Annotated in this window: 41 protein-coding genes and 8 pseudogenes (1 of these 49 only partly in view); 18 read left to right on the plus strand and 31 right to left on the minus strand. The window is 57.7% G+C overall.

Going from position 1 to position 57,671, the window contains the following annotated elements; all coding sequences use genetic code 11:
- From rdfA to xacF (HYG81_RS41650), 3 genes are all read right to left on the minus strand, one after another.
- Positions 1-187 carry the 5' end (the start) of a rod-determining factor RdfA gene (gene rdfA / locus HYG81_RS41640; RefSeq protein ID WP_226778039.1) on the minus strand. 461 nt of this gene lie to the left of the window's left edge, so the window shows 187 of its 648 coding nt (coding positions 1-187); it begins with the start codon at positions 185-187; its stop codon lies beyond the left edge, outside the window.
- A 956-nt stretch (positions 188-1,143) separates the two neighbouring features.
- On the minus strand, positions 1,144-2,082 hold the full coding sequence (locus HYG81_RS41645; protein ID WP_226778041.1) for a dihydrodipicolinate synthase family protein: 939 nt from the start codon (positions 2,080-2,082) through the stop codon (positions 1,144-1,146).
- Between the two features lie 173 nt (positions 2,083-2,255).
- Positions 2,256-3,707 carry a 2,5-dioxovalerate dehydrogenase gene (gene xacF / locus HYG81_RS41650; protein WP_226778042.1) on the minus strand — a complete coding sequence of 484 codons (1,452 nt, stop codon included), beginning with the start codon at positions 3,705-3,707 and terminating at the stop codon, positions 2,256-2,258.
- 1,061 nt (positions 3,708-4,768) lie between these two features.
- Here xacF (HYG81_RS41650) and HYG81_RS41655 point away from each other — a divergent pair.
- From HYG81_RS41655 to HYG81_RS41675, 5 genes are all read left to right on the plus strand, one after another.
- Entirely contained in the window at positions 4,769-5,803 is a 1,035-nt protein-coding gene (locus HYG81_RS41655; RefSeq protein ID WP_226778044.1) for a TRAP transporter substrate-binding protein, read from the plus strand.
- Positions 5,804-5,860: 57 nt separating this feature from the next.
- Complete coding sequence (locus HYG81_RS41660; RefSeq protein WP_226778046.1) at positions 5,861-6,421, plus strand: TRAP transporter small permease; 561 nt, start codon at positions 5,861-5,863, stop codon at positions 6,419-6,421.
- 1 nt (position 6,422) lies between these two features.
- On the plus strand, positions 6,423-7,718 hold the full coding sequence (locus tag HYG81_RS41665) for a TRAP transporter large permease (RefSeq protein ID WP_226778047.1): 1,296 nt from the start codon (positions 6,423-6,425) through the stop codon (positions 7,716-7,718).
- A 602-nt stretch (positions 7,719-8,320) separates the two neighbouring features.
- A complete protein-coding gene (locus HYG81_RS41670; RefSeq protein WP_226778049.1) occupies positions 8,321-8,764 on the plus strand; it encodes a universal stress protein in 444 nt (147 codons plus the stop codon).
- Between the two features lie 412 nt (positions 8,765-9,176).
- The gene (locus HYG81_RS41675) at positions 9,177-10,220 is read left to right on the plus strand and encodes a mannonate dehydratase (RefSeq protein ID WP_226778050.1); all 1,044 of its coding nucleotides are present in this window, start codon (positions 9,177-9,179) and stop codon (positions 10,218-10,220) included.
- Positions 10,221-10,251: 31 nt separating this feature from the next.
- On the opposite strand, the pseudogene HYG81_RS45630 reads toward HYG81_RS41675, so the two are convergent.
- The 4 genes and pseudogenes from HYG81_RS45630 to HYG81_RS41690 form a co-directional block, all read right to left on the minus strand.
- A pseudogene (locus HYG81_RS45630) lies at positions 10,252-10,365 on the minus strand (hypothetical protein); the annotation flags it as partial.
- A 160-nt stretch (positions 10,366-10,525) separates the two neighbouring features.
- Entirely contained in the window at positions 10,526-10,714 is a 189-nt protein-coding gene (locus HYG81_RS41680; RefSeq protein WP_226778393.1) for a transposase, read from the minus strand.
- A 74-nt stretch (positions 10,715-10,788) separates the two neighbouring features.
- The gene (locus HYG81_RS41685) at positions 10,789-10,959 is read right to left on the minus strand and encodes a helix-turn-helix domain-containing protein (RefSeq protein ID WP_233289935.1); all 171 of its coding nucleotides are present in this window, start codon (positions 10,957-10,959) and stop codon (positions 10,789-10,791) included.
- Between the two features lie 135 nt (positions 10,960-11,094).
- On the minus strand, positions 11,095-11,271 hold the full coding sequence (locus HYG81_RS41690) for a hypothetical protein (RefSeq protein ID WP_226778051.1): 177 nt from the start codon (positions 11,269-11,271) through the stop codon (positions 11,095-11,097).
- 1,237 nt (positions 11,272-12,508) lie between these two features.
- On the opposite strand from HYG81_RS41690, the gene HYG81_RS41695 reads away from it, so the two are divergent.
- The 3 genes and pseudogenes from HYG81_RS41695 to HYG81_RS41705 all read left to right on the plus strand — a co-directional run bounded on the left by HYG81_RS41695 (position 12,509) and on the right by HYG81_RS41705 (position 15,347).
- The gene (locus HYG81_RS41695) at positions 12,509-13,282 is read left to right on the plus strand and encodes an IclR family transcriptional regulator (RefSeq protein ID WP_226778052.1); all 774 of its coding nucleotides are present in this window, start codon (positions 12,509-12,511) and stop codon (positions 13,280-13,282) included.
- A 179-nt stretch (positions 13,283-13,461) separates the two neighbouring features.
- Positions 13,462-13,629, plus strand: coding sequence for a hypothetical protein (locus tag HYG81_RS41700; protein ID WP_226778053.1), 168 nt, complete (start codon positions 13,462-13,464; stop codon positions 13,627-13,629).
- A gap of 1,041 nt (positions 13,630-14,670) precedes the next feature.
- Positions 14,671-15,347, plus strand: a pseudogene (locus tag HYG81_RS41705) (IS6 family transposase).
- A gap of 301 nt (positions 15,348-15,648) precedes the next feature.
- Here the strand turns inward: HYG81_RS41705 and HYG81_RS41710 are convergent.
- Positions 15,649-16,071, minus strand: coding sequence for a GlcG/HbpS family heme-binding protein (locus HYG81_RS41710; RefSeq protein ID WP_226778054.1), 423 nt, complete (start codon positions 16,069-16,071; stop codon positions 15,649-15,651).
- 541 nt (positions 16,072-16,612) lie between these two features.
- On the opposite strand from HYG81_RS41710, the pseudogene HYG81_RS41715 reads away from it, so the two are divergent.
- Positions 16,613-18,270, plus strand: a pseudogene (locus tag HYG81_RS41715) (aldehyde ferredoxin oxidoreductase C-terminal domain-containing protein).
- Positions 18,271-18,384: 114 nt separating this feature from the next.
- On the opposite strand, the gene HYG81_RS41720 reads toward HYG81_RS41715, so the two are convergent.
- Both HYG81_RS41720 and HYG81_RS41725 read right to left on the minus strand, forming a co-directional pair.
- Positions 18,385-18,522, minus strand: a complete 138-nt coding sequence (locus tag HYG81_RS41720; protein ID WP_226778055.1) for a ubiquitin family protein — start codon at positions 18,520-18,522, stop codon at positions 18,385-18,387.
- Between the two features lie 97 nt (positions 18,523-18,619).
- Positions 18,620-19,462: an NAD-dependent epimerase/dehydratase family protein gene (locus tag HYG81_RS41725; protein ID WP_226778057.1), complete on the minus strand. Its 843-nt coding sequence runs from the start codon at positions 19,460-19,462 to the stop codon at positions 18,620-18,622.
- A 471-nt stretch (positions 19,463-19,933) separates the two neighbouring features.
- On the opposite strand from HYG81_RS41725, the gene HYG81_RS41730 reads away from it, so the two are divergent.
- Positions 19,934-20,860 carry a dihydrodipicolinate synthase family protein gene (locus HYG81_RS41730; RefSeq protein WP_226778058.1) on the plus strand — a complete coding sequence of 309 codons (927 nt, stop codon included), beginning with the start codon at positions 19,934-19,936 and terminating at the stop codon, positions 20,858-20,860.
- A 253-nt stretch (positions 20,861-21,113) separates the two neighbouring features.
- Here HYG81_RS41730 and HYG81_RS41735 read toward each other — a convergent pair whose 3' ends face one another.
- Together HYG81_RS41735 and HYG81_RS41740 are read right to left on the minus strand one after the other, a co-directional pair.
- Positions 21,114-21,419, minus strand: a complete 306-nt coding sequence (locus HYG81_RS41735) for an L-rhamnose mutarotase (protein WP_226778059.1) — start codon at positions 21,417-21,419, stop codon at positions 21,114-21,116.
- Between the two features lie 117 nt (positions 21,420-21,536).
- Positions 21,537-22,682 carry a mandelate racemase/muconate lactonizing enzyme family protein gene (locus HYG81_RS41740; protein WP_226778060.1) on the minus strand — a complete coding sequence of 382 codons (1,146 nt, stop codon included), beginning with the start codon at positions 22,680-22,682 and terminating at the stop codon, positions 21,537-21,539.
- A 206-nt stretch (positions 22,683-22,888) separates the two neighbouring features.
- Here HYG81_RS41740 and HYG81_RS41745 point away from each other — a divergent pair.
- Positions 22,889-23,152 (plus strand): annotated as a pseudogene (locus tag HYG81_RS41745) (MATE family efflux transporter); the annotation flags it as partial.
- Positions 23,153-23,542: 390 nt separating this feature from the next.
- Here the strand turns inward: HYG81_RS41745 and HYG81_RS41750 are convergent.
- The 4 genes and pseudogenes from HYG81_RS41750 to HYG81_RS41770 form a co-directional block, all read right to left on the minus strand.
- Positions 23,543-23,995: a universal stress protein gene (locus HYG81_RS41750; RefSeq protein ID WP_226778061.1), complete on the minus strand. Its 453-nt coding sequence runs from the start codon at positions 23,993-23,995 to the stop codon at positions 23,543-23,545.
- A gap of 535 nt (positions 23,996-24,530) precedes the next feature.
- A pseudogene (locus HYG81_RS41760) lies at positions 24,531-24,650 on the minus strand (IS6 family transposase); the annotation flags it as partial.
- 72 nt (positions 24,651-24,722) lie between these two features.
- Positions 24,723-26,966: a right-handed parallel beta-helix repeat-containing protein gene (locus tag HYG81_RS41765; RefSeq protein WP_226778062.1), complete on the minus strand. Its 2,244-nt coding sequence runs from the start codon at positions 26,964-26,966 to the stop codon at positions 24,723-24,725.
- 175 nt (positions 26,967-27,141) lie between these two features.
- Positions 27,142-27,777, minus strand: a pseudogene (locus HYG81_RS41770) (IS6 family transposase).
- A 168-nt stretch (positions 27,778-27,945) separates the two neighbouring features.
- Here HYG81_RS41770 and HYG81_RS41775 point away from each other — a divergent pair.
- The gene (locus HYG81_RS41775; protein WP_226778063.1) at positions 27,946-29,019 is read left to right on the plus strand and encodes a mannonate dehydratase; all 1,074 of its coding nucleotides are present in this window, start codon (positions 27,946-27,948) and stop codon (positions 29,017-29,019) included.
- A 324-nt stretch (positions 29,020-29,343) separates the two neighbouring features.
- On the opposite strand, the gene HYG81_RS41780 is transcribed toward HYG81_RS41775, so the two are convergent.
- The 3 genes from HYG81_RS41780 to HYG81_RS41790 all read right to left on the minus strand — a co-directional run bounded on the left by HYG81_RS41780 (position 29,344) and on the right by HYG81_RS41790 (position 33,291).
- Entirely contained in the window at positions 29,344-30,420 is a 1,077-nt protein-coding gene (locus tag HYG81_RS41780) for a glycoside hydrolase family 88/105 protein (RefSeq protein ID WP_226778065.1), read from the minus strand.
- 630 nt (positions 30,421-31,050) lie between these two features.
- Positions 31,051-32,082: an LLM class flavin-dependent oxidoreductase gene (locus tag HYG81_RS41785; RefSeq protein WP_226778066.1), complete on the minus strand. Its 1,032-nt coding sequence runs from the start codon at positions 32,080-32,082 to the stop codon at positions 31,051-31,053.
- 3 nt (positions 32,083-32,085) lie between these two features.
- A complete protein-coding gene (locus tag HYG81_RS41790) occupies positions 32,086-33,291 on the minus strand; it encodes an enolase C-terminal domain-like protein (protein WP_226778067.1) in 1,206 nt (401 codons plus the stop codon).
- A 256-nt stretch (positions 33,292-33,547) separates the two neighbouring features.
- On the opposite strand from HYG81_RS41790, the gene HYG81_RS41795 reads away from it, so the two are divergent.
- From HYG81_RS41795 to HYG81_RS41805, 3 genes are all read left to right on the plus strand, one after another.
- Entirely contained in the window at positions 33,548-34,591 is a 1,044-nt protein-coding gene (locus tag HYG81_RS41795) for a zinc-dependent alcohol dehydrogenase (RefSeq protein ID WP_226778068.1), read from the plus strand.
- 330 nt (positions 34,592-34,921) lie between these two features.
- Complete coding sequence (locus tag HYG81_RS41800) at positions 34,922-36,952, plus strand: hypothetical protein (RefSeq protein WP_226778070.1); 2,031 nt, start codon at positions 34,922-34,924, stop codon at positions 36,950-36,952.
- Between the two features lie 227 nt (positions 36,953-37,179).
- Entirely contained in the window at positions 37,180-38,043 is an 864-nt protein-coding gene (locus HYG81_RS41805) for an amidohydrolase family protein (RefSeq protein WP_226778395.1), read from the plus strand.
- A 15-nt stretch (positions 38,044-38,058) separates the two neighbouring features.
- Here the strand turns inward: HYG81_RS41805 and HYG81_RS41810 are convergent, their stop codons facing one another.
- From HYG81_RS41810 to HYG81_RS41835, 6 genes are all read right to left on the minus strand, one after another.
- Positions 38,059-38,898: a fumarylacetoacetate hydrolase family protein gene (locus tag HYG81_RS41810; RefSeq protein WP_226778071.1), complete on the minus strand. Its 840-nt coding sequence runs from the start codon at positions 38,896-38,898 to the stop codon at positions 38,059-38,061.
- 399 nt (positions 38,899-39,297) lie between these two features.
- On the minus strand, positions 39,298-41,634 hold the full coding sequence (locus tag HYG81_RS41815) for a right-handed parallel beta-helix repeat-containing protein (RefSeq protein WP_226778072.1): 2,337 nt from the start codon (positions 41,632-41,634) through the stop codon (positions 39,298-39,300).
- A gap of 161 nt (positions 41,635-41,795) precedes the next feature.
- Positions 41,796-44,021, minus strand: a complete 2,226-nt coding sequence (locus tag HYG81_RS41820; RefSeq protein WP_226778073.1) for an LUD domain-containing protein — start codon at positions 44,019-44,021, stop codon at positions 41,796-41,798.
- Entirely contained in the window at positions 44,021-44,524 is a 504-nt protein-coding gene (locus HYG81_RS41825) for a LutC/YkgG family protein (RefSeq protein WP_226778075.1), read from the minus strand. Before HYG81_RS41825 ends, HYG81_RS41820 begins: the two co-directional genes overlap by 1 nt.
- A gap of 163 nt (positions 44,525-44,687) precedes the next feature.
- Positions 44,688-46,127: a 2,5-dioxovalerate dehydrogenase gene (gene xacF, locus HYG81_RS41830; RefSeq protein ID WP_226778076.1), complete on the minus strand. Its 1,440-nt coding sequence runs from the start codon at positions 46,125-46,127 to the stop codon at positions 44,688-44,690.
- 90 nt (positions 46,128-46,217) lie between these two features.
- Positions 46,218-47,879: a glycoside hydrolase family 28 protein gene (locus tag HYG81_RS41835; RefSeq protein WP_226778078.1), complete on the minus strand. Its 1,662-nt coding sequence runs from the start codon at positions 47,877-47,879 to the stop codon at positions 46,218-46,220.
- Positions 47,880-48,031: 152 nt separating this feature from the next.
- Here HYG81_RS41835 and HYG81_RS41840 point away from each other — a divergent pair, with 152 nt between their 5' ends.
- Positions 48,032-50,080, plus strand: a complete 2,049-nt coding sequence (locus tag HYG81_RS41840; RefSeq protein ID WP_226778079.1) for an RICIN domain-containing protein — start codon at positions 48,032-48,034, stop codon at positions 50,078-50,080.
- 186 nt (positions 50,081-50,266) lie between these two features.
- Here HYG81_RS41840 and HYG81_RS41845 read toward each other — a convergent pair whose 3' ends face one another.
- The 5 genes from HYG81_RS41845 to HYG81_RS41865 all read right to left on the minus strand — a co-directional run bounded on the left by HYG81_RS41845 (position 50,267) and on the right by HYG81_RS41865 (position 55,035).
- Positions 50,267-50,443: a DUF8005 family protein gene (locus HYG81_RS41845; protein WP_226778080.1), complete on the minus strand. Its 177-nt coding sequence runs from the start codon at positions 50,441-50,443 to the stop codon at positions 50,267-50,269.
- Between the two features lie 3 nt (positions 50,444-50,446).
- Complete coding sequence (locus HYG81_RS41850; protein ID WP_226778081.1) at positions 50,447-51,628, minus strand: ABC transporter ATP-binding protein; 1,182 nt, start codon at positions 51,626-51,628, stop codon at positions 50,447-50,449.
- A 4-nt stretch (positions 51,629-51,632) separates the two neighbouring features.
- Positions 51,633-52,550 (minus strand): carbohydrate ABC transporter permease, encoded by a 918-nt coding sequence (locus tag HYG81_RS41855; protein ID WP_226778082.1) that lies wholly within the window; start codon positions 52,548-52,550, stop codon positions 51,633-51,635.
- Positions 52,543-53,502: a carbohydrate ABC transporter permease gene (locus HYG81_RS41860; protein ID WP_226778083.1), complete on the minus strand. Its 960-nt coding sequence runs from the start codon at positions 53,500-53,502 to the stop codon at positions 52,543-52,545. The genes HYG81_RS41855 and HYG81_RS41860 overlap by 8 nt, the downstream gene beginning before the upstream one ends.
- An 84-nt stretch (positions 53,503-53,586) precedes the next feature.
- Positions 53,587-55,035: an extracellular solute-binding protein gene (locus HYG81_RS41865; protein WP_226778085.1), complete on the minus strand. Its 1,449-nt coding sequence runs from the start codon at positions 55,033-55,035 to the stop codon at positions 53,587-53,589.
- A 343-nt stretch (positions 55,036-55,378) separates the two neighbouring features.
- Here HYG81_RS41865 and HYG81_RS41870 point away from each other — a divergent pair, with 343 nt between their 5' ends.
- Both HYG81_RS41870 and HYG81_RS41875 read left to right on the plus strand, forming a co-directional pair.
- Positions 55,379-56,143: an IclR family transcriptional regulator gene (locus HYG81_RS41870; protein ID WP_226778086.1), complete on the plus strand. Its 765-nt coding sequence runs from the start codon at positions 55,379-55,381 to the stop codon at positions 56,141-56,143.
- Between the two features lie 467 nt (positions 56,144-56,610).
- A pseudogene (locus HYG81_RS41875) lies at positions 56,611-56,691 on the plus strand (IS6 family transposase); the annotation flags it as partial.
- 207 nt (positions 56,692-56,898) lie between these two features.
- On the opposite strand, the pseudogene HYG81_RS41880 reads toward HYG81_RS41875, so the two are convergent.
- Positions 56,899-57,366: pseudogene (locus HYG81_RS41880) on the minus strand (transposase); the annotation flags it as partial.
- Between the last annotated feature and the right edge of the window lie 305 nt (positions 57,367-57,671).

The raw sequence follows: 57,671 nt of genomic DNA on the forward strand, positions 1-57,671 counted from the left end.
CGGCCTCGAGCACCCGCTGGTTCACGTATGTTGCGAGTTCGCGCGTGCTGTACTGCTCGCTTGCTTCGCCGGTCCAGTACTCGACGAGAGTTGTATCGAGTTCCGAGAGCTCGTATCGCGTCGTAATCCGACCGACTTTACACCCGCATGATGTACTCGATCCCGCTGAGGAGTTACTATCTGTCACTTTTGGACCATTAGTGCTCTTGTATAATTAATCTTTTGGGTTTATCCGTTCGATCGAATGATTTCAGGCTAGTTTCCCCGTCTGGGGATGATGACTAATGTATGGCTTTCCCCATGAATAGTACATTTTATTATAGGACTTGTCCCATTATGTATTATTGACGCTTTCCTGTTGCTTCCCTATCTCGCTCAGTACTTCTGTGCAGAAGTGGATTTAGAGGGGTAGTTGCGAGCTTCAACGCCATCCAAAACTATACAATTGTATGGACGTAAATCCGGCGCGTAATTCTGAATGATAGTTCACAATCAATTTACCCTACGCGAACGTTTACGGATGTACATATGTAATATATCGCTTCGAACCGGTATTAAGGACGTATGTTTCGAGACAATCGGTCGAGATATTATGGGGGTGAAAGAGAACACCACCGGAAACTCGCGGTTTCGGCCACAAAGGTGGACTGTATCACTCCGTTCCCGATAGGGGAATCCAAATCAAAACTGGTTCCGTCTCAAATCATCCGGGTACTAATGTTCTCGGCAACACCGGTGAACGGTTCCGTCAATACAATCTCGTTTCGGCGGAGAATACGCCGTCCGTCACTGATCCCCATCGTTTGCTTCATCGTCATTCCGAAATCGGGACAGCGTGAGTCCCGGGTTGGAACATAGCCCCGCGCCCTGCGTCGAATCCCGTTCCCAACAGCGAAACCGAACTCGTGAGTGACCACGTGATTGCAGAGAGACGCTCACCGATGACGAAGACGCTCGTCGGTGACCAAAACGCTTGCCGGTGACTACATGTGGTGGTCGATCACCGACTGAGGGCCCTCTCTATCTACATCTCATGCGATCCTGAACGACGGTGCTCGAGCAATCTGAAGGGCGTTCCCACCCGCAAAAGCGGCGCCCACGAGCGGCCCACTATCCGCGCTGTCATTCGGTCCGCTGCACGTTCTATTCGATGAGAGATTCGATGTCGTCCTCGAGTCGGCTGTAGAGTTCTTCGGCTTTGCGCTCCTCTTCGGGCGCGAGCGGTCGGATCGGCTCTCGAACGTTGCCGCCGTTGAGTCCGGCGAGCTCGAGCCCTTTTTTGACCGCCGAGACGCTGACCGCGCCCTGAATCGAGTTTTCTTGTCCGGTCTCGTCTCGGAAGTTCTGGTAGGGAAGACAGATGTTCCGGAGTTGGGAGGCGCGCTCCCAGTCTCCCTCGGAGAGCGCGTCGAACAGTTCGAGCCCGATCTCGGGTCGGAAGTTGCTGACACCTGCCGAAAAGCCTTCCACGCCCTCGGCCCAGAAGGAGACGGCGAACGGCTCCGCCAGCCCGTCGACCCAGACGACGTCGTCAGCCCCGGCGGCCACGCTCGCGCCGAGCTTTACCGGATCCTTCAGCGCGTACTTGATTCCGACGACACCCTCGACGCGGGTGAGACTGGCGAGGTATTCGATAGACGGATCGAAGCCACGGACGTAGGGGACGAGTGGTGACTCCGTAACCGAAGCGAGGCTCCGATAGTAGTCCAACAGGCCCTGTTCGTGTATATAGGTGTGATCGGGCGGCATGATCATCATCGCATCGACGCCGATGCGATCGTACGCACGAATCAGATCCTTCGCCTCCGGTGTACTTCCGCCGACGCCGGCGAGCGTGCAGGCGTCCGACGGGAGCGCGTCAACGCTCGTCTCAGTGACGCCGACGCGTTCGTCCTGTGAGAGGGAGTGATACTCGCTGATATTTGCTGTCGTCAGAAACGTCCGAATCCCTTTGTCGTATAGGTTCTGGGCGTTCTCCGCGATTTTCTCGTGTTCAATCTCGAGCTCATCGTCGAATGGTGTCAACAAACCGACAGCAACGCCTCGAAGACGGCTCCGTACCTGCTCAGCTGGCAATGACATAATAGCTGGATGTACTGCGCACAATATAAACCCATCGCCTAAAACTGACCCGCATAGGACAGTTATCTCGAAGTCAGTAGATCGCGGCGTCGTTTCGTCGCTTCGAACCGAACGGTGAATCGATCGCCGAAACGAACCGAAATCGAACCGCGCTACAGGGGGTCGACGGCAGGTTAGTAGTTCATATAGACCGTTTTCGTCGACGTGAAGAAGTCCAAGCCGGCGTCGCCCTGCTCGCGGTAGGTGTCCGTCGAGGACTCCTTGTAGCCGCCGAAGGGAACGTGTAGTTCGAGTCCGGTCGTCTTCTCGTTGACCTTCGCGACGCCCGACTCGACGTTCTCGGCGAACTGGTTGGCCTCGGTAAGGTCCTGCGTGACGATACTCGCCGAGAGTCCGTAGTCAACGTCGTTGGCGACCTGGAGGCCCTCCTCGAAGCTGCTGACCTTCAACACTGCCAGCACTGGCCCGAAGACCTCCTCTTGTGCGATTCGCATGTCGTTTTCCACGTCGGCGAAGACGGTCGGCTCGACATAGTAGCCGTCGGCGTACTCGTCCTCGATGAGCGCGTCGCCACCGGCGACCAGTTTCGCACCCCCGTTTTCGGCGATGTCGATGTACTCGAGACTCCCCTCGAGTTCGCTCTCCGTCACGTGGGGGCCCATGTCTGGATCGTCCGTGCCCGGCCCGACCTCGAGATTCTCGGCGTAATCGGCGATGGCACCAACGAACTCGTCGTAGACGTCCTCGTGGACGATCGCACGGGAGGCCGCAGTACAGGACTGGCCCGTGGTTCCGAACGCCCCGACGCCGACGATGTCGACCGCCTCGTCGACGTCGGCGCTGGGCATGACGACCGTCGGGTTCTTGCCGCCCATCTCACACTGGACGCGTTTGAGGTCGTCCGCGGCGGCCTGTGCGACGGCGGTCCCGACCTGCGTGCTCCCGGTGAAGGAGACGGCGTCGACACCCTCGTGGTCGGTCAGCACGCCGCCGACCTCACTGCCGGAGCCGGTGACGTAGTTTGCGACGCCGTCGGGCAGTCCAGCCTCGTCGAGCGCCTCGATTAGCTTCCAAGAGACGGTCGGCGCCGCTGAGGCGGGCTTGAGGACGGCTGTGTTACCGGCCGCCAGCGCGGGTGCGAGCTTCCAGGCCGGGATCGCGATAGGGTAGTTCCACGGCGTGATCAGCGCGGCGGTTCCGAGCGGCTCGCGTTTGGTGTACAGGTTCTTGTCCTCGCCGCTGGGTGACTTGACAGTGCCGCCGAGGTCGCTGGCCTTCTGGGCGTAGTAGTAGAAGATGTCGATCGCACGCTGGACTTCACCGCCGGCTTCGCTGAGCGTCTTCCCCTCTTCTTTGGTCAGTGTCTCGGTCAGTTCGTCCTTCTGGTCTTCGAGAATCTGTGCCGTTTCCTTGAGGATCGCGCCGCGAGCCGGACCGGGCGTCGAGGCCCACTCGTCCTCGGCGGCGACCGCAGCCTCGACCGCTTCTTCGGCGTCTTCAGAAGTCGACGACTGGAACTCGCCGACGACCTCGGTCGTGTTTGCGGGATTCAGTACTTCGAACGTCTCTTCGGAACGTGATTCGACCCACTCTCCATCGACGTAATTGCGATACGCTGTCGACATTCGAGCTAGTTGTTTCGTCGTTCTCTATACGAACCTTCGTTTTCCGGCAATACTACTGGCACCGGTGACAGCGGTCTCGCTGGTATGGACTCAGCGGGACGGAATGAAAAACCACTAATCAATGTAGAAGAACAAACCAAGGCGGTATCGGTTCCGCCGCCAGAGATTGAGACTTCGTATCGTCAGATCGCCGATTTCCTTCCGAGAACGTTGTCGCCGGAACGGTTCGTCGATCAACGGTTAGACGATACGGCAGCAAGTGGCACTGCCACATCGTTACCATGCGGATAACTGACCTGACCAGCGTGACCCGACAGCGACGACCTCATGCAGCAGCTGATCCACTTAGTCGACCTGCTCTACTGACCTGCAGAATTGAGACTACGACTGGTGTCCGCGGCAGGTGCGAGCACATCGAACTGTATCAGCACTGATGGTCCGTCCCACTCGGAATATTCGTCCTCGAGGACGAGGAGGCCGATCTCGCACTCTCGAAACCGCCCTGCGGAGAAATTCGAAGGACAGATTTGCGATTTCGCCGTGCAGTCTGTGAGACCACGACCCGATCGTCAGCGATCGGGACACCCAACGCTCTCGCAGTCGTCCTCGTCGCCTACATCTTGGTAACCCTCAATCGTCCCGTAGATGTCAGCGTGGTCGGGCCTGCAAGAATACACTTGACGGGACGAGGTCCGTTGGTGACCCTCTCCGAGAGCAGCAGGATGCTGGCGTCACGCTGACCCGAGAAACGCCACATAGTCCAGTTTCAGTATCGCAAAACCGTGATCAACTCGAGGAGGCTGAACTCGTTGATCGAGACGTTCCTGATTTAGTTACCGTGCCGATTGCAGATGAGTAGTGCTCTTGCAAGATAGTCACAGCGCGCACGCGTTGGTTCAATGTGGCTGATGTTCTTGAGACGGCCTATTACTGTAGTGACTGCGAAGATAGCATGTTGTTCCGGCTCCAATTGAAGATGTACACTCATCAACCGAACAGATCGAGAGAACCGGATGCCCCTAATAATTAGATTTATATCCCTCCGCCCCAATGGTGTGAGTATGTCTGGCAAACAGACCACTGGGAAGGAGAGACGTTTAGGTAACATGACCCGTCGTCAAGCTGTCAAGATGGGAATTGGTGCATCCGGACTCGCGTCTCTTGCTGGGTGTATGGGTGGTGGCAGCGATGGAACGACCATCACCATGGCGAGCGTGATGGAAGAGGGAACCTCTCTAGTCTATGCGGGTAATCAATTCAAAGACCGCATCGAAGAGGAATCAGACGGAGACATCAGCGTCGAGTTCTCCTACGGCGGTTCGTACGGGTCAGAAACCGAAACGTTCGATCTGATGAATCAGGGTGCAGTTGATATGTACACCGGTGGGTCAGACGCTTACGACATGCACTCACCCGAGTACTACTTCTTCAACTCGCCGTTCGTCCTCGACAGTTTCGAGCACCAGAAGCGGATCATGGAGTCGGACGAGTTCCAAGAAGAAGTGTACCCGTCCCTTGAGGAAGCAGGGATAAAGGTCGCCGGTCCTCGGGTCTACAGAGGGATGCGTCATTACACGTCGAACGAGCCAGTTCGTACTCCTGAGGACGTTCAAGGGATGGATCTACGGCTTCCGAGTCACGATTCATGGGTAAGTGCGTGGGAAGCCATCGGTGCGAGTCCATCACCGGTCTCACTCGATGAACTCTACTCCGGTCTTCAACAGGGTGTTGTTGAAGCTTCCGAAGGTCCACCAGCCCAAATCGCCTCGCTTAGCCTCTGGGAAGTGCAGGACTACTACAGTAAAACGAGTCATCTTCCGCAGAGCGGGCAGATGTACGTCAGTACCAGTTTCTACGATGGACTGGATCAGTCTCAACAGGATATGATCGACGAGATCGTCACTGAAGTTTCCGAAGAGGCAACCCAATGGGCCCGAGACTCGGAAGAAGAATTACTTACTGAGGCCGAAGAGGGCGGCATGGAAATCATCGAGGATGTCGACTCGGAGGCGTTCTATGAGGAAGCCTCCCCTGCTATCGAACAATTATTCGAAGAGAAGTATGCGGGTTCGTGGGAGCAGTGGCGTGACATCTGAGTGAGCCAATCTCCCTGAATCGGTGCTATTATATTATCACGACCATTATTATTGAACATGGATATCGACCAATCACTGGGATTGAAAAGAGATACATGGTACGACTGGGTTGTACTAAATGTAGCAACATTCATCTTTATTATGATGTTGGTACTGACAGCATTCCAGATACTCGTCCGTATTTTCAATCTTCCGGTCAGCGGAGGTGCATGGTGGACAGAGCCGCTCGCACGGTATATGCTCATAGTTGGGACATACGGCGGGGCTGCAGTCGCCTCCAGAAACGGCGAACATATTAAGATGACAATCGTCTCTACCCAACTCGAAAAACGATCTCCAGTGATCGGATCGATCGTCGATATCTTTGCACAGGTCTTGACGATTGTCTTCCTGATCATGTTGGGATATGCCGGCTTCCGTGCATCGCTTCAGAACTGGGATACGCCTATGATGGCTGTAGGCGAGGTACAACAGGGATGGATATACGGATCAATAACGGCCTTCATCGGGATGATGGTGTTCTACGAACTAGTCAATCTGCGCTCTCTACTAATGACAGCCAATTTTAGTCAACAACTCATGAACAAGGAAAACCGCGCGAACAAGGAGGGAGAATAAGATGGAGCTATTACTGATCGGACTCATCTTCCTCGGCGGATTGCTGTTCCTCTATGCACTCGGCATGCCCGTCGCGGTCGCGATCGGATCAGCATGTGTCCTCATCATGCTCTCCCCATTCGGTCCGCCCCTCAATTTCGGTTTGATGTCGAACCAGTTGATGCACGGCCTGAATTCGTTTACGTTACTCGCAGTTCCGTTCTATCTCATGTTAGGTCGGTTAATGAACAGAACGGATATGACTTCGGAAGTTTTTGACTTCGCGAACGCGGTATTCGGCCGAGTCCGAGGCGGAATTGCGCAGGTTAATATCGGCGCAAGCGTCATCTTTTCCGGGATGTCCGGACTAGCGGTCGCTGACGCTGCGGGACTCGGCCGGGTCGAGTACAATGCGATGCGCGAACAGGGATATGATAAAAAGACGGCAATCGGTGTCACTGGCGCGTCATCGATCATCGGACCGATCATCCCGCCAAGTGTACCAATAATTCTATATGGTGTGTTAGCGGAAGAGTCCATCGGGGCGCTGTTCCTCGCCGGAATTGTACCTGGGCTACTACTTGCAGTTGTCCTTTCTGTATTCACGTATCTCGTCGTCCGGTGGAAAGGATACGGGAAAGGCGAGGCCGTCGGACTCCGTACGATCGGTCAAGAGTTTGTCAACGCTCTCCCTGCGCTAGTGATCCCTGTATTCATCGTCGGCGGAATTCTCTCAGGGATGTTCACCGCGACCGAGGCCGGCGCGGTTGCAGTCCTCTACGCAATCGGTCTCGGCTTCTATCAGGGCTCTCTCACTGGAGGGATACTGCTCGAGGAATTCCGAGACGGGATGGTCGAGACGTTCTCCATTCTGTTCATTATCTCTCTCGCTATGCTCTACGGTCTCGTTGCGCTACAGCTCCGGATTCCGATACTGTTGGCTGACGCGATTACAGGCTTTACGACGGATCCGACAGTGGCAATCCTGATCTTCGTTCCGCTGTTCATGCTCATCGGGACGTTCATGAGCATCACCGCAACGATCATGATCATGGTTCCGATCCTCATGCCAATCATTGGGACACTCGGAATCGATCCGATCCACTTCGGGATCGTGATGATCCTCTCGCTCATGACCGGCGTCGTGACGCCGCCGCTGGGATCGGTCCTCTTCGTCTTGGAAAAGGTGACCGATGCCTCGCTCGAAACTGTCATGCGAGCGATGGTCTTGTTCTACATTCCGTTACTAGTCGTTATCTTGATTGTCGCCCTCGTACCTGAGGTTTCAGTCTACGTCCCGAACAACTACTTCTTCTGATCCAACTTCCCGTTTTTACACGTCCATCACAGTAGATAGTGCCCAGTATATGACGCCGTAGTACCCCGAGAACCGCGTGAACAATTGCTTATTAGACGTACCGAAGTATCCAGACATCGTCTAGAGGGTGCTCATCAAGAATCATTCCCTACTACCAACCATTCTATTTCTAGAAATTGGTCGATTTCCCAGCAGTGGCGAAGCGTTCAATTTGCGCTAAAGTTCTAGGCGTGCTCAACAGACTGTGGTAGAAAATAGGGTTGGCAAGTGTGAAGCGCGCTCTGGACGCATTGATTGCTCAGTCACCGCTGTATCGCAGGGGTGAAGCGGACGATGTGTAATCACATATTCAGGGTCTCTTTGTGGAGAGTTCGTGGGTCTAATGCCAAACAAATAGATATGGACGCTGGGATTCAATTTGGGCTTAGTTGGTCTGCAATACGTAATTTTGAATGAGCCATTGAGCAGAAACTGCTTCAAATCTATTCTCAAGCGGATTCAGACGGTTGGAACGTAGATATCGCTTCGTCGTCTCACAACAGTCTCTGGCAGCTTCTCACTGCAGGCTGAGTTTTATATATCTTCACGAGAGTACTGATAGTATGGATACAGTGCTTGTTGCTCAAACGGGCGATGAACCGGATCAACAATTGCTGCGTACGGCAAAGCGACATGTTACCGGAACGGAGACTAAAATCATATTCTGCAGAATTATAGACGAAAAGAAGGTTCAGAATAACGTTCAACGACAGGCAAACGCGGAAAGAGAAATCGAAAGCATCGACGAAATGGAGGAAATCGCAAAGACCGAAACGAACGATATTGCGAGCGATGCGTTCGGTGACGATATCCCATACAGAGCAATAGGTCTCGTCGGGACGATCCCGGACGATCTTCTCCAAGTAGCCGAGGAAGAAAATTGCGATCACATCTTCATTAGCGGAAAGAAGCGTTCCCCGGCCGGAAAAGCGGTTTTCGGCGATGTGGCCCAATCGGTTATCCTCCAGTTTGATGGGCCGGTCACGGTAACGACGATGTCGAGCTAACGCAGTGGCATCGGCCAAACGTCGCGAACCGATTTCTAGCAGCTATTGATATCGTGTCTCTATGAAGTGCGGTCCGATCATAATGATCTTTACTTGAATAGGAGATGGATAGTAGAGTTTATGCCTCTGTCTGGTGGCCAAACACATGGCGCAATCGAGTGCGGTGAATTACCAGACTACGAGTCGCCCACCTCTTCACTTCGGGCTTCCCGAGGGAACGTTGCGCCACCTGTCGTAGCTCTTCGAAACGCTAGCCCGTATTGCTGTCCCATAGCAAGCGGGTACAACTAGCTTTCTGGTACAGATATATTCGTATGTGTTAGAGGTATCCTATTTCTCATCTGGTCTCCACCCGATTCGCGGCCGCTGTAGTCTTCGTAACAGTTTAGTTGTCTCGAAATGAGCACAGAGTATGAGCCAGAAGAGTAGTGCAAACGTTCGCGTTGGCGTTCGAACACGGTCCCTTTCGGAGTCTCGATTACGGTACATTCGTCAACTGGGTGCAACGGACATTTTTGTTGATCACGCTGATACGGAGGAGGAACCCGACGAATTCAACGACCGCGATGGAACAGATACGATCGCAGTCGGTCCAGACCAAATTCCGTCCGTTTCGGAACTCACGGCCGCTCGAGAACGGATCGAGGACGCAGGACTGTCCTTTACGGGCATCCAGTCGCTCCCGTATTCGATGTACGGCGACATCATGTTCGACCGTGACGGTGCGGACGAAGCGCTCGATCAGATCACGACCCTGATTCGGAATCTCGGAGAGGCTGGCATCCCAATACTGGGGTATCAGTGGAACCCCCGCAGCGTCGTTCCAATGCGCACGTCCCCGGTCGAAGACCGAGGCGGCGCCGAATCCACTGCCTTCGATTACGACGAGCTTGACGAACCGGATGAGCTCGCGCCCGGTATCGACCGCGAGTACACCGAAGAGGAGTTCTGGGACAACTACCAGTACTTCCTTGAGAACGTCCTTCCGGTCGCCGAGGAGGCGGGTGTCGACCTGGCGCTTCACCCGGTTGATCCGCCGAGTATCGAATCACTCGGTGGGATCCCGCGCCTGTTCCGCAACGTGGAGAACTTCGAGAAGGGCATGGAGCTCGTCCCGAGTGATAATCACGGTCTAAAGCTCTGCCTGGGCTGTTTCTCACAGATGGGTGAGGATGTTACCGATGTCATCCGTCGATTCGGCGAGCGCGACCAGATTACCTTTATCCACTTCCGGGACGTCGTCGGCACGATGCCGAAGTTTCACGAGACGTTCGTCGATAAGGGTAACTTCGATACCGCTGACGTAGTAAGAACGCTCCACGATGTCGGTTTCAAAGGTCCGGTCATCCCCGACCACGTACCGAAGATGGAGGGTGATGACGACTGGCGACACCGAGGACGCGGATTTACTATTGGATATCTCCGCGGCGTCGTCGATACGGTCCGCTCGGAATAGACTTATAGTGGCTAGGACGAATCTTTACCGGTCAAACACTTCCAGATGTTTGGCTCGTTAATTGCGTTAACTCTCTTGAGATGTTGTCTTTCAAAGTTGAAAGGTCGGAAATGAACCGGTGCTTGAACCGCTCTTGCAGTTGATTCCAGCATCCTTCGACAGGGTTTAACTTGGGGACCTTTGAGGGGAAGTACTACATTTCGAGCTTATCTCCTCGCACGCACGAGACCGAACTGTCTCCGACAGTTTCGGTCTCACGCTCGCCGCTCACATGCTCCCAGACATCTCTCGTAGAAGCAGCCCGCTCAGTCAAGGAACACTACTAACCCTTCCCCAAATCTCTCAGTAAACGCATCTAACAGCCGAATTCCGTGCTTTCGCATAAGATTCTCTTCTGTCCAGCAGTAGAATCTGTCACCGTCGTCGGTGACAGCGCCGAACACTGTCACCTTCTCCCAGGAATTAGCCGTTTCGATCGTCGGATTTGACCCAATCGGATACCACCCACGTCGTTACACCGTTCCGACTCGTTTGGTGAATTGATCAATGACAACGACGCTTTTCTCGGTCAGCTCCGGTCGCTTTTTTCGACTGTCTCCTTGAACTCGACTTCTTCTTCAGGATCAGCTTCGTGATGGCGCGGCCGTGCTATCCGCCAGGACAGCTCGGCCTCGTTCAACAACGTGTATGCGTGGCTCTTACTGTACTCAACGTCGTATTCTTCTTTGACGTAGTGCAACAGAAGATCCGGCGACCAAGCTTGTTGGTCATAGCCAAGCTCGGTCGGTGGCTCTTGGAGTTGCTCGAAAAACCACTCACGTTCGTCAGATTCAAGTTTTGATGGGCCTCCTGGTCGAGGAGCGTCGTAGGGTGCCTACTCGATCGGTTCGAGGAAGAACCGATCGAGCCAGTTGCGGATCGTTTTCTCGACAACACCGTGGCGCTCAGCGAGTGTCTCGATTTGATCGCCCTTTACGTCTAATCGCTGCGAGAACGTGTTCTCGCGGCTTTCCTTCGTCTGTTTGCCCGCGTACTTCGTGGAATTCCTCAACCGTAATGTCGTCAAGCCGACCAATTACCGATTCTGTGTACTCTACTGGTTAATAACTTTACTAGTCCCTATCAGATAATGCCGTCGACCGAGGTCGAGTAGATCCATTCATTCAATTTGACTCCTACAATTCTTTTCATAAATGTAGAATTCACCATTACAAACACCGAATTTATTAGTTATCTGATGCCAAACGAGACGAGCAGAAAGCATAGAAGCGTGAGCCTGAAGCCGTACTGCCAGCTTGCGGCGACCGCGATACTTCTGGCGATAATATCGGGTTTGAGACATCACCAGCCGTCATCGTAACGCCAGTCGCAGTACCGACCTGAACTGGATAGAGATCGACAAGGATAGGAAAGTGGGAAACACCGTAAAGAGCCGTTCCAAATTTAAATAGTCTTGTTGTGACGAACAGCAAGCCGGATTCGCCGTCACAACGAGCGTGGCGGCAGAGGTCAGTGTACTCAGTACCAGGAGCATTCGTTCGCCGCTGCAATCGATAAAGTCCTTTCTGGGAGTTGACCGAGTCCGTATACATGCCAGAGAACGGTCAACAGAAGGCCTGCTGATATAAGGGAAAACTGTAGCCAACCGCAGGTACGGAAGTAGCGCCGGATACATCATCCGGACGCTGATTGATAGTGATCAACCAGATGCAACGGCAATTCATGCCCCCCTCGTTCATCGATCCAGAGTGTTTTCGCTACTCGTATCGAAGTAGATGACGTGCTAAGGGCGATGCCGAAACGCGAATACATTTTTGTTGACATATATGACCACTGATGATCACCTCCGACAAATTGTTTCGGCTCTTCCGGTTCCCCTTCGCCGAATTTTTCATTTGCACGTATGTAGGTAGGAGAACACTATTGGTTACATTAGTATGGATGTAAAGAAATAGTATTTTTGATCGATACACAGCACGACAAAATTCTAATTCTCCGCTACCACGCCCTAAAACCGCCATGTTCGGGGTTTTCAGGGGTGTTCGCGTACGGGGAATACCAAATCCGTTCTTGAGGGGACAGCCAGTACCATTCGAAGGATTACCTGAAGAGCAGTCGCGGTCAGAATGCAACTGGTAGCGAGTGGCCTGCCCATATGAGACGGAAATTGTCGACGAATGGCGATGTCAAACGAGCATTTTTCCTCATTCGACAACCAGTGGATTCAACGAGGAAGGGTTCCGCTCTGAGGAACATACTTATGTAGGAGAAACCCACCATGTCTTGGTATGGTAAACACCCCCCACAAACGCACCGGACGCCGAATCCAATCAGTCGAGATTTCCTTTACCGTTCTCGATGCCGTTCGAAAGAACGACCGGCCCAGCGTAACCGAACTCGCCAACGAACTCGGCCACTCGAAGAGCACGATCCACAGTCATCTTCAGACCCTCGAGAGCGAGGAGATCATCGTTCGCGAGGACGACGGTTATCGGCTGAGCCTCCAGGTACTGGACATGGGCAACGACGTCCGCGATCAGGTCGCCAACTATGACGTGATCGTCGACGCGGTCGACGAACTGGCAGAGCAAACGGGGGAGATCGCGCAGTTCGGACTCGAGGAACACGGGCAGGTGTCGTACCTTTACAAGGCGATGGGGAACCAGGCCGTCGAGACGGCCTCACGCGTCGGCGGGAAACAACCGATGTACTCGACCTCGCTTGGAAAGACTGTCCTCTCATTTCTCCCTTCCGACAAGCAAGAGGAGATCATCAGCGAGACGACGTTCGAACGAAAGACGCCGAAAACGATCACAGATCAGGCAAGTCTCTACGAGGAACTCGAGGAAATCGCCGAGCGGGGGTACGCGATCGACGACGAGGAGAACATTGAGGGGCTCCGCTGTGTCGCCGCGCCCGTGCGGAACGGGGCGTCGGTCGTCGGCGCTGTCAGCGTCACCGGTCCGGCCAGTCGGATCACGGACGACTACCTCCACGGCGAACTCGCCGAGAGCGTCCAGCGGGCGGCCAACGTCATCGAACTCAACACCAAGTTTTCGTAACCCGAACGTAGGCGGAGGACTTGCTTTCGTCGCGTCCATGGGGGGAATTATTACGCTCGCGAGTACAACGTGGGTGGATCGATCTGCGATATGTCGCGGCACAATCCGAATCGGTCGCGGTCTGAGGAACGAACCGAAATATTAGCTACCTGAACTAATTAGATAAGACGAACTATTTCGTGCCGCTCGAGGAGACGACAGCCGACGGCTACCCAAAGCGGACTGAACTGTTTGTCGACCTCGTAACCGAGACCAGGGACACCAAGGGGAACCTCGAGACGGAGGCGACACCGACGGATGTCGGACCGTCCGACCCAAATTTCAATCCGTCCGAGCAACACCTCTAAGCGACCGCCGGAATGGGCCACGTGCCAATGCGAACTGTTCGAGACGATCCGGCTTCGTATTCAATTTCGTCGGACGGCTGGTCGAACCCGGTGAAACGTTCACCTAGGACGGCGTCGATCTCACCGTCGAAACCGTCGATACGACGCGAATCAAACGCGTGGGAGTTATCGAACTGGAGCCAGCGACGGCCGACGGTTCCGGTGTGTCTACAGCCAGTTGATCGGTCCACGGTCGTACTCCTTTCCAGAATTCACGACTGCTCGATCAAACATCTCCATCCTGTGCGTCGACCGTCGAACGGCCGCGAGGTTTACGATGTCCGTGAGCTCGGCGTCTGCGAGCGACAGGCTACGTTGCGTGTTCGTTGGTTTCGTCGTCACTATCTCAATCATTCACGCTGGATCCGCTTGCTGGTACTCAAGCGGATCTTCGTCCAATATCCTGCTGTGTCTCTCCTGTGTACTATCAACGGTACGGCTGCTCACAATCAATCGATTCCATCGGCCGGTATTCGGCTCGAGGAGAGCAGAACGCACTCAGTCGGCCGCGTGTCGCGGGACGTGACCGCAACTAGTACACTCCCACGAACGGTGTTCGGAGACGAGATCCCCCTCGCAACTGGGACATTGATACGGCTGCACGGCTACTTGCTGACAGGCTGTCATCACTCTCCGTTCGCCGGAACCGGTCTTAAACCTTCTCCCCGCTAGGGAGGCCATGTTTCTGTTAGAGCGGCCATCGTTGGTGACAGTGATTCTATCTGCATCCTTTCGATCACGTTTGGTTATTAGTGAGAACAGTTTATCAGTAAATCCTCTTTATAACCCTCTCCTGGAAACACACTCCTCTATTGATATATCTGATCGATATTACTGTTAGTTGGATCAGTAGCAACGTTACTATAACAAACTGCAGTATGTCAATCATTGGAACCAATGTACTTCTTCTACTCACGCCTATAACTGTCAGTCCCATTTTGTGGGCACTGTCTATTTGAGCCAGTTTGAGAAACAAGCAGGCCGTTAAGTAAATTGGTTAGGATGCTCGCAGACCTGTTCAGCGAGAGCTATGATTCGGATTTAGAAGAATCTTGGGAGAATGAGCGAACGGCGACGCCCATCAGGGCGTTCGTCGTCCGCCTCCATCAGACCGGTTGTTCGCTTCGGGAGACAACAACGATTCTCGCTGAATTAGGCGTTGAGTGCTCTCACCAAGCAATCTGGCACTGGATACATCGGCTGGCTGACAGCGTCTCAGACCCGCCGACGTCCACAAGAGCGAAGCTCTCGTGCGGCCCATCAGAACGCGAAGCGTTCTGAGGACGGTGAAGCCGTCACGGGTCGCCATTGATGAGACTGCTGTCAGGATTAACGACGACTGGTCTTGGGTATATGCTGCAATAGACTTAGACTCGCGGTTCATTCTTGATGACGCAGTATTCGGACGACGAGGCACCGATCCAGCTGCTGTGTTTCTCCATCGATTGACCGAGAAACACGATCTCTCCGACACCGTCTTTCTCGTTGATGGCTATCTGACTGCCCTCTCTCGATTAGGATTGAGCGGTCAGCTCGACTACGTTGATCGAAAAGTGTTTTCACATCCGTAAGATGCGTGTTGACCGCTTCCAGAACTCGTGGTGGGCAGTCGGGCGACCGTCAGAAACTGTTTTGAGCAGTTCGTACACTACTATAACACGAAACGGTCGCACCAATAACTCAACAGACAGATGCCAGCGGGGACGCTAAACTAGACAGTGCCCTATACATATACCATCCACTATGTGACTGTCGTTCACTGTACACCGCTTTGCCTGCCTTCCATACGAATCGAATTAACGCACTCAAACCGAAGCTAGATCGCGCGTCCTATCTGGAACTGACTCGTTTCGTCACTGACCAAAATCGGTGTACTGCAGAATCTGCCTTCGACATCTCACTTTACCATATTTATGGCAGGTCTTTCGTAAAAACTGACCGCGTGAAAAGACGCCGTTCCGGATGGAATCCGAACCGTTGTTACAGGGACTCTTCGAATGCCGTCACGCCAGCGCTGGCTACCGCTATATCTTCTGAAACGTCTCCACCACTGCAGCCGACTGCGCCAACGACAACACCATCACTCTCGAGTGGAATCCCACCACCGAACGTGACGACGCGGTTATCGTCAGTCGACTGAAGGCCGTAGACGTCCCCACCAGGTTCCGACCCCTCTTTCAGCGCTTCCGTCGGCTTCTTGACGGCTGCTGCGGTGTACGCCTTGTCTCGAGCAATGCTCGCTGCAACCAGTTTTGCCCCATCCATTCGACGGAACGCGAGCAGATTCCCTTCATTGTTCGTCACTGCGAGGTTCATTGCGACGCCGAGTTCGTTTGCTTTCGACTCTGCCGCGTCTAGTATCTCCTTTGCCGTTTCTAGCGAAACAGTTTGCGCTGTTCTCATCTACTCATAGTGTGATTGGACTAGTGTAAATACTCTTCGAAACGGGAGATAACTGAGATCGAAACCGGGGACAGGACGGCCTTCGAAATTCGACGCAGGTGATTCCGGCGAGTACTCGCCTGAGTGTATTCTGCACCTGTATCCGGCTTTGTCGGACACACTTTCGGTCTCTGATTTCGTGCTGACGAGTACGATTTCACTGTTTGAGACCTATCGGTTGGATAATGGGTTCCCGAGTCACCGCTCCCGTTCAGTACTCCGAATTGCATTTCTGTCTCGTCTTTTGTTCGGTGTCACCGGATACGTATGCCTACAACTATTTACAACAGTATGCCTGTAATACGCTGCGGGCCAATGCGTAGTCTCCGGTACTGGATCGTCCGGTCGTACTGTCTGTTCCGCACTCCCTCTCAGTTTCTGCCTGTGCCCCCTCCAGATAGTATGGTAACAGGAACCGTCCGGTTGCACCGGATATTCTCGTTCGAAAACGGGCGAACTACCATCACTAGCTTTTTCATCTCGAGGTACATTGGACCCGGCAATCCTCCACGCGAAGGGATCGCTCTGTACGATTGACGTTGGCAGTCGATCCATAACGACGGAATCTATCGAAGACGAACTCTCCGAATTTATCGGTGGACGAGGTGTCGCAACCAAGCTCGCACACGATCGAATTCCGTTCGATGCGGATCCATACGGTTCCGAGAACCGACTCTACTTCTCGACTGGCCCGCTCCAGCAGTCACAGATGAGTTTCACCGGTCGAATGAACTGTACCGCCCTCTCACCGCTGACGGATGGGGTTGCCTCGGTGAATGCTGGCGGCTATCTCTCGCGGAACTTTGTTGGAACTGGCCACAGCGTCGTCGAACTGACCGGCCAGAGCGACGAACTGCTCGCAGTCCACGTCACCGACGATGATATCGAATTCGAGGAAGTCCCTGAACTCAAGGAGGCGACTGTTCCCGAGGTGACTGTGGTAATGAACGAACGCCACGGCCTCGAAAGCGGAAACCTCGCGACGATCGGCCCGGCTGGCGAGAACCGCGTTCGATTCGCCTACGTGATGACCTACGATAGTCGCGCGTTCGGCCGCGGCGGACTCGGCGCAGTGATGGGGTCGAAGAACGTCAAGGCCATCACCTTCCAAGACGACTCGGCACCCGACCTAGAGGTCCCCACCGAGGAGATCCAGTCGGCGGTCCACCGGGGAGCCGCCACCAGCGACCACATCATGCGCCGCCAGGGAACGACGAACTCGATCGAGTTCATCAACGACAACTTCTCGTTCCCGAAGCGGTACTTCTCAGAGCGGTCCTTCGGGGATATCAAGAACATCGACGGCGACGCCGTCGAGGAAAAGAAGTACAAGAAGGTTTCCTGCTCGGTCTGTGCGTTCGTCCGCAAACTCCCGACGAAAGACGAGGAACGCGGCGTCGAAACGGAAGGACCGGAGCTCGAGACCGTCTTCTCGTTCGGTTCGAACTGTGGTATCGGCGATCTGGTCGACATCATGCAGTCGAACAAACTGTGTGACCGGTACGGTATGGATACGATCTCCTGTGGGAACGTCATCGCGGCCTATCTCGCGAGCGAAGACGAGTTTAGCAACACCGACCTCGTCGAGAAGATCGCCTTCCGTGAGGAGGAAGGCGATCTCTTGGCAGAGGGCGTTGCCCGCGCTCACGACGATCTTGGCGTCGAGAACTACTCCGTCAAGGGCGTGAGTTCGCTACTCACGATGGCCGTGTACTCCACGGACAGGGACTCTCCTACGCCGTTGCGAACCGCAGCGGCGATCACATGTACTCGACGACGCTTGCCGACGAGTACGGCGGAGATGTCGATCCGCAGGGAACGGCCGGCAAGGCCGAACTCGTGATTGAAAACGAAAACCGCAACGCGCTCAGAGACAGCGGCCTCATCTGCCGGTTCGGCGTCGGCCGTGCGGTCGAGGGTGACCGGTTCGAAGCCCTGCTTGACGCCGACTACGACGACCTGCTCGCGGTGGGTGCACGTATCGTCGAACTTGAGCGTCACTTTCGGAATCAGCGGGGTCACGACGCTGACGAAGACAGGCTCCCCTATGACATTCCGGACCTTGCATCGTCGGTCGAGGAGTATTACGAACTCCGCGGTTGGAACGACGACGGGACTGTTCCATCCGGTACTGTCGACGAGTATGCACAGGCAGACTGAGAACGGGTCTGATTTTCGCTTTTCGTCGGTTTTGCACCGTTCCGTAACCGGTGTTGAGAGGTGGTGAAACAAGGAGGAGCAAGGTCTGAGGCTGTCGGGATTCGGTAACGTGTGTTAGCCGACTTCGGCCGGCGGTGACGCACTCAGTTCGTCACCGTCCTCGACCGGTGTCTCGATGCCGTCCTCGAAGGCGACGTTTCGACCGTTTCGCATGCCACTAACTGATCCGCTGAACTCGTCGCCGTTGAACATCAGGTCACGAACCGCAGAATACTCGGTCGCGAGTTCGTCGAAGTGTACAGGTCACGTTCATCAGCTGTCGGTTCATCGTAAATCTCCTTGAAAGTCTCTATTCAGGCGGTGCGTCCCACTCCTCACCGTTGTCCTGTGGCTCGTAGCCGATGGTCTCTCGGGCGTTTTCGATGCTGTACCAGCGTCGATCGTTGTCGCTGACGCCGCTGAAGATCTCGAAGCCCGCCTCGTCGGTCTGCAGACAGCAGTCGATCATGTGTCCGAAGTCGCGTCGGGACTGCCACATCCCTTTCATCCGGGCGACCTGCTGTTCGTACTCGTCGCTGCCACGTTCGTACTCCCCGTCGTCGACTCCGTGTTCGGCATCACCGTACGGATGATCGTACTCGGGCATCCGGACGCTGCAGATCCGGATCGCGTGGGCTCGCTTCGGGTACTCGTAGTTCTCGACGTAGTACCGGCAGAGATCCTCGCCGAAACTCTTCGAAACGCCGTAGTACGAGTCCGGACGGACGGGATCCTCGTGGGAGAGTTGGAAAGGAGCCTCGGAACCGTAGTAAAGGTCGGGGGCGTTTTCGGCTTCGTACATTCCCATGACGTGGTTCGATGAGGCGAAGACAACCGTCTCGAGTTCGGCCTCGCGGGCGGCCTCGAGGGCGTTGAGTACGCCGATGATGTTGGGTTGGTGGACGTCGTCCCATGTGCCGTCAGTGAAGGGGTAGCCAGCGAGATGGATCATCGCGTCCTGATCAGCAGCCGCCTCGCGAACGGCGAGACCGTCTGCGACGTCGGCGACGACAGTGTCGTGGTCGCCGTATGTACTGCTCTCGTCGGGCTCCTCACGGTCGAGGTAGGTAAACTCGTAGTCGGGTTCGTCGTGCAGTTGGTCGATGATTGCGGTTCCACAACGGCCGTACGCGCCGGTTAGCAGGACGTTCATAGGAATCAGTTGCCGCTACGCTCTGATAATCGTTTGGTTAGCGGATCACGTCGCGCCGAGAATGCATTGCATCGTGAGTCGACACCGATGATGTGTGCCGTTCATGGTGTCGTGAGTGCCGATAGCGATGCGTTGCCGACGCGGTGGTCCAGGAGGTTGACCCGGCACGCATGATTGGGTGGTGCCGATTCAGTCTCCGAGCGTAGGTGGGTGACGCCAGGCATCTGACAACCTAGTGGGCACTTGGTGCAGTCTCTGGAGATGCGCCGACGGTGTACGTTGCGACATCCGAAATTGTCTCTTCGAGGGACTGAGTCATGTTGACGATAGCTGCTTCTCCGTCGGGTTTGTGATAAACCTTGGTGGACGGTTCGACCCCGGGCGACCGAACTCATACCGGTCGCCAGTTATTGAGTCGAGTGTCGAATCACGCTGCGATAGCTTTATTTGATATCTGCCTGATTTCGAACCATGGCATACGCCAAGCTACAGGACGGACTACGGGACGTTGCAGTTGGAATGTTGACGCCATTCGACGATGATGGTGAGATCGAACACGAGAAAATCGCCGAAAACGCAGAGGATCTCTCGGGTCAGGGGCTCAATACGTTTCTTGCGTGTGCGAACATCAGTGAGTATCACTCGCTAACACACCAGGAACGTATCGACGTGACTGAGACGAGCGTTGCGGCGCTGCCCGACGATGCCTGCGTACTGGCCGGTGTTGGTGGAAGCACGAAGACCGCTCGAGACCTCATCACCGCGTACGACCGGATTGGTGTCGACGCGATGATGATCATGCCGCCGGACCATACGTATATGCACGAACAGGGACTGCTCGAGTACTACGAGGCGCTTGCAGACGCGACAGAGACCGCGATCGTTCCGTACATCCGCGGGTTCGACCCATCCGTCGGATTTCTGGCAGCATTGACCGAAATCGAGGGCGTCGCTGGGATCAAGTACGCCCTCGCCGACGCGGTAAAACTCGGTGAAGCGATCGCTGCCGGCGACGACGTCGTCTGGGTTGACGGTCTCGCGGAGCCGTACGCGCTGTCGTTCTGGGTCCAGGGTGCAGAAGGCTTCACTGCCGGTGTCACGAACTTCGAACCGCGACTCGGACAGGAGTTGCTGGCAGCGTTACGTGAAGACGACTGGGAACGTGCCCGTGCGCTTCAGAACGCTGCCGTTCCCTATCAGCAGTTTCGGAGTCGAACGGGCGAGAACAACACGCTCGCGGGCGCAATCAGCGTCTCCGCAGTCAAGGCGGGACTCGAACTCGCGGGCTACCATGGCGGTGGCGTCCGCGAACCGATCGTCAGCCTCTCGGCGAACGACCAGCAGCGAGCCGAGACGCTCTACGAGCGGCTCCAGTCCGATCTCGACCGACTGCTCTGAGCTGGTATAACGACGGTTTCGACGCTCAAGTCTGTCGAACTGCTGCTCGAGCACACGCTCTCCCATTTCATTCGGTCATATCGGACACGAACTGGACGCTGCTGGTGCGATGAGAAGCTGTCGTGCGAACCGATATCGATAGTCTGCGTTCTACTCAGTGCTGTTGGAGGAATAATGGCAACAGTTTGTTTGAAAACCAACGATACCCCTGCCAGTCGACCAGTAGCTCATGGACTGAAGCGGACTGTCGCGCTCAGATCATCCGATACACTTCGTCCATCCACTGATCGCCGTCCTCATCGACGGTAATTCCCTCCATCTCCTCCGCCCAGCGAGCCTGTGCGTCGCTGTTTTCCATTACCTCCTGGAGTGCGTCCGGATCCTCGAGTTCCAGAAACCCGAAGACGTGACCGTCCGCCTCGAAGACGCTGTAGGTTTCGAGTCCGGCGTCGGATTCGAGGTACGCTTCCTCGAGCCACTCAGGGACGTTCTCGTGTGCTTCGCGGTACGCCTCGCGCTCGCCATCCGCGATCTTCAGGTGGAACGCAATACGGGCCATGCGTCTCGAGAGTGGGGGGACACGTTCATAGCTATTACGCTGCAGTCGGCCCGCAGTGACGCCGTTGTCGTCGATCCAGAACGCACCGATGCTGGCCCTGTCGACTCCGACTCGTCCTCACTCGAGTCGGAACCGATCGACCGCCGTTTCGTCGACCTCGATGCCGAGTCCGGGAGACTGTGGCACCGCGAGCGTCCCGCCGGTGGGATCTAACGGTGACTCGAGCAGTTCGTGGCGAAGCGGATTCTCGCTGCGGTCGAACTCGAACAGTACCGGGTCGGGTTCCATCCCCTGGGCGTGAGGGTACGACGAGAGGCTTGCGGCGAACTGGAGCGCGGCCGCGGTTCCGATGGCGCTGTTCCAGACGTGTGGCCGGACGATGGCGTTCGCCGTCGTCGCCAGTTTCGCGACGAACCGTGCCTCGGCGAAGCCACCACACCGCCCCAGATTCGGCTGGATAACGTCGACCAGCCCCTCCTCGAGCAGCCGCGTGAACTCGAATCGCCCGTAATGGGCCTCACCGGCCGCGAGCGGGACGTCGACGCGATCCCTGATCTCTCGGTATCCCGAATAATTCTCCGGTGGAACCGGCTCTTCGACCCACGTGATGTCGTAGGGCTCGAGGTCGCGAATCGACGCGATTGCCTGTCGCGGCGTGTAGTTCCCGTTGTAGTCGACCATCAGATGGGCGTCGTCGCCGAGGATTTCCCGGGCGATTTCGACACGGCAGCGGTCGTCCTCGCGACCGCCACCGATCTTGATCTTCGCCGCGGTGAAGCCGTCCGCGGCGGCCACTTCCATAGGATCGGCGGGATCCTCTCCCCATTCGGTGAGATACATCGTCGACGCGTACGGGACGACCGACTCGACCCGCTGACCGCCGAGCAGTTCGTGGACCGGCAGTCCGGCTGCCTTTCCGCGGAGGTCCCACATCGCGACCTCGACGGCCGAGAGCGCGGACTGTGCGAGCGCCTCGCGAGCGGCGTGATAGCCGCCGATGTCGCCGGTGTAGACGCGGTCGGCCAGTGACTCAGCCTCTATCGGCGAACTACCGAGAATTGCGTCGGCGAACTCGTCCTCGATCAGTGCTGCGACTGCTCGCGGCGAGGCAAAGGCCTCGCCCCAGCCGACGGTTCCATCGTCCGTCTCGAGGCGAACGAGTGTTGTCGATCGCGAGTCAGTCATTCCGCGTGAGCCGCCGAAGGCACGGCCAGGTTCGAGGTCGTGTGATAGCGGAATCGCTGCTAGGTCGATGATTTCCATGTCGTCTGTATGTGTCTCACGATCGGGTCAAATATCTGTTCCTGACTGGCGACGGGCGGGATCTCGTCCTCAAGTAGGGAACCGACCTCGGAGCGGACCTCGAACTGTTCACCATCGTCGATCAGACGCAGGCCAGCGACGGCGAGATCGAACTCGAACTCGGGACCGGGACCTACCGAGTCAATGTGGCACACAGCGGGCTCCCCGTGACGGTTGCTGCATCCGGCCCGCTCGATACCAGTGGTGACACACGAATCCCCTTCGTGAATCAGTTTTTCCGCATCTTCTGTGGGTCGCTCTCGCTCGCGTACCTCGGAGCGATGACGGCAGTCGGATACTGGGGTCTGTATCTCGGCTTTCTCGCGGAGACGAGTATTTCGGCCGCCATTAACTACTGGCAATTTCGCACGAACAAGTGGAAAACGATCAGCGAGAGTTACCGTCCAAACGTTGTAGTTTCCGACGACTGAGATACCAACGGATAGTTCAACTCTCCCTTGTCGACAGCCGTTTGAGATACGACAATTGTCATAGCAAGGTTTTAGTGATTAGCGATAGTCCCCGAACTCATGGAGTACGAGTGTCCACACTGCGATAAGGCGATCGCAGTACAACATCACCCCTCGAGCTGCCCGGACTGTGGCTATTCACCGAAACATGGCGCTGATTAGTCCCCGGCCGAGTCGTCTGGCTGGCCATTGCACGCTTGACAGTACTAGCGCGACGCAGTATGGATCCAGTGACAACAGGACTGCTGGTAGGGGCCCTACTTCGGCGGGAGTGTCTCTCAATTAGCGACTGATGGCGAAAACCGGTATCGAGCATCCAGTTCTCGGCATCATTGCAGGAGTAAATCGAGGTTAGTTGAGACAGACGAACGTTACGGGACACGGTGAGGAGAGGAGCACCCCCTGTGCAGTTGATCCGAAGACAGCTTTGCCAACCGGCGACCGATTTCGGCCCGCGACGATGACGCGATCCGCGTCGGTTTCGGTCGCTACGTCGACGATTTTCGGCCCCTGTTCGCCGACGGCACCTCGAATTTCGTACTCGAGGCCCGCAGCGTCAAGGGTGGGTCTGAGGTCTTGCATTACCGTGTAGCGCTCGGCGACCTGATCGGGGTTGATCGCCTCACGGCTGGTATCGAACTCGAGCTGGGAGAGTCGCTGGTTGTACTCCTCGTCCATGAAGATGTGTGCGAGGACGACAGTCGCGTCAGCCGGTTTCGCAACCTCCAGAAAGGTCTCAATGATTTCGTCCGATCGATCGGTGTCTTCCGGTCCGATAGCAACGAGAATGGTGCCAAGTGTCATCACCTACGCTAAAGCTATTCACTTGCTTAATTGTATGGTGTAGTCCGTATCGACAGTCAACGAACCACGCTCCAGCGAACCAGGTCGAGCGTTCACTACCATGATCGAGCAACAAGTGAGAATCAGTGGAATTATCGTATTCGGACACACTATTCGATGTCGGCAGCGCGGACGGCATCGGCAGGGATTTCGGATAGTCGTTCTCACGACGCAGGACGTTGCAAATCGAGTTAGAGGATCTGGTACCTTCATCGACGTAGAGGAGATGACCGGTGATGTAGCCGGCCTCGTCGGAAGCCAAGAACAGATACGAGCCGGCGAGTTACTCGGGTGATCCCATTCAATCCATCAGAATGTCCGTACTGATCTCCTGATCGTCGAATCGGGGATCGGTGTCTCGGCATCAGGTACTTGAGAATCGACATGTGATTCGGGATCCAGATTCCCGATTCCGAACGTCGTTTCGATGACGCCCGCAAACGACGGTGTCCCGGACGGGATGACTGTCGACGAGGAGGACTCAATCTGGTTTGCCCAATCCAGCAAGGTGGAGTCGAATACCGAGCCTCATCAGCCGACGCGGTGTCCGTTCTCGCTCCACAAAACTCAAATCAATCCAGTCGCTACAACCGTTGAGGCGGTCGATTTTTGCCATAGACCAGCATAAAATCGTACCCCTCACTTTTCACGCTTAACTAAACACGGCCCGGAGTGGGGCCGAAACAAGCTACTCCTCGAGGATCCGAATTTCGTCGAGCAGCGCCGACCCACGGGTACCGATCCCGCCGGCGATGAAGTCCGTGTTGGTCGCGGAACCCGACGCGATTTCTGTTCCGTCGGGATCAAAGAGTGTGGCGGTAATTTCTCCGTCTTCGCCCCAGTCGACGACTAGTTCGTACAGCGTTCCGGTCTTGATGTCTGCGGTCGGTTCAACCGAGAAGAGGTTCCCACTCGAGCCGCTGTAGAGCTGAAATCGAGGGGCATCCAAATCGGGGCTCACACGTATGAAGTAGAACTCATCAGTACTCTGCGCCCCGAATGCAACGCCCATGTGAGGATTGTCGTCCGTCCGTCCAATCTTCGCGGAAAACGTAGTCCCCGCTGCCGGATACCGGTCTAACCCGTCAGTCGAGATGATCGGTGCAACACCAACGTCACTCGCGAGCCTTGAGTCACCGTGGGAAACTGGCGGGTCGTTGGTGATCTCGTAGGCGTCAGTGTTGCCGTCGTAGGCATCGAGCGTGCCTGACTCGAACGAGTCGACAATTCCAGGGCTCGTGTCATGATCCCAGTCTACGTCTCGCTCGAGGCCGAGGTTTGCCTGGGGCTGATCAACGATGTATTTGACGTCAAGGTCGGCGCCAGGGTCGGTGTGCCACTCGAAGACCAGGTCCCAGCGCTCAGCGTCGCCGTCCCATTCGAAGCGATGGTCCCAGGAACACGAGCCAGCAGGTGCCTTGACGGCTGATGCGCGAAGGTCAAGCGTCGCGGAGGGATTCTCGCTCACGCCCTCGATGCGGGCAGCAGGATCGACGTCTGACTTGAGCGTGACCGTCCCCGAGTCAATACCATCGCCGATGTTGTTGCGGACAACTGTATCGTCGGCCGTGATATCGAGCAGGTGTTCAGTGCCACCGTTACGGACATCGCAATTGACGACGCTGCTGTGGTCACCCGTGACACGGATTGCGACCGGTTGCTCCCGGTCGTCTTCGGGACGATCATCGTAGACACGGACGTTGCTGACTGCGAACCCTTCCGTGTCCGAACGGATACCCTCTTGGGCGCAGTTCTTGATGAGTCCGCCCTGAACAACTGCGTTCTCGACGGTGCTATCTGCGGCGATACCCAGCGTCCGTGGGTTGCTGATGTTGACGGTGTTGATTGTGATGTCCCGACCATCACTAATGTGGACGCCTCGTGGGGCGTCGCGACTCACTACCTGCCCGCAGGAAACATTCTCGACCTCGTTGGCTACCCGGAACGTCGCGTAGCGCGTCTCTGATTCAGGGTTGTACCCCACGACGCTATCGACGGTCGCGTTGATCGCTTTGTTCAGGAGTAGCGAGCACCCCGCTATGCCGTTGCCGAGGACCCGTCCAACCTGAACGCGTTCGACATCGTAGAATTCGACGCCGTGATGGTTTGCGTTCTCGATGTACGCTGAATCGAGTTGGATGTCCGTTGCGGCGTCCTCGCGCGACCGCCCGGAAATTCGGACGCCTTCGTTGATTTCGCCGACATGGACCGGATCGGCCAGCTGGTCCTCTCGTGGTCGGCCGGGTTCGTGAGACGGGGGAAAACTCTCGGGCGGATCGAAGTTCGGATGATCTTCATAGGGGTCGAGCGCATTGAGCCCGTCGAACTGGACGTCGATGTGCCCGAGCCGTACGCTATCACAGTTCTGCAGGACGATCCCGAAGCGTGGGTTCCCCGTGATGTTCAATCGCGGTATTTCGATCTCCTCCTCGTTGAGGGCGCGGAAAGGGATCACCAGTGACTGTCCCTCATCCTCGACGCGGATCGTCGCCGGCACGTCGACGACAGTGTAACTCGGCAAGACGACTTGCTTAAGCTTGTTAGTTGCCTCGACCGTCCCGTCGGCGGTCACGAGTACACGTTCCTTCGTAGTTCGCCCGTCGGTGAGGCTATCGACGGCCGCCTGAATGAGTTCGAGATAGTCATCGCTGCTCGCTACGTGGCCATCAGTCCCATCGGCCTGATAGACACCGTCCTCGTCCTCCCAGACGATCACATCCGCCTCGCGGGCCGATGTGTAGGTATGATCGACTTCGAGGTTGTGCAAGTCATACAGGCCGTGTCCGTTCGCGTCGACGTCGGCGTCCCACTCGTACCACGGTTGGTTGCCGGTGTCAGGGCCGGCGCTCGACTCCTGACCGCTCGCACTACCCGCGAACGCTGCTCCGAGCCCTGCGGCCCCGATCACTCCGAGCGCACCCCGGCGCGGCATCGACAATCCTCTCCTTTCGTCCGATCCCCCGGATTCATCGTCGTTCGATACGTGTCGCTCTGACGGCGTCTCTGTCGTGTCCTCTCTCATTGGTTTGCTATGTCACACCGCATGACACGGAAGAGTATTTATAATCACATATAATAAAAGTTTCCCAGATCGAAAACAGTCGTGTTTAGTTTGTAGCATTCTGCCAGACGGCGAAAGCTTGGAGCCACGATTCTGCGGTTGATGGTCTGACGTGATTAAAACAGTTTGAAAACGAGGAGGTACGTCGTTTTATCTCTCAAAATATACGTTCAACAGCGTTCCGATTTCCATGTTTTTCGTATCGAAATCGGAGCCCATATCGGCGGAGCGCTGTCTGGAGATGCTGTGCTCCGTCGACGAGAAACACAGCGTCTTCGACATCATGTTTCTCGGTTAATTCTCGCAGAAAGCGTTCAGTCAATGCGGTTGTAGTCGTTGAAAACAGCCGTATATGGAGAATCTTGTTCGTTTCAGGATCGACTGCAGCGTACAGCCAATACTGGTGATCATCGATCCGAATCACGGTTTCGTCGAGCGCAATGTGATTCGGAGTCGTGTCAGTTGCTGGCTGTAGATCGGCTTTCTGTACCCAATCGTGAACAGCCTTCCGCGATCGCTCGACACCGAACCTCTCGAGTTCTCGAACGGTATTCGAAAGCGATAATCCAGCAAGGTGGAGTCGAATACCGAGCCCCATCAGCCGACACGGTGTCCGTTCTCGCTCCACAAAACTCAAATCGATCCAGTCGCTACAACCGTTGAGGCGGTCGATTTTTGCCATAGACCAGCATAAAATCGTACCGCCTCACTTTTCACGCTTAACTAAACACGGCCGGAAATTTTCATGTTACTGCACTAGACGTCGATCTCGAGCAACCGAAGACACGGAATCCCCGATCACTCATTGAATACCCCACACTAATATAGCCGTGTCGAGAGAAAACGGCGTATGAGGCGAACTACTAGCGCAACCGTTCGTGTCGGCGTTCGAACTCGCTCACTCTCAAAACGCAGATTGCGATACGTACGACAGCTCGGTGCGACGGATATCTTCGTCGATCACGCAGATACTGAGGAGGAACCCGACGAATTCAACGATCGGGATGGGAGCGAGACGATCGCAGTCGGTCCGGACCAGATTCCATCCGTCTCGGAACTCACCGCCGCTCGAGACCGTATCGAAGATGCGGACCTCTCCTTTACGGGCATCCAGTCGCTGCCGTATTCGATGTACGGTGATATCATGTTCGGTCGAGACGGCGCGGACGAAGCGCTCGACCAAATTACGACCCTGATTCGAAATCTGGGCCGGGCTGGCGTTCCAGTGCTGGGCTACCAGTGGAACCCTCGCAGCGTCGTCCCGATGCGAACTTCACCCGTCGAGACGCGAGGCGGTGCCGAGGCAACCGCCTTCGATTACGACGAACTCGACGATCCGGACGAACTCGCACCCGGTCTCGACCGAGCGTACACTGAGGAGGAATTCTGGGAGAATTATCAGCACTTCCTCGAGACCGTGCTTCCAGTTGCGGAGGAGGCTAGCGTCGACCTCGCACTACATCCGGTTGACCCACCGGTTCTCGAGTCACTCGGTGGAATCCCTCGTCTGTTCCGGAACGTCGAGAATTTCGAGAAAGGGATGGATCTTGTCCCGAGCGACAATCACGGATTGAAGCTTTGTCTCGGCTGTTTCTCACAGATGGGCGAAGACGTCACCGAGGTCATTCGTCGCTTTGGCGAACGTGACGAGATCGTCTTCATTCACTTCCGCGATGTCGTCGGAACGGTCCCGAAATTCCACGAGGCGTTCGTCGATACGGGTAACTTCGATACCGCTGAGGCGGTACGAGCGCTCGATGATATCGGTTTCGACGGTCCGGTTATTCCAGACCACGTGCCGAAGATGGAGGGCGACGACGATTGGAGACATCGGGCCCGCGGGTTTACGGTCGGCTATCTTCGCGGGGTTATCGAGACGGTTCGATCGGAACCGGTACGAACGCACGTATCGGAAACCGAGTAGGCCGGTTCTCTAACGACTCCGTTTCGAAGCGGCCGTCGCTTTTCCCGAAGTGCTCAGCAGTCGGTGGACTCATTAAATAGCTTTCGTGGGTACACCGAAACGTGGGATCGGAGATGGGAATCGCTTCGTATTCGAGGAACCAACTCACTGAGACAGTGATCGCAATAGAGACGCAAAGCACGATTCCGAATGAAAGAGGTCGGCGGTCCCGTCCTCGTCACCGCCTGACGCTCGCAGGTGGCGGTCAACGACCACCTCTCGGGTAGCACCTCGATCTTTCTGAACCGGGACGCTACGATCACGAGACCGAATCGTGTGAGCGGATTACTGCGTATCGATGAACTGCGTCGCGGCGAGCAAGTAGAAGCCCTGTCCGTACGACGTCGACGTCAGCGGCGCGCCCGGTCCACCGGGTGGCCCGGCGACCCGGCGGACGGCACCCTCGTTGTCGACGAGGCCCTGTGCGATGTCCATCGCATCCTCTGCGGCCTGTTCGTATTTCGCGTCTTCGACGATACCCAGGTCGAGGGCGCGTTTGAACGCGTAGGTGTACATGAGCGTGCCCGAACTCTCGAGGGGCGTGTGTGGGTCGTCGACGATGTTGTACCACATCCCGCTGTCGTCCTGGCGTTCGACGATCGCTGAGGCGACGTCGCGGAAGATCTCGATCAGTTCGTCGCGGTCGGGATGGTCTTCGGGAAGGAACTCCAAGACGTCGACGATCGCCGCCTGGATCCAGCCGTTTCCGCGCGCCCAGAAGGTGCTCTGGGGGTAGCTGTTGGGCTGTTCGTGCCAGATGTGCCGGAACAGTCCCGTATGTGGGTCCTGCAAGTGTTTGGCGTGGACGATGAGCTGTTTGGCGGCTTCGTCGAACGCGTCGGGTTCGTCGGCGGCAGCGCCATAGCGCGCGAAAAACGGACACATCATGTAGACCGAGTCGATCCACAGCCCCTTCACGCCCGACAGCTCCGGGATGTGGTGGGGAATGCCACCGTCCTCGGTGCGTTCGACCGACTGGAGGTTCTCGTACTCCCCGCGTGCGGCCTCGAGGTACTCGTCGTTGCCGGTTCGACGATAAAAGTCGAGAACACCGTGACCGATGGAGGTAGTGTTGTTCGTGTTCATCGCCTTTCGTTCGTCGATTTGCCAGTGAGCATCGTACTCTTTGCCGTGCTGGAAGACCTCGATCGGGTAGCTCGGGCCGTAGGACAGCTGGCCGTTGCTGTCCTGGGTCTCGACGGACCGATCGACGAGGGCTCTGGCGGCCTCGACGCACTCCTCACGGTCGGTCGCGAGCAGGCCGTTGATGGCGACGCCTTTCTGCCAAACCTCGTTCTCCATATCCTGTGCAACGGTGTACGCTGCGACGTCCGAAATTGTCTCTTCGAGGGACTGAGTCATGTTGACGATAGCTACTACTCCCGCGGACTCATGATAAACCTTACTGGACGTCGACAACCGACGATTCTGCCCGTCGATTCGCTCCGTCGCTCATGGATATTCTTTGTTTCGCCAAGTTTGTCCGGTACCACCGGAAAGATGTCGGGTACTGTCTCTGACGCAGCGGATATATTTACAGATGTATGGATGTAAATAGTGTATCTGTCAGTCGGTAGTACGAGGATATACTATCTATATCCTAGGCTCTCACGTCCGAACATCCGTGTTAAGGACTGGCGTCCGCTGTCACCGGATGAGTTGTGTTAGTGGGTAACGCAGACTCTCGATCCCGACGGGTACGGTCTATTTGTGGGAAGAATTGAGCGATCCCGCCGAATCGGTGTCCGGCACTATCGAATATCCGATCGCAATTGCTCGGACGTGGGAACCGGCTGTGTTTGGAACAACACAGAGAACGAGTCCCGATTCCGTCGATTCACCGTCAGTTTCAAACGGACCCCGACGATTCCAATGCGATCGAACCGGTTCGTGGTCTCGGGTTTCGTCACCCGAAGCTATCCGATTATCGACCAGACGATCAGTGTGCGTTCGAGTGGCAAAATCGAAAACGCGGCGAAAACGAGCGGCTGACTACTGGAACTGCGGCATCACTTCGTCGGCGAATAACTCCATCCCGTCCGTATCGGGGAAGTCAACGAACCAGCCTTGGAACTTCGTCACGCCGGCGTCGATCCGTTTCTCGATCGCCTCGGCACACTCCTCGGGCGTACCCATGATGAAGTATTCGCTGGCGATCTCTTCGGTCGTGATGTCGGCCTGATCGACGTACTCCTCCTCGAACTGGATCGGGATCATCAGATCGAGCAAGCGCTCGTACTTCTCGGGATCGCGCGTACAGATGATGTGGCCGTCCCAGGAGTACTCGATCTCGTCGGGATCGCGGTCAACCGTCTCGCAGTGGTCCTCGATGACACCGATCTTGTGCTCGAGCGTCTCCGGCGTCCCGTTGAACACGTCCGTATTCCAGACGTCGGCGTGTTTCGCGACGAGTTTCAGCGTCACCTCCTCGCCCTGCCCACCGACGAGGATCGGTGGGTGGGGATCCTGGACCGGGCCGGGTTCGCAGTAGGCGTCGTCGATCCGGTAGCGGTCGCCCGCGAAGGAAGCGGGTTCGCCGGTGTCGGCGTTCCAGAGCTCCTTCATCAGGCGGATGCTCTCGTCGAGGCGCATCAGCCGCTCGAAGCCATCGCGGTACTCCCAGCCGTAGGCTTCGTACTCGGGTTCGTGCCAGCCAGCACCGAGTCCGAGTTCGAGTCGCCCGTCGGAAATGACGTCGAGCGTCGCGGCCATCTTCGCGACCAGCGCTGGGTTTCGGTAGTCGTTACAGAGGACCAACGAGCCCAAGTTGATATCCTCGGTAAGCCCCGCTAGTGCCGACAGCAGTGTCCAGCACTCGAATTCGGCGTGGTCGCGGCCAAGCATGAGGTGGTCCGGTGCCCACGCGGCGTCGAAGCCGAGTTCATCGGCTTTTAGGACGCCGTCCTTCGTCGTTTCCCAGTCGAGTTGCTCGTAGCACGGGGTATCGCGGTGGACGGGGTTGGTTCCCGACTCCGGCGCGCCCGCAAACACCGGCACGTTGTATTCGAAGGTGACGTCGGTCATGGATTACTCCACGTTGTAGTGCTCGAGCGCTTCGGGGTTGGTCTCGGAGCTCAGACCGATGCTGTCCGGCAGTTCGATAGCGCCGTTCTCGGCGTTCGGCGGATTGGCGTAAATCGCGTCGGCGTAGGTCGATTCCTGCTCGCCCTGGCGCTGCTTGTACCACTCGGGAATCGGGAAATACTCCGCCATCGGCGCGTTGGTCGATGCGGCGATGAAGTGTAGCGTCGGGTTCGTCCCGGAGTGGGGGATAACCGGGACGTCTCGGGCACTCGCCATCGCGTCGATCTTCAACAGTTCGGTCAGGCCACCACAGCGGTGGACGTCGGGCTGGAGGATGTCCACGGCCTCGCGCTCGAGGAGTTCCTTGTGGCCCCAGCGGGTGAACTCGTGTTCGCCGCCGGAGATGGGAACGTTCGACGCCTCACGGACCTCGGCGTAGCCGTCGATATCGTCGGGGATAACGGGTTCCTCGACCCACTCCATATCGTAGCGCTCGAGACGCTTGAGCATCTTCTTGGCGTAGCGGACGTCCCAGCCCATGTAGGCGTCGCCGGCAATCGCGATCTCGTCGCCGACGGCATCCCGAACCGTCTTGACGATCTTTTCGTTCTCTTTCATTCCTTTGCGGCCCGCTTCAGGCCCGTATCGGAACCGCAGCTTCATCGCGTCGAAGCCCTGCTCGGCGTAGTTCTGGGCCTCCTGCTCGAGTTTCTCGTGATCGACCGGGTGGAGGTTACTCGCATAGCAGGGAATATCATCCGTAACTGGGCCGCCGAGCAGTTCGTAGACTGGCTTCTCGGCTTCCTTCCCAGCGATGTCCCAGAGAGCGAGGTCGATGGCGCTGATGGCCTCGATCGCGGCGCCCTTTCGGCCGAACGGAATCGTCGCGCGGTACATCATGTCCCAGAGTCGCTCGCGCTCGTGTGGGTCCTCGCCGATAACGAGCTTCGAGAGCGTTTCGTTGACGATGGTCTTGATTGACCCCGTCGCCCAGTTACCGACACCGACGCCGGTGATGCCTGCATCGGTTTCGACTTCGACGACGACGTCGCCGACCGGCCCCATCCACTTGCGGCGGGCTTGCGGATTGTCGCCGTCGGCGTTGTTGTACTCGTCGAACTTGCTCATGACAGTGACGAGCGGGAACTCGACGAACTCACCCCAAGAATCGGTACTGACCTTCGTGACGTTGATGTTCGTTATCTCCATAAGTGCTGATTCACTTCCAACAGACTCAGTCCGACATGTGTCTAACAGGCATATAAGTGTTTATAGTAGGTAGACTCCCCGAGTATGTCATCACTGCTGCACCTGTGACAGTGTGATCAATATACCCATTGACCAGTATGACTCTGAATGGTTTGAAAGTTAATAGAATATGTCCGGGAGACCATATCACACCTAAAGTTATATGTAGCTGAGTCACCGACGTATTGATAGCTCGACCAGAGCGAGGTAACCCTACATGAAGGCCATAGTTCATACCGGTCCTAGATCCATCGAGATGCGCGAACGTGAGAAAGCAGCGCCCACCGACGACGAAGTACTCGTTCGCGTCCACTCGGCGGGACTGTGCGGCAGTGACGCACATGCGTACAAGTACGAAGACGGCTACGAGTGGATTCCGATCCCGCGGATCATGGGCCACGAGTACTCCGGCGAGGTCATCGAAGTCGGCGATAACGTCACCGACTTTGCGGTCGGTGACCACGTCGTTGAGGAGCCGATTCACGACTGCGGTTCGTGTTTTCAGTGTAAGAACGGCCAGCCGAACGTCTGCCAGAACTTCGAAATTACGGGGATGCACAACGACGGCGCGTACACCGAGTATACGACGGTACGCCCTCGAGACCTGCATCGTATTCCGGATGATGTCCCGCTCGGACACGCCAGTATCACCGAACCGCTCAGCATCGCGACGCGGGCGGTGTTCGATCAATCCCACGTGTCGCCGGGTGACACCGTCCTCGTTGAAGGACCCGGCCCAATCGGCGTCTTCGTCGCGGCCGTCGCGGATTCGATGGGCGCCAACGTAGTCGTCTCAGGACTGGGCAAAGACACCGAGTATCGGCTCCCGCTGGTCGAACAACTCGGCATCGAGACGATCGACGTCGAAACGACCGACCTGTCGGCGGTCGTTGACGATCGGACCGACGGGATCGGCTTCGACGCAGTGTTCGATACGACGGGCCACTCGAGCGGCGTCGAAATGGCTATCGACCACGTCCGCAAGGGCGGGCAGGTCATCGTCGTTGGTCTCCCCGGCTCCCCGAGTGAAGTGTTCATGACACCGGTCGTTCGGGGCGAAGTCGACGTGAACACCTCCTACGGTTCGACCTGGACGAACTTCGAACAGGCCATCCGACTCCTGTCTGCGGGCGCTATCGACGCCGACGCGATCATCGACCGCTCGTTTAGCATCGACGATCCGACCGCCGCGTTCGATGCGTTCCTCGAGTCGGAAACCTGCAAACCAGTCTTCTCGTTTTCGGATTCCCACCAGGAGTGAGGAAACGCAGAATTGGTTCTCAGTGAGAGCCAACTACCAGGGTAGCAAATCAGTTAGTCGCCACGGGGGACGGTTCTGAGTAGAAAGCAGTTACCGACACTGGTGGCAACCGGCCGCCGAATACCATCGCTGGTGGCTTACAGGTGTTTACTCAGACCGATCGTATCCATCTAATGATAGGCTCGTGATCGGTCAAGAGCAGTAGCTTTCGAACCACCGTGCAATCACTGGATTTTGCTGATCCTGCGTAATAACGATAATATAATAGTCAATAACTAATATATAGATGAATCTGTAACAGTGTGAGTGTCACACAGTGTGGCAGATACCATGACGGGAGACGACGATACATCCGACGGAGCGGAATCGAACTGGACGATGCCCCGACGCGGAGCGCTCGGACTGCTCGGCACCGCTGGGCTCGGCGCAGTACTCGCTGGCACCGCATCCGCCGACGGGAACGGTAACCAGCCGTGGCACGAGTGGGACGCCAATGTCAACGCTAACGGTCACAGCCTGACCGAACTGGGTGCACTCACGACGGCCGCGAACGACGCGGCGATTGCGGACTTCGCTGGAGAGAACCTGGACGTGGACGATGACGGCGTACTCAACGCCGAGGGCTCGCCCGACTCGATCCACGTCGTCACCGATTATCCAGGCGAGACGCTCGACCAGAAGCTGGAGAACGTCCTCGACGCGCTCCCAGAGGGCGACGACATCCCGAACCGGCAGCCGGGCCACAAGATCGTGATCCCCGCCCCCGATCCGGACGACCCGGCCGCAGCCGACGGGCTGCCGGCCTGGCGGTTCGAGTCTCCGGTCGAGATCGACAACAACACCGGCAAACTGGTGTTCGAGATGGGGTGGACGCTGATCTACGCCACGGAGTCGATCGAGAGCTTCTTCGTCATCGGGCCGGACGAGAAGACCGAGAACATCAACCTCTACGGCGGGATGTTCTACGCACAGGAGAATATCGAGCGGTCGTTCATCGACATTCAGGGAGTCGGTCACATGCATATCTCCCGGATGTACCTCCAGAACCTAGCGGAGCGAAACAGCGTGCCGGCGGGGATCCGACTCGCGGACTACCACGGGTCGAGCGAACTGACGATCACGGACACCGAAGTGACCGGCTGTCGCGACGGCTTCCTTGCTGAGTACGGGAGCGATGACGTCCCGTACGGTCCCTCGTTCGATCTCGATATCTCCAACTGGCGCGCCGGCGGCGGCGAACACAGTATCCGGATCGACGGCGGCGCCTCGATTACGCTCGACTCGATCCAGGTGGGTGGCCACCCGCTCCAGTCAGTGAGCGAGGACATCATAAGACTGGAGAACTCCGTCAACGAGACCCGGAGCGTGTCGATCTCGAACGTCCACGAGCGCCACAACGCGATGGACTACAACAGCGGCGTCAGAGTCGCCGACGTGACCGACGGCGAGGGACCGCGCCATAACGGGATCTTCGTCGAGAACGTCGACCTGTTCCACGCCGAGTACAGCACCGATATCGAGTACGCGTCGTACTTCGACCAGCAGAACCTGCGCCCCGCGCCCAAGGTAAGAGACGACGCCGTTGGCTCGACGCGCTGGTTCGACAGCGGTGTCCAGAAGCACGAGACCTACAGTTCCCACGAGTTCCACGCCGGCGGGTCGCCCACGTTCACTGTCGACGAGGACGACGTTCGAATCGATAGCGCCGGCAACGGTGCCGTCCTCACGACGCCGGACGGCCAGAGCCGGTATCGCGTCCGAGTCGACAACGACGGGAACCTGGTAACCGAGGAGGTCGAGGACGGTGGCAACCGGACGGGAATTATCGAGAGCTTCGAGGACGGAGACCTCGCCGAGTATGAGGGCGAGACGGACGCCTACACGATCGACGACTCCGCGCCGGTCGGCCACGGTGAGACCAGCCTCAAGAACACGTCCGGCGACACCGCCATCATCGTCTCGACGAGCGGACTCGCACAGTACCCGCAAGCCGGGGACGCGTTCGCCGCACAGGCGGCTCGTACCGAGACGAATGATAACCTCGGTATCGCCTTCGGTGCACAGGATACGGAGAACTTCTACTTCGCCCGGATCTATCCCGAGAGCGACGGCGACCGGCTCCAGCTGTACAAGCGCGTCAACGGGGACTACACCGAACTCGACAAGGCGAACGTCTCGGTCGATCGGAACACGCTGTACGACTTCGTCATCGACTGGGGCGAGTTCGGCGAGATCGACGTCGAGGTCCGAGACCCATCCGGCGACGCGATCGGTTCGGTCGCCACCACGGACGAAACGTTCACCGAGGGCGGTATCGGTGTCCGCAGCACCGGTGCTCTCGACAATGTGCGATTCCGATGAAAGCGACACGTTTGATCGGTGATTGATTGCCCACGGGTGAGTGCGGGAACGACCCGAATCGAACGCGTCCCATAGCGACTCCCCTTTCCGGGAGTTGCAGGCATGATACCTCAGCCGATCTCACAGATTCCCACATTCGTGACCGACTGGTTACGGGCCAACCGATTTCGTCCCGCTCTCAACACAACGTTTAGTATGGCGCAATACGTTGCTTTTCGCACACGATGGTGCTGGATACGCACACACACGCGTGGACGCAACCGACTCGAGACCATCCCTGGGTGAACGGCCCGCTCGTGGACGTCGTCGACGAGTTCAGCGTCGGTACCGTCTACACCGCTGAAAAACTCCGAGCGGATATGGACGAGGTCGGCGTCGATGAGGCCGTTGTCGTGGGGTATCCGATCTGCGAGTGGACCGATAACGCGTACACGATCGAGTGCGTCGAGGACCACGACACTCTCTCGGGAATCGTCATGCTCGACCAGTTCGCCGACGGCGCGGCCGATCGGCTGCGCTCACAGATGGCTGTCGACGGGGTTCTCGGCTTTCGTCTCGGCGCGATCTGTCCGTACGACCGGATGTGGGAGACGTTCGATCCCGATGTGGACTGGCTTCGCGACGCCATCGACGAGACCGAATTCTGGGACGCCGCCCGCGAGACCGACGCGCTAGTACAGCTCCTCGCGCACGTCGATCAACTCGAGCAGGTGATCGAACTCGTCGAAACGTACCCGGAGCTCTCGTATGCGCTCGATCACTTCTGTCACGCCGATCCGTCGGTCCCGCCGGCAGACGGAGCGTTCGCCGACCTCGAGGCCCTCGCCGAGTACGATGTCGCCGTGAAAATCTCCGAGGTCGTCCATCGATCCGAGGAGGAGTTTCCCTACCGCGATATGCACGACCACGTCCGCTGGCTGCTCGAGACCTTCGGCCGCGAGCGAGTCGTCTGGGGCTCTGACTTTCCGAATGTCAGCGATGACGCGACCTACGAGGAGAGTCTGCAGTGGCTCGAGCACGTGGACTGTCTCTCGAAAAAAGATCGCGCGTGGGTGACGGGCCGGTCCTTCAGAGACCTGTCCGGCCGTTGATTCAGGACGGGGCCGCTATTCGTCGCTAACGACGTGGTTCTCGAGCGTACCGATTCCGTCGACCTCGGCTTCGACCGTGTCACCGGGCGCGAGCAGTTCCGGCGGATCGCGGAAGATGCCAACGCCGCCCGGGGTGCCGGTCGAGATCACGGTGCCAGGCTGTAGCGTCATTCTGTGACTGAGATACTCGATCGTGTCGCCGACGTCGAAGATGAACTCTTCCGTTGAAGACTCCTGTTTTACCTCGCCGTTGAGTCGGAGTTCGACGTCGACGTTGTTGGCGTCGATCGATTCGGGCGTCGTCAGCGCCGGCCCCATCGGGGCGAACGTGTCGTAGCTCTTGCCGCGGAAGAACTGGCCGTCCTCGAACTGGGCGTCGCGCGCGCTGACGTCGTTGACGATCGTGTAACCCGCGACGTACTCTTCGGCTTCGTCGGCCGAGACTTCGGACGCGGTTCGACCGATGACGATGCCGAGTTCGACCTCGTAGTCGACCTGTTCGACGTCGTCCGGATGGACGATCGGTGCGTTGGGGTCGGTAACGCTCAAAGGAGACTTCGAGAACAGCATCGGTTTCTCAGGGATCTCTTCGTCCTGTTCTTCGGCGTGATCGTAGTAGTTCAGGCCGACGCAGATGATCTGCTCAACCGAGGGGATCGGTGTCAGATAGTCCTCCGGTTCCTCGATCGCTGGAAGTTCTCCAGTCTCGACGGCGCGACGGACGCGGCGACGGTAGCCGGGTGTCGCGAGGTCTTCGATCGTCGGGTCTCCAAAGCGGTCCAGTGCATACGTCTGCTCGTCGACGGTAACGCCCCAGCGGACGCCACCGCTAGTTGCGAATCGAACGAATTGCATCATCTCAGAATTCCTGTCCTGGATCTTGAATCTTTCTCTCGAGTCCGGTACAGATTCCAAAACATTGGTCCAAACGATGCTTCGGGGCCGCTGTTCGGCCGCCGATATCTGATTCGGTTTCCAGTCTACAGTTGGTCAACAATATACTCGACATTCAAATCCGATCCCGAATCGATCACCCGCTCGAATTGGTACTTGAGCCCGAACAGCCCCGAGGTTCCTCCTCGAGAGACCGTCGAACTGACAGCGACGCATTCCAGTCGGTAGCGACGTCCTCGGTTCGAACTGTTAGACCAGAACCGGACTTGAGCGTTGTTGTGCCAGCCACTGACGAAAATCACTAAAAGCAGTGTGGGCACTTGGTGGCAACGAGTGAGTAGCGTGAGGAGGGCTGAGCCGTTATTCGAGGATGCGAATGTCGTCGAGCATGCCTGATCGGCGGGTTCCGAACCCACCCTCGAGGAATGTGTCCTCGTCAGGTGCCTCCGCCGACGCCAGCACCTCGCCGTCAGTCGTGTGTAGATTGGAAGTGATACCACTGTCCTCGTCCCAGTCGATGACGATTTCGTAGATCGTTCCTGGATCGGTGAGAGACAGATCGTCGCTCGCGATCGTATCGAATTCACCGCTTTCAACCTTCCACAACTGCCACGAGTCGTTGTTCCAGTCCAGCCGGGTGAAATAGAGATTGTCGAAATCCTGCATGCCAAAGGCGATGCCGATGAAGGCTACGCCTCCCTCGCCCGTTTGGGCAACCTTGGCAGCGAATGTATCGCCCGCCTCCGGATACCGAGGTAGTCCTTCGAAGGATCCGATCATCCCCGCGTTACCGCCCGGATTCTTGAGGCTATACGTTCCTTCCGCAACCGGTGACTCATCGTTCACCTCATAGTTACCGAGCGTTCCGACGTACTGGTCAAGGTTTCCGTCCTCAAAATCGTCGATCGTTCCCGGGCCTGGCTCTTGCTCTACCGGTGGGTTCCACTCCGTCACTGGGACCTCATCAGGTTCACCTGGATCGACGAGGCCCGTGTTGTTTCGATCAACGATGAACTCGATATCGAAGTTTTCGCCGGGGTCGTCACGCCACTCGAAGACCAGGTCCCAGTCACCATCGTTCCACTGGAAGTAGTGATCGTACGCAAACGGACCGCCGGGGTTCTCCAGCGGTTGCGCTCTGAGTTCCAGCGTCGACGCGTAGTGGCCGGCGATACCTTCGATGCGAGCAGCGGGGCTCTCGCCGGACTCAAGCGTCACGAGACCGGAATTGAGGCCGCCACCGAGATTGTTTCGGACGACAGTTGTTTCGGAGGCGACTCGAATCAGTCCTTCAGTCCCACCACTGCGCACGTCATTGTTGATAAACCGGTTGTTCTGGACGTTGTCCTCTTCGTGGATCGCCCAGGTCTGTTGGCGTTCGTCCGCTGGACGATCGTCGACGATCCGGAGATTGCTCAGGGTGATCCCCTCGTTAACGGGTTCGTTGAGGTGGGGCCAGATCGCGACACCAGGCCCGTCAATATTTCTGATTAGTCCGCCTGAAATGGTGACGTTCTTGGCGTCAGTTAACTGAATTCCCTCCCAGTCACAGCCGACGATGTTCACCTCTCCAATGGTGACGTTGCGAGCATCAGTGATGATCGCAATTCCCCGAACGCCACCTCGAGCGACGACGTTACTGACCGAGATGTTCTCGTTCTCGTTGGCCAATCGGAACGTGGGATAGCCACCGCCGGGGTTCGATCCGATGATACTGTTGATCGTCGCGTCGGACGTGGCATTGAGTAAGACACCTGCACCGCCTAAATCCCGTGCGATTACTTCGTTGATCTGGACGCGAGTCGTTTCGTACGTCTCAACGGCGTGATGTCCTGAGTTCTCGACGTAAACGGAGTTGATTGCGATATCCTCGCTCTTTTCAGGACGTGATCGACCTGAAATCCTGATTCCTTCGTTGATCGCACCAACGTATCCCGGATCGGCGAGAACCTCACTTCTGGAACTATCGGGGTCATGTGACGGTGGTGTCCCTGGATAATCTTCATACGGTTCAAGATCATCGAGATGCGAAAATTTCAACTCCGCATCGCCAATCGTGACGTTATTACAGTTCTGCAATAGAACGCCGAATCGTGGATTCCCCTCAATAGTTATTCGAGGTATTTCGATCTCTTCTTCGTCAAATCCGCGGATTACGTTGACGAGTGACTCTCCCTCGTCTCTGACTCGAATCGTTGCTGGCACATCCAAAACGGTGTAACTTGGAAGGACGATTTGGGTTAGTTCATCTACTGGACCGACCGTCCCCGAGGCCGTCACGAGAACGCGTTCTTTCATCGTCCGGTCATCGCTGAGACTGTCGACGGCGGCTTGGATGACGCCAAAATAATCCTCACCACTGGCAACGTTTCCATCTGCGTTATCGGCATGATAGGTGCCACTGTCGTCTTCCCAGACGATCACATTCGCTTCTCGTGCACTCGTGTAGGTGTGGTCAACCTCGAGAGTATTCAGATCGTACAGGCCGTTCCCGCCGGCGTCGACGTCGGCGTCCCACTCGTACCACGGTTGATTTCCGGTCTCCGGGTCGGCGCTCGAGGATGTGCTTGCACTTGCGCTTCCCGAAAACGCAGCGCCAAGCCCTGCGGCACCGATCAGTCCGAGGGCATCCCGCCGTGGAATCGATACACTCTCGTCTCCGTCGTTCTGTGTCCGCTGTGATTTCTCATTACTCATTGTGTCATACACCACCATTAGTGGTACACGATGACTGTCCACATAGGAAGTAATATAATTTATCATTACTGTCTGTATAATCACATTCTCGTCTCGAGTCGATAGCGTAATTCACGTCGTAAATCGCTGCTCGTCGGCGAGCGTTCAGCTCGTGGACCGTGCTAGCCCGTTTCGTCCGGCGCGACGAGCGAGAGCGGATGACTCGGCTGACGGGATAACAACCCGTCCAGTTGCTCGAGACACGAGGTTCCGCTCGCGACGACCGTTCGATCGGCGACGTCGGGGGCCTCGAACTGTTCTCTCAGTCGATCACCGACGTCCATACTCAGCTCGTAGTACTCGCTTTTGTAGCCGAAACTCCCTGCCATCCCGCAACACTCGACATCGGACGTGACGACGTCGTAGCCCAACTGGTCGAGGACAGTCATCGTGTACTCCTCGAGTTCGAGCGTCCGCTGCTGGCAGTGGGAGTGGTAGGCGATGTCGGAGCCGGCTCCGCCCGGACTGTCTGCATCGCGAAGCGGCGTCGGATCGACACCGTTCTCGAGCAGTCCGTAGACGTACTCGAACACCTCGTAGCTGCGCTCGGCAAGCGGCTCGTAGCGGTCCGTATCGAGGAGCCGTTCGTACTCGCCGCGGAACATTGCGAGATCGCTGGGCTCGATGACGACGATATCGTACCCCGCATCCAGATAGGACTCGAGGTCGGCCGAGACGTCCTGAGCGTGGTCTTCCGCGGTGGCGATCATCCCCTGAGAGAGCGGTGCGCGCCCGGAAGAGGCGACGTCGGGCACTTCGACGGCGACGCCCAGCGCCTCGAGCGTGCGGACAGCTGCCTTCCCTCGGTCAGTTCGAACGTGGTTCGTGTAGAGGTCGGGGTAGACGACGGCGTGGTAGTCGGCGTCGACGGGCCGGGGAACGTCTCGGTTCCGGAACCACTCGACGAACGTCTCGCGCTCGAACGTGGGAAGTTCACGGCGGCGATCGACCCCGAGTACGCGTTCCATGAGCAGCCGCGAGGGAAGCGTGTCCGCGACCCAGTTCGAGACGGGTGCAGTCGCGGAGCCGAGCTTTGCGAGCATCGCAAAGTTCCCGAAGAAGCGCTTCTGCAGGTCGAGACCGGCGGGCTCTGCATCCGGCGTGAGCCCCTCGACGAGGAAATCGAGCTCCCCCTCTTCGGCCCCACGATTCCGTCGGTCCCGGACGACCGTGTTGATCCACGGGATGTCGATCTTTACCGGACACTGGTTGACACACCGCGAGCAGCCGGTACAGAGGTCGTTGAACTCGTCGGCCGACTCCTGTCCGTGGACACCGGCCTCCCAGCCGGTGGCGATCCCGCCTGAGTAGGTCTCGCCGCCGAAGACGTGGCCGCCGACGGACTGGAAGTTCGCACACGAGTTCGCACAGGCCGAACACCGGATACAGTACAGCGTCTCCCGGAGCTGATCGTCGTCGCGCATGTCCATCCGCCCGTTGTCGAGCAAGACGAGGTGGAACTCCCGATCGTCGGGATCGTCGGCGATCGGCTCGTCGTCATCGAAGTCGACCGGCGGTGTCGAGACCGGCGGCGAAAAGAGGGAGACGTAGGAGGTGATGTCCTGGCCTGTTCCCGATCGCGCGATGAGTTCGACGAACGGCTGGAGGTCCTCGAACGTCGGAACGATCTTCTCGACGCCCGCGACTGCGACGTGGGTGTCGGGCACGGCGATCGACTTGCGTGCGTTGCCCTCGCTGGTCACCAACGCCATCGTTCCCGTGTCCGCCGTCACGAAATTCGCTCCGGTCACTCCGATATCCGCCTCTTCGACCCGCTCACCGAGGTACTCCCGTGCGAACTCGGTCAACTCCTGGGCCGTCTCGAGGTCTTCCTCCGGATCGAACTGTTCGTTGAACAGGGTCGCGATCTCCTCGCGCGACTGGTGGATCGCCGGTGCGACGAGGTGGCTGGGTGCCTCGTCGGCCACCTGCAGGACGAACTCGCCGAGGTCGGTCTCCCAGACGTCACAGCCCTCGGCCTCGAGGTGTTCGTTGAGATCGATCTCTTCGGTTGTCATCGATTTGGACTTGACGATGGTCTCGGCTGCCCGCTCGCGGGCGAGTTCGCGGACGTACCGGTTCGCGTCGGCAGCGTCGTCGGCGACGTAGACGGTTCCACCGTTCGCTTCGACCGCCTCGCGCACCTGCTCGATCAGTTCGGGAAGGCGTTCGATCGCGTCCTCCTTGATCGCCCGCGCTCGGTCCTTGTACGCATCGTAGTCATCGAGTCGGGCGACGGACTCGTAGCGCCCGTCGTTGAAGCCACGCGCGTTGCGCTCGACGCTGTCGCCCTCCGTCTCCATGATGTGCCGGATTCGGTCGGCTTTTTGGGATCGTTCGCTCGCCATTATGCCTCCAGAACGACGGCGTGGGTCTCTCGTGGTCCGTGGACGCCGTAGACGAGTTCACCCATGTCGGCGGTCGCACTCGGGCCGGTGGCGATCACAGCGTCGTCGCGACCGTTGCGGAATCGCTCGCCCATCAGCTCGAACGCCGACGCCATATCGGGGACGAGATCCTGCTCGCGAATGACGATCACGTGGCGGTCGGGAAAGAGGCTGGCAAGTTCGGACCCTGTCGGTGTCGACTCGAGCACGACCGAGCCGTAGTCGGCGACGCCGAGCGCCGCGGCGGTCACGCCACAGGCTGCCTCGCGTAGCTGGTTGGGCGTCGGATCGATGACGATATCCATTCCCTCGAGCGTAACCTCCTCGAAGGGGAGCGACGCGCCGATGGTCGGCTGGTCGATAACATCGGCGAGTGTCTCCTGAAACGCCGCCGGCGTGGTCCGAGTAACGTCAGTCCGGACGTTTCCGAGGTTCGTTTCGAACGTGTCTAGCTGTGTCGCCATTGGTTGTGCGTGACTAACGGATGCCACGGTTTTGGGTCTTGCCATTGGCCAGCACGTCGGAACGGACGATCGGCTGCAAAAATCGTTGTCTCGTCGAACGACCGATCGCAACGGTGGCGTCGACGGCCGCTGATTACTGCTCACCTCTCACCGAGCTACTCGATCAGTAGTTGTCGTAGACGGTCTTCTCGATGGTGTAGAACTCCAGACCTTCGTCGCCCTGCTCGCGCCAGGTCTCGCTCGAGGAGGCTTTCATCCCGCCGAAGGGAACGTGCAGTTCGAGGCCGGTCGTCTTCGCGTTGACCTTGGCGACGCCGGCTTCGATATCGTCGACGAAGCGGTTGGCTTCGGTGTGATCGTCCGTGACGATACTCGCCGAGAGCCCGTAGTCGACGTCGTTGGCCACCGCGAGCGCGTCCTCGAAGTCCTCGACCTCGATCACTGCGAGGACGGGCCCGAATACCTCTTCCTGGGCGAGGCGACTCGACGGCTCGACGTCCGCAAAGACCGTCGGCTCGATGTAGTGACCGTCGCGATCGAGCGCGTTCCCGCCAGTCTCGAGGCTTGCTCCCTCATCCTGTGCGATATCGACGTACTCGAGGGACCCCTCGAGTTCGTCCGCGGAGACGTGGGGGCCCATGTCGCTCTCCTCGAGTCCTGGACCGATCTCGATCGCTGCAGCGCGCTCGACGACTGCCTCGACGAACTCGTCGTAGACGTCCGTGTGGACGATCGCGCGTGAGCAGGCGGTACAGGCCTGCCCGGTGACGCCGAACGCGCCCGATGCGACGATCTCTGCAGCCTCCTCGACATCGGCGCTGTCGGCGACGACGGTCGGGTTCTTGCCGCCCATCTCGAGCTGGACGCGCTTGCCGTCCTCGGTTGCCTGGTCGTAGACGCTGGTCCCGACCGCGGTCGAACCGGTAAAGGAGATCGCGTCGACCGACTCGCTGGTGACGAGTTCCTCGCCGACGCTGCTGCCGGGGCCGGTGACGAAGTTCGCGACGCCGTCCGGAAGGCTCGCCTCGTCGAGAGCCTCGAAGATCGCGTGAGCGACGCCGGGGGCGATCGATGCCGGCTTGAGTACGGCGGCGTTACCGGCCGCGAGCGCGGGTGCGAGCTTCCACGCCGGGATGGCGATGGGGTAGTTCCACGGCGTGATCAGTCCGACGACGCCGAGGGGTTCTTTGACCGTATAGAGCGTCGTGTCCTGGCCGCTCGCACTCTTGACCGTCCCGCCGAGGTCGTGGGTTTTCGAGCCGTAGTAGCTGAAGATATCGATGGCGCGCTGGACCTCGCCGGCGGCTTCGCCTCGCGTTTTGCCCTCTTCGCGTACCAGCAGTTCGGTCAGTTCGTCCTTCCGGTCCGCGAGGATGCGACTGGTTTCCGTGAGAATCGCCCCTCGCTCGGGACCCGGCGTCTCCGCCCACTCCTCGGCTGCCGCCGACGCAACCTCGATGGCCCGTTTGGCGTCGCCAGCGCTCGATTGCTGATATCGTGCGATGACCTCGTCCGGCGCAGCCGGGTTCTCGACTGCGACAGTTTCGCCCGTTTCGGATTCGATCCACTCTCCATCGACGTAGTTGCGTTGCTCAACAGCCATCATCGAATAATGTCCGGACCGACGCATAACGATTTCGGTCATCGGATACTCGAGCAGGTACTGCGACTCGAGCGGTCACCGACGCTACCGTCACAGCGGCGGAACGTTGCCTGCCGTCCGGTAGCCGCTATCGCCCTCGATTGGCGTCTCGGCGTCAGTGAGGTCGTTGTTCACGAACAGTCGCTCGTCCGTACAGGCTGCCGTCGAGAGGAACGTTCGAGTGCCAGGACTCGCCCGGCAGTTTCGAATCGTACTCGTCGTCGTGTTCTCGAGTGAAATCGCCATCGCGTCTTCGTTGTCGCCGGCTTCGGTCCTAACCGGCTGTGCATGCCGTCCCGCGAACCCGTCGATCGTAACCCCCTCCACGTCGACACAGCGAATACCGTGTGCGAAGTATTTGGGCACCGCCTCTCCCCACTCGAGGGAGACATCAGTCAGTTCGAGGTCATCGACGTTCTCACAGTGAACGCCTGCTATCGCATCCTCGTATATCGGCGCCGTGACCGCCGTCGGCTGAAGGTCGACGTTCCCACCGACGGCAGCAGCGTGGCGACCTCCGTCGATGGACAGCGAGATCGAATCGAGACGGAGTTTCTCGAGCGTCGCGTCCGCATGGCCATGGAGGAGGACGCCGTTCTCCCCATCGGCGCTGATGTTCGTGAATCGAACGTTCCTGACCGCGCCAAGGTCGGTGTCTTCGTCGCGCGGAACTGACGTGACGTAGATCGGCTCGGCTTTCCCCCACCACGGCCCCGGAAGCAGGCCCGTTTCGACGGTGATATTCGAGAACGAGACGTGCTCGATCGAGCCACCGTCCCGGTGCTGAATGCCCAGCCCCCGGTTTGAGCCGTAGACGACGCAGTTGTCGAACGTACAGTGGCGAATGTCCCCGCTCGTCTCGGAGCCGAACTTGATCGCACAGGCGCTCGAGGCGAGCGTGCAGTTGGTAACGGTCACGTGCGCACAGTCTCGTTTGCGGTCGTCGTATGAGACGAGGGTTATCGCGTCGTCACAGGACTCGATCGCGCAGTCGGCGATACGAACGTTCCGGGAGTTGCCGATCGCGATGCCGTCGCAGTTCGGGATCTGCATGTGGTTGCGGATCGTGACGCCGCGGATATCGATGTCGGCGCAGTCGTCGAGGCTGAGCGTCCACGCGGGCATGTCTCGCAGCGTGATGTCACGTATCGAGACCCTCTCACAGTCGACGAGATAGATCATCGGTCCGGGCCGAAACGACGGCTTCGCAACCGGCCACTCGTCAGTCGCTCCCGATCGATCGAGGTAGTCGTCGCCCTGTCGGGCGCGATGGGGCGCGTTCGAGACGAGCGGGTGCCCCTCGCTCTCGCCGGAGTGCTGACGGATCGGTTCGTCCGTGTCCATGATCTCAGTCCCCCGTCCGTCGATCATCCCCTCGCCGACGACGGTGACGTTCTCGACGCCCTCCGCGAGCAGGAACGGCCGCTCTCCGTCGGGGCCGACGTGACGATTGACGTACGCCGACTTCGACTTAGCGGGCAGCAAGCGGACCCCCGCCTCGAGGCGGAGCGTCACGTCGCTGCGGAGATGGACGGTCCCGAGCACGTACTCGCCGCTCGCAACGGTGACGGTCCCGCCGCCGGCGTCGCAGCAGGCATCGATCGCGCGCTGGATGCGATCGGTCGCGAGGTCGGCCGCCGCCCTCGCGTCGCGGTTCGATTCGGTGACTGATTCGATCCGGAACGGCGGGGCCGACTCGGTACGCTCGGTCATCTCGTCCGAGTCGTCGGGGCGAACGGTCTAAATCCCACCGTTTGCCGGCGCCCCGATCGACCGGTGATCACCTTCGGACATAACGTGAGGTAAAGAATTAAGTTCACAAACGATGAATGCCACTGTGTCGCAATGACGCGACAGTGTTTGCCATGAGCGATGAGAGCGATCAGCGGACGACGGAGCAGTCGTCTCGAGCGGAGACCGACGCCTCGATCTCGATGGGGCGACGCGGAGCGATGGCGATGCTGGGTGCCGCCGGGCTGGGGACGGCCCTGACCGGCGCAGCGAGCGCTCAGCAGGGGAAGGGGAGGGGCGGTTCCGACACCGGCAACCAGCCGTGGTACGAGTGGGACGCCGACGTAAACGCCAGTGGAAACGGCCTGTACGAGCTGGACACCCTCGACGTAGAACACACGTACACGGACGCCGGCGAGGCCGACGTCCTCGTCTGGCGTGACGACGACGGCGTCTACCACGCCGACGGCGGGGACGATACGGTTGCGAGCGGCGAGGAGCCAATGCCGGTCGTCCAGGCAGCCGTCGACGCGCTCGAGGACGATCGGACGACGAAGGCGACGGTCCACGTCGCGGCGGACCTCGCGGTGAGCGAGGACCACGAGCGAACGGGCGTGGACGTTCCGAGTCACACCCGACTCGATGTCGCGGGGGAAGTGACGGTTGACGGCGAGACCGACGCCGTCCTCTCGCTGCAAAGCGTCGAGAACGTCGCGATACCTCGGCTCACTGTGACCGGTTCGGCGAGCCAAGCGATCTTCGCCGACGATTGCTCGGAGCTGACGATCGGGCGGCTGTGGATCGACGGCGTCACCGTTCAGGGCGTCAGGATACAGGGTAGCAGTTCCGATATCCAGATCGACACCGCATACGTGACGAACACGGGCCACCACGGGATCGAGACCTACGACGTCGAACGGATACAAATCGGCCAGGTCATCGGCGTCGATCCGGGCAGTTGCGTCCTGCTGTTGAACGAGACGTTCGACGCGACCGTCGGGCAAGTCGTCGGTGATAACCCGTCGTTCGACTACGCGACGTTCCGGCTCGCGAACGGCTGCCGGAGCGTCTCGGTCGGCCGCGTCGTCAGCCGCGGCGGCGTCCGCGGTCTGTCGATAATCACCGGCACGCGGGACGTCACCGTCGGTGAAGTCAACATCCAGGGCGGTTCGAAGGCCGGAATTCTGCTAGTTGACGTCAGGAACGTGAAGATCCTCGGCGGCGTGATCAAGAACTTCGACGGCCCCGGCGTCAACTTCTGGTCGCTTGGTCTGCAGGGTAGCGCCTCGGAGATTAACGAGGGGACCACGCTCGCCAACCTGCGGATCACCGACGACCGCGACGACCCGCGCCAACCCTGGGCGATCAGGGAAGACGGCGCGTGCCTCCACAACCAGTTCATCAACAACGACGTCCGCGGCGGCGGGACCGAGGGCCGCATCAGGGTCGCCTCCGAGACGACCGTTGTCCACGGTAACGTCGGCGGGGGCATCGATCAGGGAACCGTCACCCTCGAGTCCGGTTCCTCGCCGGCCGCCCGGGTTTCGGATGTTTCCGACCGCTATCGATCGACAGTTGAAGCACGGACGATGCCGTATGACGAGGCGGGCGCGGCGGCCGCCTGGGAGCAGTACGCCGAGTGGAATGGTGACTCCTGGGACCTCGTCTTCGAATGGCGGACCGACCCCGGAACGGCCGTCGACGTCGATTACGTCGTCGACCAGCCTCGCGCGACGATCGGCCGATCGGTCGACCGAGACGCTCTCTGGGAGGAGGCCGTCCAGTCGATCAAACCGGGCACCTACCGGATCGTCGCCGAACACAGCGGCAAGGTCCTCGAGGTCGCGGACGGGTCGACGTCCTCGGGCGCGACGATCCAGCAGGGCGAGTGGGCCGACGAACCCCATCAGCGATGGACGGTCGACGGTAGCATGGACGGTCGACAGGGTCACTTCATGCTCGCCGCGGAACACAGCGACAAGGGGATCAGGTTCTCTGGAGACAAGGCGGTTCAGGGTAGCGTCACTGAGTATCGGATGGAGCGGTACGAGACTGGCTTCCAGATCGACGTTCCCGGCGGTCGGCTCGAGGTCGTTGACGCCTCGACGGAGTCCGGAGCACCTATCCGGGCTGGTGACTGGAACGGGGAAAAACACCAAATTTGGGCGTTTGAGAGACTGTAACCGGGAGTCGCGGAGACGAAATTAACGCCAACACCTTCGTTTCCGGCTACGCGGTGATTTCAGGGACGGAACGCGCAGTATCGATCCGTCCGAAAGCAGTGTCTAGTACAACTGTCGCTAGGGACTGTTGTATGACTTCTGAAGAACGGTACGAAAACCAACGACAGATCCACGACGGAAGTACGCCTAGATGTACTCCTCCGGATCGGGACGGTCGGCTTGTTCATCGTCGCGCAGGTACCTCCGTGCGGCCGGAAGGAACTGGTACCGCAGGTCGAAGTAGAACGAGACGATCCCGTAGATCCAGAAGAAAAATAGGACTACTGCGGCGACGATGAACAGGACGCCGGTAGTAGTCACCATCGTTCAATCACTCCGAATCTCTTCTGACGAATCGGCCTCGGTCTCCATCGCGATCTGTTCGACGAGCGAGTGTGCGATCGCGTCGCCCGTCGCCCCGTCGAAGAGGTGGACCTTGTCCCGATCGAGGATGACTTCGACCGTCTCGTCCTCGTCGATGTCGGTGTCGGGATCGATGGTCACGAGCAACTCCGAGGCGTCTTTACCCATGAGCTCCGGATCGTCCGACGACGCAGTCACCGGGACCAGATACGCGTACGTCTGATCGCCGACTGGTTCGAGCACGTCGACGACGGCCTCGAACGAGGCGCTCGACGTCGCTGGTTCGTCCTCGCTCCCAACGAGGTAGACGTCTTCCGGTCGAATGCCGACCCTGACGTCGGTTCCGTCGTGGTCGGCACCGAGCGCGTGTTGAAGCCGGAAGTGTTCGAGATCGATCGCTTCCTCGCTCATGGTTCCGTCAAAGATGTTCATCGACGGACTCCCGATGAAGCTCGCAACGAACTCGTTGACCGGCTGATTGTAACACTCGAGGGGCGGTGCACACTGCTGGAGCGTCCCCTTGTTGATGATGGCGATGCGGTCCGCCATCGTCATCGCCTCCTCCTGGTCGTGAGTCACGTACACCGTCGTGATTCCTAGGTTCTTCTGTAGCCGCTGTATCTCGGTCCGCATGTGGACGCGCAGCTTCGCGTCGAGGTTGGCGAGGGGCTCGTCCATGAGGAACACTTCCGGTTCCCGGACGATCGCGCGGGCAATCCCGACGCGTTGCTGTTGACCGCCCGAGAGCTCGCTCGGGCTGCGGTCGAGCATTCCCTGCAGTTGGACGGTCTTCGCCGCCTTCTCGACGCGTCGGTCGATCTCCTCCTTGTCGAAGTCCCGCAGCCGAAGCCCGAAACTGATGTTCTCATCGACGTCCATGTGCGGGAACAGGGCGATGTTCTGGAAGACCATTGAGATGTCCCTGTCCTTGGGTGGCTCGTTCGTCACGTCCTCGCCGGCAATCTCGACCGTGCCGCTCGAGGGGAGCGTGAGCCCCGATACCATCTCCAGCGTTGTCGACTTTCCACAGCCTGACGGGCCGACGAGACAGAGGAACTCACCGTCCTCAATCTCGATGTTTATCTCGTCGACCGCGACGACGTCGTCGTACCGCTTTGTCGTGTTGTTTAGATTAACGTGTCCCATGTTGTCACTCCTTTAGTCCGCCTTGAGTTAAGCCTCTAACGATATGTTTCTGTGCGAAGACGACGAGCAGCGCGACGGGGAGGATCCCGACGATACTCGCCGCCGCCATCATGTTGTACAGCTGTCCGCCCTGTTGCTCGAACTCGAGGATCCCGTAGACGAGGACCGCCCAGTTGTCGACTCCACCGTCGGTCATCATGAACGAGAAGAAGAACTCTCGGTAGACGCTGATGAAGACGATAATCGCGGCCGTCGTGACGCCGGGGGCCGACAGTGGAAGGATCACCCGGAACAGCGCCCCGAGTCGCGTCGTCCCCTCAACCCTGGCGGCGTCTTCCAGCCCGTCGGGAATCTGACTGAAGAACGTTGTCAAGATGAAGATCGTGAGCGGGAGAGTCAACATCGTGAACGGGAAGGCCATCGACCACGGCGTATTGTAGAGATCGGGTGTCATGAACGGGCCGATAGTTAGCGCACCCGTCAGCATCTCGTACAGCGGGATCAGATACGCGATTCCAGGGAAATACGAAACAACGAGCAACAGCAACATCAGTGGTGCCTTGCCGCGGAAGTCGACGCGACCGAACGCATACCCCGCGAGACTGCCGATCAGCAGGCAGATGACTACTGTAAGCAACGCGATGATGATGCTGTTGAAGATGTAGTGGTGGATCGGGTACTGTTGGAAGATCTCGACGAACACTCCGAGATTAGTCCCCTCAGGGAGAATTCCCATCCCGTATAGCTGATCGCTTGGCGTGATCGCGAGGACGAACAGCCAGTAAAACGGAAACAGCGTCACCGTGATGAACGACGTCAGACCGACGTAGAACAGGATCCTGTACGTGTCGTACGGGTTGTTGATGAGCAGGTCGACGATCTTTCCGACACGACTCCGCGACTCGTCTCGAACGTTACTCATTGGTAGTCACCTCGTTGCGGAACTGGATGAGATACACCATCACGATTAGTGCGATGATGAGCGCCGTCAAGAAGGCGATCGCTGATGCGGTCGCCCACCGCTGCATTCGGAACGTGTCGACGACGAGGCAAGTCAGTGTCGGAACGGTGCCACAGCCCGCAGAGGCCTCGACGACGCCGTAAACCTTCATTGAACTGATCGTGTAGAAGATCATGCCGATGAACACGACCGGCTTGATCAACGGGAACGTGATCAGTTTGAACTGCTGCCACTTGGAGGCGCCAGCAACTTTGGCCACATCGTAGAGGCTCTGATCCACGCTGGCGAGCCCGGCGAGGATGATGAGCGCGATGAACGGCACCCGTCGCCAGACGTCAACCAGCATGACAACGATCATCGAATCGCGCGTACTGACCAGCGGATTCGCCGATAACAGCCCGAGATTGTGCAGCGGATCGACGAGAAAGCTGATCGACGGCTGGAACATCAGGTAGAAGATCATCCCCTGAATGACGATCGGAATCGACCACGGGAGGAGGACGATCATGCGTGCGACTGCGCGCCCGCGGAACTCCTTGTTGAGCAGTAACGCCATGCCGAGACCGAGACCGGTCCCCATGGAAACGCTCACTGCCGTGATGAGGAGCGTGATGATAAGTGCGCTCGAGAGTGGATCGCTCAGGCTGATAAACGGATCGCTGAGGATGATGTTCATATCGCCGTTGAGGATCGCGATGTACGTATCGAGTCCGCTGAACTCCCCCACGGGATATTCGCCGTAAAGGTCATCGCTGTGAAGCGAGACCCACAGCGTTCGAAGAAGCGGATAGAACGCGAGAACCGAGAGGACGAAGAGCATGGGTCCGATGAGGAGATAGCCATACTTGTCCTCGTCTAACCGTTCGATCCTATACAGGATGGGCGATGCAGCGCGGGATACCTTCTTTAACATTGTGGTGGCCTACTTCGCATGAGATTTGCGAACAATCTTGTAAGTTTCGTTATTCCAGCTATGAGGGTGGGTCGTTGAGACCGACTAGAGATCGGTGTTTTCGATTTCTTCGACGGTTTCCTGTGCCGCCTTGACGGCTGCTTCGGGCGACTGCTCCTGGTTAAGACACGCGTGGAACTCGTCGGCGATCGCGTCCTTCTGTGAGTCCCAGATCTGGTTGATCGGGTGGACCCACTGGTTTTCCGACTGGAGTTGCAGCGTGTCGAGATAGCGGCTCATCACCGGGACGTCTTGGGCTTGATCTGACTCGTACAGGTCCGGCTTCGGCGGTGTCGATCCCGTGAACTCGAAGATATCGAGGTAGAACTCGTCGGACGTCATCGCCTTCAGCACTTCGACGGCCGCGGGGAGGTTCTCGGAGTTCGGATTCAACGAGAGATGCCAGCCGCCGAGCGTCGAGTTCGTTCCGCCTGTCTCTTCGTACTCCGCTTCGTCCTTGGTGACGCCGTAGGGGAACGGCATGAGGCCGATGTCGTCACCGAACGCGTCCTCACCCGCGAACTGTGCGATCGCGTACGACCAGTTTCGATGGAAGACCGCCTCGCCAGCGGCGAACGATTCCTGCGACGGCTGCGTGTCCCAGCCGAGCGCTTCGGACGGGAGGATATCACCAGTTACCCCGTCAAGTGCGTGTTCGTCGTCGGACCCGTGCATGAACGTCCGCATCAGCCGGAGCGCCTCGATCACCGGCTCGTCGTCGATCGTGATTGGCCGGTCGCCGATGGGGCCGTGCTGATTTTCCATGTCGCCGAAGTAGTTGCCACCCATCGTGACGATCTTCTCGTAACCGGTCTGGTGACCGATCGTCCGCTGGTTGAGAGTCGTCGTGTAGGCGTGATCGACGCCGTTCGCCTCTCTCGCATCGCTAGCGATTTCAGCGAATCGCTCCCACTGCATCGGCTCCGTCGCCCAGTTTTCACCCTCCGGATCGTAGCCGGCGTTCTCGACGTAGTCTTTGCGATAGAGGATCGCCGGAATGTCGACGAACTGCGGAACGCCGTATAGGCCACCGTCCAACCGCATCGAATCGACCATCACTTGGTGATAGTCGTTCTTTATCTCGTCGAGTTTCTCCTCGGGAAGTGCCTTGTTCAGATCGACTAACCATCCCCGTGGCGCAAACGAAGATGTGTACGAGAAGTTCGTCAACATGATGTCCGGCGTGCTCCGGCCGGCTTGGAGGATCTGGTTGTATCGATCCTCTTGGTCGTCTGCCCCCCAGACGCCGGTCGAAAATTCGACGTCGATATTCTTATGTAAGCCAGCGTTCCGCATCGACTCCTTTAGTTGGTCTTTGATATCCCCAAAGAGCGGTGCGGTACTGTACTCGACCGTCGCCTCCTCACCGTCGTACTCCGAGAGGTCAAGTTCGTCGTCATCATTACCGCCGATACAGCCGGCGGTTCCGATTACTCCAGCGACACCGGCTGCTGAGAGGAATCGTCGACGAGATACTGAACTACCGATTTGCATTCTACGCTTTAGCCTATGGTTGGGTCTATCTGCCATAGGAATCCAATGCATAGACCAGTATATAAATATAACTATTCATTTGGTATCTCAATTTCGAGTCAGTTTCAGAGCGGAGGAGCACCTGTGAGAGAAAGACGGACAACGCGCAATAACAGTATTTCACCGAATCGGTAAACACGATTACCATCCCATGGCCTTCTTGCGTTTCCTTCGGCCGTGTCGGATAGATTCCCTCTTTCGGAGTAAGTACAATCCGATTACTGATCCCAGTCAAGGTACCTATACAAAGACATCCGGCCACGCCGGACAACTATTAAATAGATCCTCTCTCTACTAGAACCAGATGACGAACGAACCACAGTATCCGGTCCAGGCTGCTGCAACGACGTTCCAAATCATTGAAACACTCCACGAACTCAATGGGGCAGGCGTTTCCGAACTCTCTGAGGAGCTCGGGAAGCCAAAGAGCACGGTCCACGATCATTTACAAACGCTGACCGAAACTGAATACCTCGTCAATGAGAGAGGGACTTACCACGTCGGTGCACGGTTTCTCGAGTTAGGAGGATTCGCTCGGAGTCAGATGAAGCTCTACAAAATCGCCTCGCCTGAAATCAAGAAGTTGGCAGAAGAAACCGGTGAACATGCGAATCTCATGATTGAGGAACATGGCAAAGGAATCTTCCTCAATAAGGCGAAAGGACAGGACGCCGTGAATCTCGATACACATATTGGCAAGCGTGTTCACCTCCACACCACCGCATTAGGAAAAGCGATTCTCTCGCAACGTCCCGAAGCAGACATCGATGAAATCATTGATCGGCATGGACTCCCCGGTGTGACCGAGAAGACGCTTACAGATATTGATGAGTTGAAAGATCAATTAACGACAATAAACGAACAGGGATACGCGATCGACGACGAAGAACGGGTTTCGGGAATGCGGTGTGTTGCAGCACCTATCTGTGATGACGCAGAGAACCCTATTGGGGCAATCAGTGTCTCAGGACCGACGAACCGGTTTGACGATGAGACGTTTGCGACTGAGATCCCGAAGGTCGTTCTGAGTACTGCAAACGTTATCGAGGTGAATATGACATATTCATAGATCATCCGGCATGGCCGGATTCTATCGATGGCCGTCTCTCCACCCGCTCGAATCAGGAGATCTGTCCCCACGGCGGATTCAAGGCGCGTCTTGGATTCACTACCCCGGCAAAATCACAGATGCATATATAATGTATCGTGAGATCAAGGCACACGGTTCATACAGAGACACGTTCTACATGTGTCTTGGCTACTAAGTTTACAATCCTACCAATGTAATAGGAGGTAGGAAGACAGTGCAACGATGGCTTCCGGTGCTGCCGAACAGGGCATGGGATATAGTAACGTGGAATGAGAATGAGTCGGCAACGCTCGCAGTCAATACTCCGATACGGACCTCGCCATCCAAGTTGCTACGATGGGTCCGGCGGAATAACGTGAAGACGGTTTGGTTGCGTTCGGCGAAGCAATACACGATAGCGGTTACGTCTTCGCTCATTTGTGAGGGTGCTGTTTCGTTAAGCGTGAAACTGTTTTAGCCACACAGAACCGTCAACAGCCGAATCGTGGCTCCAAGCCTTCGCCGTCTGGTACAATGCTACAAACTAAACACGACCGGTAGGGAGGTCTCGCTTCTGCCCAAGCGGTCATCGTTGGTAACGATGATTCTCTCTAGACCCTCCCGATTACGTCTGGTCAGCGGCGAGAAAAGTTCATTAGTAGATTTTTTATATCCCTCTCCTGGGAACACACTCCTCTATCGATGTGTATCCGAGCGGTATTACTGTTGGTTGGATCAGTAGCAACGCTACTATAATGTTCTTTCGCACGTTGAACCAGTCGCCGCACAGTACGATGAATTTGGTTCGGCGAGTTTTCGTCCCACGCGGAGCTCTCTCGCACTGGCTCGACTGGGAGAACGAGCGGGATATTCTGCCCGATGATCGAGAGCGTCGCAAATCTGAACGCGTGACCGTCTCTGTCCTTTGTCCCGCTGACCATCGGCATCTCTTCGACATCCCTGTAGTAGGGGATAGTCGTGATGTCGATCGCAGCGGTGACCGGACGGCGGAACGATGCTTCAGAGGCGATCACGGAAAGCAAGCGGTCCGTCGTCTCATTGAAGCCGTTCACGAACTCTTCAGGATCGAACTGTTTGACCGCGCGGAGGTGAGTATCACCATGGGGCCCGTACTCTTCGCCACGCCGATACTGGAAGCGAGCAGTTCCCTGCGCGGTTCCGCACCGAACCATCCCCATGAACGTCTGTAACTCGAAGAATTGTTTGAAGTGGGTCCACAGAAAGCAAGCGATAACATCTCGGTTGATGGTACCCCGTCCTCCATTCACGCGAGAGTGGATTCAGAAAGCGAGCAGGAATTTCCATGGTCATCTGACGACTCGGGTGAGCGGTTTGACGAAGTCTACATTTGGTACGATCCGGGACGTAATCCCAACAACGATCAAGACATCTACATTCACAGTGAATGAAAAGAGAACTTGAAGTTCCGGATATTTCAGAGACGTAACGAACGTTAAGCCGATAAGAAGATGATCTACTTCTCTTCAGTTTAGAACAGATAGGAAGA

It is taken from the genome of Natrinema zhouii (genome assembly GCF_013456555.2).
GTDB lineage: Archaea > Halobacteriota > Halobacteria > Halobacteriales > Natrialbaceae > Natrinema > Natrinema zhouii.

What these genes read in the sequence shown, in the direction of transcription:
- HYG81_RS41645 (WP_226778041.1), bottom strand. Translation starts at nt 2,082, where the DNA reads ATGTCATTGCCAGCTGAGCAGGTACGGAGCCGTCTTCGAGGCGTTGCT.
- xacF (WP_226778042.1), bottom strand. Translation starts at nt 3,707, where the DNA reads ATGTCGACAGCGTATCGCAATTACGTCGATGGAGAGTGGGTCGAATCA.
- HYG81_RS41655 (WP_226778044.1), top strand. Translation starts at nt 4,769, where the DNA reads ATGTCTGGCAAACAGACCACTGGGAAGGAGAGACGTTTAGGTAACATG.
- HYG81_RS41660 (WP_226778046.1), top strand. Translation starts at nt 5,861, where the DNA reads ATGGATATCGACCAATCACTGGGATTGAAAAGAGATACATGGTACGAC.
- HYG81_RS41665 (WP_226778047.1), top strand. Translation starts at nt 6,423, where the DNA reads ATGGAGCTATTACTGATCGGACTCATCTTCCTCGGCGGATTGCTGTTC.
- HYG81_RS41670 (WP_226778049.1), top strand. Translation starts at nt 8,321, where the DNA reads ATGGATACAGTGCTTGTTGCTCAAACGGGCGATGAACCGGATCAACAA.
- HYG81_RS41675 (WP_226778050.1), top strand. Translation starts at nt 9,177, where the DNA reads ATGAGCCAGAAGAGTAGTGCAAACGTTCGCGTTGGCGTTCGAACACGG.
- HYG81_RS41695 (WP_226778052.1), top strand. Translation starts at nt 12,509, where the DNA reads ATGGTAAACACCCCCCACAAACGCACCGGACGCCGAATCCAATCAGTC.
- HYG81_RS41710 (WP_226778054.1), bottom strand. Translation starts at nt 16,071, where the DNA reads ATGAGAACAGCGCAAACTGTTTCGCTAGAAACGGCAAAGGAGATACTA.
- HYG81_RS41720 (WP_226778055.1), bottom strand. Translation starts at nt 18,522, where the DNA reads ATGTTCAACGGCGACGAGTTCAGCGGATCAGTTAGTGGCATGCGAAAC.
- HYG81_RS41725 (WP_226778057.1), bottom strand. Translation starts at nt 19,462, where the DNA reads ATGAACGTCCTGCTAACCGGCGCGTACGGCCGTTGTGGAACCGCAATC.
- HYG81_RS41730 (WP_226778058.1), top strand. Translation starts at nt 19,934, where the DNA reads ATGGCATACGCCAAGCTACAGGACGGACTACGGGACGTTGCAGTTGGA.
- HYG81_RS41735 (WP_226778059.1), bottom strand. Translation starts at nt 21,419, where the DNA reads ATGGCCCGTATTGCGTTCCACCTGAAGATCGCGGATGGCGAGCGCGAG.
- HYG81_RS41740 (WP_226778060.1), bottom strand. Translation starts at nt 22,682, where the DNA reads ATGGAAATCATCGACCTAGCAGCGATTCCGCTATCACACGACCTCGAA.
- HYG81_RS41750 (WP_226778061.1), bottom strand. Translation starts at nt 23,995, where the DNA reads ATGACACTTGGCACCATTCTCGTTGCTATCGGACCGGAAGACACCGAT.
- HYG81_RS41765 (WP_226778062.1), bottom strand. Translation starts at nt 26,966, where the DNA reads ATGCCGCGCCGGGGTGCGCTCGGAGTGATCGGGGCCGCAGGGCTCGGA.
- HYG81_RS41775 (WP_226778063.1), top strand. Translation starts at nt 27,946, where the DNA reads ATGAGGCGAACTACTAGCGCAACCGTTCGTGTCGGCGTTCGAACTCGC.
- HYG81_RS41780 (WP_226778065.1), bottom strand. Translation starts at nt 30,420, where the DNA reads ATGACTCAGTCCCTCGAAGAGACAATTTCGGACGTCGCAGCGTACACC.
- HYG81_RS41785 (WP_226778066.1), bottom strand. Translation starts at nt 32,082, where the DNA reads ATGACCGACGTCACCTTCGAATACAACGTGCCGGTGTTTGCGGGCGCG.
- HYG81_RS41790 (WP_226778067.1), bottom strand. Translation starts at nt 33,291, where the DNA reads ATGGAGATAACGAACATCAACGTCACGAAGGTCAGTACCGATTCTTGG.
- HYG81_RS41795 (WP_226778068.1), top strand. Translation starts at nt 33,548, where the DNA reads ATGAAGGCCATAGTTCATACCGGTCCTAGATCCATCGAGATGCGCGAA.
- HYG81_RS41800 (WP_226778070.1), top strand. Translation starts at nt 34,922, where the DNA reads ATGACGGGAGACGACGATACATCCGACGGAGCGGAATCGAACTGGACG.
- HYG81_RS41810 (WP_226778071.1), bottom strand. Translation starts at nt 38,898, where the DNA reads ATGCAATTCGTTCGATTCGCAACTAGCGGTGGCGTCCGCTGGGGCGTT.
- HYG81_RS41815 (WP_226778072.1), bottom strand. Translation starts at nt 41,634, where the DNA reads ATGAGTAATGAGAAATCACAGCGGACACAGAACGACGGAGACGAGAGT.
- HYG81_RS41820 (WP_226778073.1), bottom strand. Translation starts at nt 44,021, where the DNA reads ATGGCGAGCGAACGATCCCAAAAAGCCGACCGAATCCGGCACATCATG.
- HYG81_RS41825 (WP_226778075.1), bottom strand. Translation starts at nt 44,524, where the DNA reads ATGGCGACACAGCTAGACACGTTCGAAACGAACCTCGGAAACGTCCGG.
- xacF (WP_226778076.1), bottom strand. Translation starts at nt 46,127, where the DNA reads ATGGCTGTTGAGCAACGCAACTACGTCGATGGAGAGTGGATCGAATCC.
- HYG81_RS41835 (WP_226778078.1), bottom strand. Translation starts at nt 47,879, where the DNA reads ATGACCGAGCGTACCGAGTCGGCCCCGCCGTTCCGGATCGAATCAGTC.
- HYG81_RS41840 (WP_226778079.1), top strand. Translation starts at nt 48,032, where the DNA reads ATGAGCGATGAGAGCGATCAGCGGACGACGGAGCAGTCGTCTCGAGCG.
- HYG81_RS41845 (WP_226778080.1), bottom strand. Translation starts at nt 50,443, where the DNA reads ATGGTGACTACTACCGGCGTCCTGTTCATCGTCGCCGCAGTAGTCCTA.
- HYG81_RS41850 (WP_226778081.1), bottom strand. Translation starts at nt 51,628, where the DNA reads ATGGGACACGTTAATCTAAACAACACGACAAAGCGGTACGACGACGTC.
- HYG81_RS41855 (WP_226778082.1), bottom strand. Translation starts at nt 52,550, where the DNA reads ATGAGTAACGTTCGAGACGAGTCGCGGAGTCGTGTCGGAAAGATCGTC.
- HYG81_RS41860 (WP_226778083.1), bottom strand. Translation starts at nt 53,502, where the DNA reads ATGTTAAAGAAGGTATCCCGCGCTGCATCGCCCATCCTGTATAGGATC.
- HYG81_RS41865 (WP_226778085.1), bottom strand. Translation starts at nt 55,035, where the DNA reads ATGCAAATCGGTAGTTCAGTATCTCGTCGACGATTCCTCTCAGCAGCC.
- HYG81_RS41870 (WP_226778086.1), top strand. Translation starts at nt 55,379, where the DNA reads ATGACGAACGAACCACAGTATCCGGTCCAGGCTGCTGCAACGACGTTC.